At 65.5% G+C, this 42,424-nt stretch carries 37 protein-coding genes; 15 read left to right on the forward strand and 22 right to left on the reverse strand.

What is annotated here, in order from left to right; translation table 11 throughout:
- Positions 1-144: 144 nt before the first annotated feature.
- The 7 genes from ABG80_RS04325 to ABG80_RS04355 form a co-directional block, all read right to left on the reverse strand.
- On the reverse strand, positions 145-945 hold the full coding sequence (locus ABG80_RS04325) for a class I SAM-dependent methyltransferase (RefSeq protein ID WP_321166031.1): 801 nt from the start codon (positions 943-945) through the stop codon (positions 145-147).
- 11 nt (positions 946-956) lie between these two features.
- Positions 957-1,871, reverse strand: coding sequence for a ParB/RepB/Spo0J family partition protein (locus ABG80_RS04330; protein ID WP_058086546.1), 915 nt, complete (start codon positions 1,869-1,871; stop codon positions 957-959).
- A gap of 97 nt (positions 1,872-1,968) precedes the next feature.
- A complete protein-coding gene (locus ABG80_RS04335) occupies positions 1,969-3,894 on the reverse strand; it encodes a methyl-accepting chemotaxis protein (protein ID WP_058086547.1) in 1,926 nt (641 codons plus the stop codon).
- Between the two features lie 141 nt (positions 3,895-4,035).
- Positions 4,036-4,818, reverse strand: a complete 783-nt coding sequence (locus ABG80_RS04340; RefSeq protein WP_058086548.1) for a ParA family protein — start codon at positions 4,816-4,818, stop codon at positions 4,036-4,038.
- Positions 4,819-4,905: 87 nt separating this feature from the next.
- Positions 4,906-5,658, reverse strand: coding sequence for a hypothetical protein (locus ABG80_RS04345; protein ID WP_058086549.1), 753 nt, complete (start codon positions 5,656-5,658; stop codon positions 4,906-4,908).
- A complete protein-coding gene (gene rsmG / locus ABG80_RS04350; RefSeq protein WP_058086575.1) occupies positions 5,655-6,335 on the reverse strand; it encodes a 16S rRNA (guanine(527)-N(7))-methyltransferase RsmG in 681 nt (226 codons plus the stop codon). The genes ABG80_RS04345 and rsmG overlap by 4 nt, the downstream gene beginning before the upstream one ends.
- A 143-nt stretch (positions 6,336-6,478) precedes the next feature.
- On the reverse strand, positions 6,479-8,614 hold the full coding sequence (locus ABG80_RS04355) for a tRNA uridine-5-carboxymethylaminomethyl modification enzyme MnmG/GidA (protein ID WP_058086550.1): 2,136 nt from the start codon (positions 8,612-8,614) through the stop codon (positions 6,479-6,481).
- Between the two features lie 119 nt (positions 8,615-8,733).
- Between ABG80_RS04355 and ABG80_RS04360 the strand changes: the two genes are divergently transcribed.
- The gene (locus tag ABG80_RS04360) at positions 8,734-9,000 is read left to right on the forward strand and encodes a YkgJ family cysteine cluster protein (RefSeq protein ID WP_058086551.1); all 267 of its coding nucleotides are present in this window, start codon (positions 8,734-8,736) and stop codon (positions 8,998-9,000) included.
- 128 nt (positions 9,001-9,128) lie between these two features.
- Here the strand turns inward: ABG80_RS04360 and ABG80_RS04365 are convergent, their stop codons facing one another.
- From ABG80_RS04365 to ABG80_RS04375, 3 genes are all read right to left on the reverse strand, one after another.
- On the reverse strand, positions 9,129-10,166 hold the full coding sequence (locus tag ABG80_RS04365; RefSeq protein ID WP_058086552.1) for a sterol desaturase family protein: 1,038 nt from the start codon (positions 10,164-10,166) through the stop codon (positions 9,129-9,131).
- A 200-nt stretch (positions 10,167-10,366) separates the two neighbouring features.
- Entirely contained in the window at positions 10,367-10,768 is a 402-nt protein-coding gene (locus ABG80_RS04370) for a YchJ family protein (RefSeq protein WP_058086553.1), read from the reverse strand.
- Positions 10,761-11,735: a hypothetical protein gene (locus ABG80_RS04375; RefSeq protein WP_058086554.1), complete on the reverse strand. Its 975-nt coding sequence runs from the start codon at positions 11,733-11,735 to the stop codon at positions 10,761-10,763. The genes ABG80_RS04370 and ABG80_RS04375 overlap by 8 nt, the downstream gene beginning before the upstream one ends.
- A gap of 250 nt (positions 11,736-11,985) precedes the next feature.
- On the opposite strand from ABG80_RS04375, the gene ABG80_RS04380 reads away from it, so the two are divergent.
- Both ABG80_RS04380 and ABG80_RS04385 read left to right on the forward strand, forming a co-directional pair.
- Positions 11,986-12,408, forward strand: coding sequence for an RNA recognition motif domain-containing protein (locus ABG80_RS04380; protein WP_058086555.1), 423 nt, complete (start codon positions 11,986-11,988; stop codon positions 12,406-12,408).
- 156 nt (positions 12,409-12,564) lie between these two features.
- On the forward strand, positions 12,565-13,038 hold the full coding sequence (locus ABG80_RS04385; RefSeq protein WP_058086556.1) for a hypothetical protein: 474 nt from the start codon (positions 12,565-12,567) through the stop codon (positions 13,036-13,038).
- A gap of 60 nt (positions 13,039-13,098) precedes the next feature.
- Here ABG80_RS04385 and lptC read toward each other — a convergent pair whose 3' ends face one another.
- Genes lptC through ABG80_RS04400 form a run of 3 tightly spaced genes read right to left on the reverse strand, consistent with a single transcriptional unit; the run spans position 13,099 to position 15,371 of the window.
- On the reverse strand, positions 13,099-13,779 hold the full coding sequence (gene lptC, locus ABG80_RS04390) for an LPS export ABC transporter periplasmic protein LptC (RefSeq protein WP_160322432.1): 681 nt from the start codon (positions 13,777-13,779) through the stop codon (positions 13,099-13,101).
- Positions 13,776-14,363 (reverse strand): KdsC family phosphatase, encoded by a 588-nt coding sequence (locus tag ABG80_RS04395; RefSeq protein WP_058086558.1) that lies wholly within the window; start codon positions 14,361-14,363, stop codon positions 13,776-13,778. Before ABG80_RS04395 ends, lptC begins: the two co-directional genes overlap by 4 nt.
- A 3-nt stretch (positions 14,364-14,366) precedes the next feature.
- Positions 14,367-15,371, reverse strand: coding sequence for a KpsF/GutQ family sugar-phosphate isomerase (locus ABG80_RS04400; RefSeq protein ID WP_058086576.1), 1,005 nt, complete (start codon positions 15,369-15,371; stop codon positions 14,367-14,369).
- Positions 15,372-15,465: 94 nt separating this feature from the next.
- Between ABG80_RS04400 and ABG80_RS04405 the strand changes: the two genes are divergently transcribed.
- Positions 15,466-17,490, forward strand: a complete 2,025-nt coding sequence (locus ABG80_RS04405) for a cation:proton antiporter domain-containing protein (RefSeq protein ID WP_058086559.1) — start codon at positions 15,466-15,468, stop codon at positions 17,488-17,490.
- 116 nt (positions 17,491-17,606) lie between these two features.
- Complete coding sequence (locus tag ABG80_RS04410) at positions 17,607-21,659, forward strand: response regulator (RefSeq protein WP_083505806.1); 4,053 nt, start codon at positions 17,607-17,609, stop codon at positions 21,657-21,659.
- A 4-nt stretch (positions 21,660-21,663) separates the two neighbouring features.
- Here the strand turns inward: ABG80_RS04410 and ABG80_RS04415 are convergent, their stop codons facing one another.
- From ABG80_RS04415 to ABG80_RS04425, 3 genes are all read right to left on the reverse strand, one after another.
- Positions 21,664-22,722 carry an HD-GYP domain-containing protein gene (locus tag ABG80_RS04415; RefSeq protein WP_058086560.1) on the reverse strand — a complete coding sequence of 353 codons (1,059 nt, stop codon included), beginning with the start codon at positions 22,720-22,722 and terminating at the stop codon, positions 21,664-21,666.
- A gap of 56 nt (positions 22,723-22,778) precedes the next feature.
- Complete coding sequence (locus ABG80_RS04420) at positions 22,779-23,246, reverse strand: cyclic nucleotide-binding domain-containing protein (RefSeq protein WP_058086561.1); 468 nt, start codon at positions 23,244-23,246, stop codon at positions 22,779-22,781.
- Positions 23,247-23,390: 144 nt separating this feature from the next.
- Entirely contained in the window at positions 23,391-24,917 is a 1,527-nt protein-coding gene (locus tag ABG80_RS04425; protein ID WP_235513746.1) for a tRNA modification GTPase, read from the reverse strand.
- 182 nt (positions 24,918-25,099) lie between these two features.
- Between ABG80_RS04425 and ABG80_RS23700 the strand changes: the two genes are divergently transcribed.
- Positions 25,100-25,228 carry a hypothetical protein gene (locus tag ABG80_RS23700; protein ID WP_268760930.1) on the forward strand — a complete coding sequence of 43 codons (129 nt, stop codon included), beginning with the start codon at positions 25,100-25,102 and terminating at the stop codon, positions 25,226-25,228.
- Positions 25,229-25,331: 103 nt separating this feature from the next.
- On the opposite strand, the gene yidC is transcribed toward ABG80_RS23700, so the two are convergent.
- From yidC to rpmH, 4 genes are all read right to left on the reverse strand, one after another.
- Complete coding sequence (gene yidC / locus ABG80_RS04430) at positions 25,332-27,038, reverse strand: membrane protein insertase YidC (protein ID WP_058086562.1); 1,707 nt, start codon at positions 27,036-27,038, stop codon at positions 25,332-25,334.
- On the reverse strand, positions 27,035-27,289 hold the full coding sequence (gene yidD, locus ABG80_RS04435) for a membrane protein insertion efficiency factor YidD (RefSeq protein WP_235513747.1): 255 nt from the start codon (positions 27,287-27,289) through the stop codon (positions 27,035-27,037). Before yidD ends, yidC begins: the two co-directional genes overlap by 4 nt.
- Before the next feature lie 56 nt (positions 27,290-27,345).
- The gene (locus ABG80_RS04440) at positions 27,346-27,852 is read right to left on the reverse strand and encodes a ribonuclease P protein component (RefSeq protein ID WP_083505807.1); all 507 of its coding nucleotides are present in this window, start codon (positions 27,850-27,852) and stop codon (positions 27,346-27,348) included.
- A gap of 144 nt (positions 27,853-27,996) precedes the next feature.
- Positions 27,997-28,131, reverse strand: coding sequence for a 50S ribosomal protein L34 (gene rpmH, locus ABG80_RS04445; protein ID WP_058086564.1), 135 nt, complete (start codon positions 28,129-28,131; stop codon positions 27,997-27,999).
- A 303-nt stretch (positions 28,132-28,434) separates the two neighbouring features.
- Between rpmH and dnaA the strand changes: the two genes are divergently transcribed.
- From dnaA to ABG80_RS22425, 7 genes are all read left to right on the forward strand, one after another.
- Positions 28,435-29,961, forward strand: coding sequence for a chromosomal replication initiator protein DnaA (gene dnaA, locus ABG80_RS04450; protein WP_083505808.1), 1,527 nt, complete (start codon positions 28,435-28,437; stop codon positions 29,959-29,961).
- 330 nt (positions 29,962-30,291) lie between these two features.
- On the forward strand, positions 30,292-31,434 hold the full coding sequence (gene dnaN / locus ABG80_RS04455; protein ID WP_058086565.1) for a DNA polymerase III subunit beta: 1,143 nt from the start codon (positions 30,292-30,294) through the stop codon (positions 31,432-31,434).
- A 37-nt stretch (positions 31,435-31,471) separates the two neighbouring features.
- A complete protein-coding gene (locus ABG80_RS04460; RefSeq protein WP_152987455.1) occupies positions 31,472-32,593 on the forward strand; it encodes a hypothetical protein in 1,122 nt (373 codons plus the stop codon).
- Positions 32,594-32,618: 25 nt separating this feature from the next.
- Entirely contained in the window at positions 32,619-33,572 is a 954-nt protein-coding gene (locus tag ABG80_RS04465) for a PEP-CTERM sorting domain-containing protein (RefSeq protein ID WP_058086567.1), read from the forward strand.
- A gap of 146 nt (positions 33,573-33,718) precedes the next feature.
- Positions 33,719-36,244, forward strand: a complete 2,526-nt coding sequence (gene gyrB, locus ABG80_RS04470) for a DNA topoisomerase (ATP-hydrolyzing) subunit B (RefSeq protein WP_058086568.1) — start codon at positions 33,719-33,721, stop codon at positions 36,242-36,244.
- A gap of 163 nt (positions 36,245-36,407) precedes the next feature.
- A complete protein-coding gene (locus ABG80_RS04475) occupies positions 36,408-37,478 on the forward strand; it encodes a type I restriction endonuclease subunit R, EcoR124 family (RefSeq protein ID WP_058086569.1) in 1,071 nt (356 codons plus the stop codon).
- 378 nt (positions 37,479-37,856) lie between these two features.
- Positions 37,857-38,081, forward strand: coding sequence for a hypothetical protein (locus ABG80_RS22425; protein WP_160322434.1), 225 nt, complete (start codon positions 37,857-37,859; stop codon positions 38,079-38,081).
- 389 nt (positions 38,082-38,470) lie between these two features.
- Here the strand turns inward: ABG80_RS22425 and ABG80_RS04485 are convergent, their stop codons facing one another.
- The gene (locus tag ABG80_RS04485; RefSeq protein WP_083505809.1) at positions 38,471-39,787 is read right to left on the reverse strand and encodes a type II toxin-antitoxin system HipA family toxin; all 1,317 of its coding nucleotides are present in this window, start codon (positions 39,785-39,787) and stop codon (positions 38,471-38,473) included.
- A complete protein-coding gene (locus ABG80_RS04490; RefSeq protein ID WP_058086571.1) occupies positions 39,777-40,088 on the reverse strand; it encodes a helix-turn-helix domain-containing protein in 312 nt (103 codons plus the stop codon). The genes ABG80_RS04485 and ABG80_RS04490 overlap by 11 nt, the downstream gene beginning before the upstream one ends.
- An 888-nt stretch (positions 40,089-40,976) precedes the next feature.
- Between ABG80_RS04490 and ABG80_RS21870 the strand changes: the two genes are divergently transcribed.
- Both ABG80_RS21870 and ABG80_RS04500 read left to right on the forward strand, forming a co-directional pair.
- On the forward strand, positions 40,977-41,414 hold the full coding sequence (locus ABG80_RS21870) for a restriction endonuclease subunit S domain-containing protein (RefSeq protein WP_152987457.1): 438 nt from the start codon (positions 40,977-40,979) through the stop codon (positions 41,412-41,414).
- Positions 41,411-42,292, forward strand: coding sequence for a restriction endonuclease subunit S (locus tag ABG80_RS04500; RefSeq protein WP_160322435.1), 882 nt, complete (start codon positions 41,411-41,413; stop codon positions 42,290-42,292). Before ABG80_RS21870 ends, ABG80_RS04500 begins: the two co-directional genes overlap by 4 nt.
- Positions 42,293-42,424 lie beyond the last annotated feature (132 nt).

The raw sequence follows: 42,424 nt of genomic DNA on the forward strand, positions 1-42,424 counted from the left end.
CGCCGTAAGCGCACCCCCGTAGAGCGTGACTTGGCGCCAGGCTCTTGTTTTACGATCGCGTCCACCATCTTCATAGTGGACGCGATCTTCATGCCGCCATCTCAACTCGGCAAGAGGGTGGTCGTCGGACTATTACGGTGCGCCTCATCGCCGGGGGATGCAGTAGACCCACACCGGGCGCTCGCCCGCCAGGTCCCAGCGCGCCGCCGGCGTCCAGGCCCGCCCCTCGGCGTCGCGCGCCTCGAATTCCAGGCTGACCAGCCAGCTGCCCGGGCGCATCTCGCGTCGGGCCTTGTCCATGGCGCGCGGCATGGACTCCGGTCGCTGGAAGAGGTAGACGAGGTCGAAGGCCGACCAATCGTCGGCCCACATGTCACCTCGGCGCACGGTGGCCCAGGGGCAACGCCAGGCGCTGACGGCACGCCACAGGGCGCTCCACTCGACGCCTTCGAGGCGGGCCTCGGGCAAGGCGCGGCGCAGCTCGATGAGGCCGTCGCCCATGCCACAGCCGGCGTCGAGCACGCGCGCGCCTGCCGGCAACCGCACGTGCTTCGGTAGCTCGAGCAAAGCGCCGCGCGGGGTCGGGAAGACGGGCGCGTCACGCCAGGCGCGGCGCGGGTAGGCCAGCAGCAGCAGGGCCAGGGGCGCGAGCCACCACCAAGCCATGGCCGCCCCACCCTGCCCGCCTGGCGCGCCTGAGCCGCTGGTCAGGCCCAGCGCCAGCACGCTCATCGGAAAGCCCGCCGCCACGAACACGCGCCGCCAGGCGGTGGTGGCCACAAAGGGCAGCAAGGCCGCGCAGGCCCCCAGCGCGGTCGGCAGCACCAGGGCGGCCCACAGCGGGGCGCCAGCGGCCCGCAATGCCCAGGCCAGGGCCCAGGCTGCCAGCCAGGTCAGCACAGCCGGCACGGGCCAGTTCAGGGCCTTGGCGAGCAGGTGGGTCACCCGCCGTCGGCTCAGGCCGCCTCGCCGCCACCGGCCTGGCGCAGCTTGTCGAGCAGGCCGTTGAGCTCGTCAAGGCTGCCGAACTGGATCGTCAGCTCGCCTTGCTCGCCCCGCAGCGTCTTGCGACGAATGTGAATGCCCACTTGCGCGGTGAGCAAGTCAGAGAGCTCCTCTTCCAGCCGCAGCAGGTCCCGCGTCTTCTCGCTCTTGACGCGCAGCAGCGGGGACTGGCGGCCCTGACCCTGGGTCTTGGCGACGAGCTTTTCGGTCTCGCGCACGTTGAGTTTCTTGGCCACCACCTCGTTGGCGGTGGTGATCTGCACGGCCTTGTCCAGGGGCAGCAGCGCGCGGGCGTGGCCCATGTCCAGGTCACCGGCCATCAGCATGGACTGCACGGGCTCGGCCAGGTTGAGCAGGCGCAGCAGGTTGCTGGCGGCGCTGCGCGAGCGGCCCACCGCCTGGGCGGCCTGCTCGTGCGTGAGGCCGAACTCGGCGGTCAGGCGTTGCAGGCCCTGGGCCTCCTCCAGCGGGTTGAGGTCTTCGCGCTGGATGTTCTCGATCAGGGCCATGGCCGCGGCGGCCTCGTCGGGCACGTCCTTGACGAGCACGGGCACCTCGGTCAGGCCAGCCAGCTTGGCGGCGCGCGAGCGGCGCTCACCGGCGATGATCTCGTAGCGGCCACCGCCCACCGGGCGCACCAGGATGGGCTGCATGATGCCCTGGGCCTTGATGCTCTCGGCCAGCTCGTAGAGCGAGCCCTCGTCCATGCGCGTGCGCGGCTGGTACTTGCCGGGCTGCATGAGGTCGAGCCGCAAGGTCGAGGGTGTGCCGTCGCCCGATGCGCTGCTCGAAGGGGTGTCGCTGACTTTGGGGCCCAGCAGGGCCTCCAGGCCCATGCCCAGGCCTTTGGATTTCTTGGTCGCCATGCCCGTGATTGTCGCCGCAAGCGCTTACCTTGTGCGCGGCCCGCGCGTCGATCATCAGCGGTGATGGACTCCTCAGCTGGCCGGGCCGGGCCCCAATCTACAGCCGGAACGCTGCCACCGACTCGTTCAGCTCGCGCGCCTGCGCGGCCAGCGTCTGCGCCGCAGCGGCGCTTTGCTCCACCATGGCCGCATTTTGCTGGGTCATCTGGTCCATCTGCGTCACCGCATCACCCGCTTGCGCGACACCGGAGCTCTGTTCGCGCGCTGCGACACTGACCTCGGCGATCAGGGTCGACACGTTCTGGATGGCCGACACCATCTCCTGCATGCTCGCTGCAGCTTGAGCGCCTTGCTCGCTGCCCGCGTCGATGCGACCGACGCTGTCACCGATCAGCGTGCGGATCTCCTTGGACGCCTGCCCCGAACGCTGAGCCAGCGCGCGCACCTCGGTGGCCACCACAGCGAAGCCACGCCCCTGCTCGCCGGCTCGGGCGGCTTCGACAGCGGCGTTCAGCGCCAGGATGTTGGTCTGAAATGCGATGCTGTCAATGGTGCCAATGATGTCGGCAATGCGGCCTGCGCTCTGTTTGATCTCCTGCATGCTGGCCGCCAGCGCCTTCACAGAGTCACCGCCACGGGTGGCGATGCTGCTGGCGTTGGCTGCCAGCTCGCTGGCCTGTGTGGCGCTGTCGGCACCCTGGGCAATGGTGGTGCGCAGCTGCTCCATGGCTGCAGCGGTCTGCTCCAACGTGCTGGCCTGCGACTCGGTGCGGGCCGACAGGTCCTGGTTGCCCGATGCAATCTCGCGACTGGAGTTAGCCACGCGTTCGGCGTTCTCGCGCACCGAGCTCACCACGCGGGTGAGGGAGGCCTGCATGCGCTGCAGCGACGCCAGCACGCTGTGTTCAGCGACAGCCACCCCATCGCCGCGCGGCAGCCGCGCCGTGAAGTCGCCCTCAGCCACTTGAGAGACCAGGCGGCTCAAATCGTCAGGCTCGGCGCCCAACGAGCGCCGCACCCAGAGGCCAGTGGCCACGGCAAAGGCCAGGGCGGCGCCCAGGAACACCACGATCAAGGCCAGCATCAACGCCAGCGTGCTGCGCGTGGAATCCACACGCGCACGCAGGCTCTGGCTGAGAACATCCAGCGACGGGTCCAGGGCGGCGTACATGCCGTCGATGTTGCGCGTCATTTCATCGAAAAACTCGGTGCTGGGGTGCTGAAGCTGTTCGGGTTGCACCACATGCTGGCCCACATAGACCACCGTGCGCTGGCCCAGGGCGTCGAGATCCTCCGATGTTTTCTTCAACGCTGCCGCGTTGGCTTCGCTGGTTTCCGCAGCGCGCTGCAGGTTGTGCCGCACCCGCTGGAAGGCGTCGTGCATCCGGTCGGTCAGGCCGGCGTAACGGGCACGATCGGTAGGCGTCAGCTCAGCCCCCGTCGACAAGAGGTTGGCGCCCCGCGCCCGCAGTTGCCCGGTGAATTCGATCATCTGGGGCGCTTCCTGCAGGGCGCCGATGACCAAGAAGTACGTCTCTGGTGACGGGTCGAAGATCAGGCCCCAGTGATCAAGACCTGCGGTCAGGGTGGCGATCATCTGCCCGATGGCGGCGGTGTGCAGAGCAGACGACTTTGGCCCGTCAACCTGCTGGGCGTCGACACGGGCCCGCAGCGCCTTCCACGCCGCCACGGCTTCGCCCCAGCGCTGGACCACGGGTCCATCGCCGCCACTGGACGCCAGCAACTGGGCGTAGTGGGCAACAGCCGCATCCACCTCGTCCGCCTTGGCGCGACGGGCTTGCTCAGCCTCGGTTTTGCCGCCCAGCCACACGGCACTCAGGCCCTGGTGCTGCTGCGTGACCTTGATCAACCCCAGCAGCGCGCGGCTGGGCGCGATACCCTGATCTTCCTTGGCGGCGATTGCCATGTCTGCCCACGCTTTGTGCATGTACATGCCGGTAGGCACCAGCACGGCAGCCAAGCACAAGGACAGCAAAATCGCAAATCGCTGAAAAATGGACATGGGACGCCTCTGCTCAATGACGATGCTGTGTTTATCGGAACAGCACAGATCGACTTGAGGCGGCTGACGCCCTCACACTTGATGCGTGCGGACGTGACGGCCAAAGTGTGTCGCGCCCACGCTTTCGATGGGCAGGCATCGCTAAGCGAGCGATGCGTCTGCCTTCACGCGCTGCACCAACTCCTGGGCGAAGGCCACGAAAGCCTGCGCGCCCTTGGACGAGGGGTCGAACACCACGCCCGGCAGGCCGTAGCTGGGCGCTTCGGCCAGGCGCACGTTGCGCGGGATCACGGTGTCGAACACCTTGTCGCCGAAGTGCGTCTTGAGCTGATCGCTGACCTGCTGCTGCAACGTGATGCGCGGGTCGAACATGACGCGCAGCAGGCCGATGAGCTGCAGCTCGCGGTTGAGGTTGGCGTGCACCTGCTTGACTGTGTTGACCAGGTCGGTGAGGCCTTCGAGCGCGAAGTACTCGCACTGCATCGGCACGATGACGCCATGCGCGCAGGTCAGGCCGTTGAGGGTGAGCAGGCTCAAGGACGGCGGGCAATCGATGAGCACGAAGTCGTAGTCGGCGGAAGCGGCTTCGATGGCCGTCTTGAGGCGGCGGTCGCGGCGCTCGAGGTTGACGAGCTCGACCTCGGCACCGGCGAGCTCGCGGTTGGCGCCCAGCACGTCGTAGCCCACCTTCTCGCTGCGCACGCGCGCTTCGGCGATGGTGGCGTCGTCGAGCAGCACGTCGTAGACCGAATGCGCGAGGGTGCGCTTGTCCACGCCCGAACCCATGGTGGCGTTGCCTTGGGGGTCGAGGTCGACGATGAGCACGCGCTGGCCGACTTTGGCCAGGCCTGCTGCCAGGTTCACCGTGGTGGTCGTTTTGCCCACCCCGCCCTTTTGGTTCGCGATGCAGAAGATGTGCGGCATGCGCACATTATCACCGCTGGGTCGGCACGCCGATCGCACCCAGGCGCGGGGCTGGCAGTTGCCGCAGACCGCATGCGACCGCCCGGTTCACCCCTTTTTGACGCTCGAACGACCGACTCGCTCGCCGTCCGGCTTGCCCCGCGAGGAAGCACGCCGAGCCAGGGTGGGCTCGCGAGTGCCCTGACGGGCCTTGCCTCGGGCCTGTTGGGTTTTGGCCGCGCGCACGGTGGCGGTTCCTGCTGACCTGGTGGCAGAGGCCGCGTGCTTGTTGGCCGCCACTCGATCGGGTCGCTTCGCGGCCTGACGATCGGCATGAAGCTTCGACATCGCCCGAGGGGCCTGGGCGGTGGGCTTCTTGCCTGCCTGGGCAGACCGCGCCGCGCCAGCGGTCACTTGCGCCTTTGAACTCGCCTTTGAACTCGCCCTTGAAACTGCCTTCCCACCCACCTTCTTGCTTGCATTGACCGCCAGCTTGACCTCGGCCTTGCCTTGGGTTCGCCCCCTCTTTGCGGCCAAGGCGGTGGCAGCGCCTGCCTTGCCTTTGACCTGCGTCGGCGCAGGCGGCGCACTGTCGCGACCGCCAGCAGGCTTGCCTCGGCGAGCTGCCGCATGGCCGCCCTCTCCCTTTGGCTCCTGCAGCGCAGCCTCTCGGCTGCGGGGGCTGGCCTCTTCCTGAAACAGGGGCATGTCAGGTGTCCAACCCTTGGGTGGCGCCACCTCCACCGCACGGCTGACGGCGCCCGCTTCGGCAACCGTCCCTGCCGCCCACAACGGCGGCGCAAACAGGCCCACCATCAGGCAGACAGCCCACCATGCTTGGCGCCAGCGCGTGGCGCTCATCCGCGCAACCTCATCCAAACCAGGCAACGCTCGGCATCCAGGCCGGGCACCTGCAGTGGTTCCACGTGAAACACCTCCACGTCGTCGGGCAGCACAGCCTGCTCTTCGTCCGGTGACTTGCCCTTCATGGCCATCCACACACCGCCCGGAGCCAGGCGCTCGCGCGTGAGGGCAACGAAATCGGCCAAGGACGCGAAAGCACGGGACGTGACGATGTCGTGCCGGGAGTTGAGGTCTTCGACCCTGGCGTGTTCTGCACGCAGCTTGGGCAGGCGCAACTCGGCCGCCACCTGGCGGATGAAAGCGGCCTTTTTACCGACGGTGTCGACACAGCAAACCTGCACATCGGGGCGGGCAATGGCCAGCAGCACGCCGGGCAGGCCACCACCGCTGCCGACATCGAGCAGGCGCACCATGGGCGCAGCCCGAAGCGCCCCACCCTGCTGCCCGACGACGCCTGCAGCCGCATCACTTGGCGCCTTCGCCAAGTGCTTCGCGAGGTGCGGCAGCACCGTCAGGCAATCGCTGAGGTGGTGGGTGAACATGTCCTGCGCGTCGCGCAAGGCCGTCAAGTTGTAGGTCGCGTTCCAGTGCGAGAGCATGCCCATGTAAGCCGCACAGCGCTGCCGCTGGGCGTCGTCCAGGGTCACCTTCAGGGCATCCAGCACCGGCGCCATCGCCTCCAGCCACTGGGCCTCCGACCAACTCACCACGCGGGAGGCTCCGGGCTTGGGCCCCTGTCGGGGTTGTGGCCTGGGGCCTTTGGGAGCGCCATTGCCGGTGTAGTTGCTGTGCCCCAGGGGGCGCTTGAAACCTTTGATCACGCTGTCTCCCCCGTCGCTTGTGCCTGCCCCTGCGCCTGACCTTGCTGTGCCGATTGCTCACCCGGCTGGCCGGTGAAGCCCTTGAACCGCCCCTTCTTCAGGTGAATCAGCAACAAGGAAATGGCCGCCGGCGTGATGCCCGACAGGCGGGAGGCTTGCCCCAGCGTCTCAGGGCGGTGCTTGCTCAGCTTCTGCCGAGCCTCATGGCTGAGGGCGCTCACGGCCATGTAGTCCAACTCATCAGGCAGGCGCAGGTTCTCGTAGTACGCAGCCCGCTCCACCTCTTCGTTTTGCTTGTCGATGTAGCCCGCGTACTTGATGCTGATCTCGACCTGCTCGATCACGGCCTCCGCCAGCTTGGGGCCGAGTTCAGCCGCCAGGGCCGCGCGATCGGTGGTTTCACGTGAAACATCGGCGGACGCTGTGGGTGCTTTGCCGGCCTCGGCGCGCAGGCGCGCATGGTTGCCAGCGGCCAATCCCGCCACCTCGGACACCTGGTCGTAGCCGACGCCCGGTCGACGCAGCAGGTCGGCCAAGCTGTACTCGCGCTCCAAGGCCTTGCCCACCAAGCGCTCGGCGTCGGCCGCGGGCAAGGTGGCCGGGCGCACCCAGGTGTTGCGCAGTCGCTCTGTTTCACGTGAAACAGCGTCGCGCTTGCGGTTGAAGGCGTCCCAGCGGACGTCGTCCACCAAGCCGATTTGGCGACCCAGCTCGGTCAGGCGCATGTCGGCGTTGTCCTCGCGCAGCTGCAGGCGGAATTCGGCCCGGCTGGTGAACATGCGGTAGGGCTCGGTCACGCCTTTGGTGATCAGGTCGTCGACCAGCACGCCCAGGTAGGCCTGGTCCCGGCGCAGGGTGAAGGCGTCCTTGCCTTGGGCTTGCAGAGCCGCGTTGACCCCAGCGTGCAGGCCCTGGGCTGCGGCTTCTTCGTAGCCCGTGGTGCCGTTGATCTGGCCGGCGAAGAACAGACCGCCAATGGCCTTGGTCTCGAAGGTGGACTTCAGCTCGCGCGGATCGAAGTAGTCGTACTCGATCGCGTAGCCGGGGCGCAGGATGTAGGCGCTCTCCAGGCCGGGCATCGAGCGCAGGGCCGCGAGCTGGATGTCGAACGGCAGGGAGGTGCTGATGCCATTCGGGTAGAACTCGTTCGTCGTCAGGCCCTCGGGTTCCAGGAAGATCTGGTGCGAGTCCTTGTCGGCGAAGCGGTTGATCTTGTCCTCGATGGAGGGGCAGTAGCGCGGCCCCACCCCTTCGATCACGCCCGTGAACATCGGGCTGCGGTCGAAGCCAGAGCGGATGATGTCGTGCGTCTGCTGGTTGGTGTGCGTGATCCAGCAAGGCAGCTGGCGCGGGTGCATCTCCGGCGTGCCCAGGAAGCTGAACACGGGCACGTCCGCACCCGTGGGCGCGGAAAGCGGCGCGCCGGGCGAGCCCCAGCCCCCCACCAGCCCCACCCCATCGCCAGGCTGCTCGCTCAACTTCGAGAAGTCGATGCTGCGGCCGTCGATGCGCGGCGGCGTGCCGGTCTTCAGGCGCCCCTGCGGCAGCTTGAGCTCCTTCAGGCGAGCCGACAGCGAAATGGCCGGCGGGTCACCGGCACGGCCGGCGCTGTGGTTCTGCAGTCCGACGTGGATCTTGCCGTCCAGGAAGGTGCCGGCCGTCAGCACCACCGCGCGCGCGCGAAAGCGGATGCCCACCTGCGTGACGGCACCCACCACGCGGGCCCCGTCGCCATCGCCCTCGACCATGAGGTCGTCCACCGCCTGCTGGAAGACCCACAGGTTGGGCTGGTTTTCCAGGCGCTTGCGGATGGCGGCCTTGTACAGGATGCGGTCAGCCTGGGCGCGGGTGGCGCGCACCGCCGGGCCCTTGCTCGAATTGAGGATGCGGAACTGGATGCCGCCTTCGTCGGTGGCCAGGCCCATGGCACCGCCCAGCGCGTCCACCTCTTTGACCAGGTGGCCCTTGCCGATGCCGCCAATCGACGGGTTGCAGCTCATCTGGCCCAGCGTCTCGATGTTGTGGGTCAACAGCAGCGTGGCGCAGCCCATGCGGGCCGCAGCCAGGGCGGCTTCGGTGCCGGCGTGGCCACCGCCGACCACGATGACGTCAAATTCTTGGGGATACAGCATGGGCACTCTGCCTCATTTTTGAGCAACCTTCCATTTTACCCAGGGCTTCCCCTCGGTGGGGGATTCCGTGGCTTCATCGCGGGCATCGGCATCCATCACTCGGGCGCACAATCGCGTCCATGGATTGCCGCCCTGCCTGCGCCGCCTGTTGCATCGCCCCCTCCATCAGCAGCCCCCTGCCCGGCCTGCCCCACGGCAAGCCTGCAGGCGTGCCCTGCCCTCACCTCGACGAGGCGCTGCGCTGCCGCCTCTTTGGCCGACCGGAACGGCCGGCGGTGTGCGGCTCGCTGCAACCATCGGCCGAGATGTGCGGCGACAGCCGTGAGCAAGCCATGCGATGGCTCGGTCACCTGGAGGAGGCCACGCAGGTTCGCCCCAAGGCCTGAGGCGCCTCCACAACGCAGCCAAAGAGCGCGGGACAAGGAAAGTGAAAGGGCCCCGACGAGGGGCCCTTGATCGTTGCGGTGCGAACGCCGGGTGCTTGACGCGGCAGACATCGGCGCCGCGCCGTCTGTCAGGCCCGAGACAGGGCCTCGGCCCGCTTGGCCCCAGCTGGCTCGGAGGAGGCGCCCGCCCCCGCTGGCGGGACATCCTTGCCATCGAGCAACCACTCCGGCGGCGCCCCGGCGGCCTCGCCCGTCAGCTGCTTCATCTTCTCGCGCAGCCCCTCGGTGGTCAGCCCACGGCCGTGGGGCGCCCAGCCAGGCGGCCCGAACAGGTAGCCCAGGGCATGCAGCGGGTTGCGCACCTTGAGCAGGTCTCGCCCGATGGCCACCCACTCGGCCAACAGCACCCACAGCGCGATGTTCGATGTCTGCGACTTCACCAAACCGTAGCGGATCGGCACGCCGTCCTTCTCTTCCACGTAGGTGCCGAACAGCCGGTCGAACAGCATGATCGTGCCGCCGTAGTTGCAGTCCAGGTACTCGACGTTGGCGGCGTGGTGCACGCGGTGAGCCGACGGCGTGTTGAAGACGCCCTCCATCCAGCCCAGCTTGGGCACCATGTCGGTGTGGATCCAGAACTGGTAGACCAGGTTCAGGCCGTAGGAGATGAGCACCGCATCAGGCGAGAAACCCAGCAGGCACTGCGGCGCGAAGAACACAAAGCCGCCCGTCACCTTGCCGGTGATCGACTGGCGAAAAGCCGCCGCCAGGTTGTACTGGTTGCCCGAGTGGTGCACCTGGTGCGAAGCCCAGTACCAGCGGATGCGATGGCCAGCACGGTGCATCCAGTAGTAGAAGAACTCGGTGCACAAGAACATGGCCACCCAGCCCCACCAGGTGTCCATGGGCACCGTCCACAGGCGCTGCTCGTACATCCAGGCGCCAAACGGGAGCGAGGCGCCCAGCACCACGCCCATCGGGATCGACTCGACCACCACGCGCCACAGGTTGATGCGCACGGTCGTCCAGAAGGCACGCCAGTCATAGGGCTCGCGGCCCTGCGCTGCTCGGCGGCCGATCATCACGCCTTCCAGCGCGGTGATGGCCACGGCCGACAGGCCCAGGATGGCCATCATGGCCTGGATGACATTCAACTTCTCGATCATGTCGGGCTCGGTGTTCGGTTGCTCGTCGCTGACTCGTTCGTCAACGCCTGAACCATAGAGACATGCCCGCGCCTTGTCGCCCGGGGAAGCCCTTTCGACACGCGTTAAACCCCTCGAGTAAGGGGGCCGCGCACTTGCGCTGTGTCAGATCGCCGAAGCTCTGTCGCGCAATGGCGCCTGAGCCCCACTGCTGCCGCGCCTCAATCAGCGTCCAGCGCACAGGTGTAGAACCAACGCCCACCTTCGCGCACGAACTCACTGCGCTCGGCCAAGCGGTGGGCACGCCCCCCGAGCTTGCTGCGCGCCACGAAACCAACCTCGCCTCGGTCCGGGCCGTGCATCGCCGAGTGCTTGACCTGCAGGCCCAGCCAGCGCAGCCCAGGCTCCGGGGCTTCGATGCAGGTGGGGCGGTGATCGGGGTGCCAGGTCGCGAGCAGGTAGTCGCGCAGGTCCAGCACGAAGGCGCTGTAGCGCGAGCGCATGAGCGCCTGCGGATCGGGCGCCTGCAGGTGCAAAGGCCCTGCGTGGTAGCGGCCACAGCAGGCCAGGTAAGCCGCCCCGGATCCGCACGGACAAGGCGCAGCAGGGGCCAGGTCAGTCATCGGTGTCCCCATGTGCCTCGGCCTCGTCGGCCGCCTGCAGCGCCAGGTAGACCTCGCACACCCCGCGCAGGTAGACCAGGGTGGGCAACACCAGCGCCAGCGCGAAGATGACCCCGCCGCCCAGCGACGCCGCCGAGATGTAGGTCAGGTCGCGCGCGGCCACGGTGGACACGTCGGCGATCATCACGGTGCGGCCGAACAGCCCCGCCATCAGCGCCTGGGGCGGCACGTTGACGCCCAGCACGTACACCGAGGCCTCGGCCATCACGCGGCCGCCCACCAGCACCATCGCGCTGGTGGCCGCCCCCACGAGGCCCGTGGCCAGGCTCACGCCACCGGTCAGCACGGCCGCCTGAAGCAGGCGCTCACGGATCAGGCGCCACAAGGTGCGCACCGCCTGCCAGCTCGAGGCACCCGACCAGACCGTGGGCCCGGTCAGCGGCGCCACCACCGCCACCCCGGCGAGCATCGCCAGGCCGATCAGCAACACCGTCACCGGCACCGCCAGCGCGAACAACCAAACGCCCAGGCCACCCAGGCCGCTGAGCCAGTACAGCCCCAGCACCGCCGCAGACAGCACCGCCGCCGCCAAGAGCATCACCAGCAGAGCCAGCAGCACCCGGTGACCAATGCCCAGGGCGTCGAACACCGCGTCACGCGGGTCGCGAACCGGCTGGCCCAGCGCCCTGTCCATCAGCATCAGGCCCGCGGCGTTGCTGCCGTAGAAGGCGATGAACAGCGCCGCCGTGCCCAACCCGATGGCCAGGGGCAAGCCGCCCTGCCCGTAAGCCCTGATCGCCGACGCCATCGCCGTGCCCGCGCCGGCGTATGCGGCCAGCAGCACGTACATGGCACGCCCATCGCGCACCGCCTCGATGCTCGAGAGCACCCGCACCAAGGCCTGCCACCAGTCGAAACGGCGCTGCCGGCTGGCGGGCCGGATGGGGGCGTCAGGAGAAATGAGCATCGTGTTTTCGGACTCGGGTGAAGGAGAAATGCGCTCCGATCATAGGGCTGGCCCCTATGAAAACCTGAGGACCCCGTACCACAAAACCCGCGCAATGTGGTCGTCTGCCGAAAAATACGGGCGGAAAACCCTGGTGCAACCCAAAACCTTCACCCATAATGATCCGGTCTGTGTCTGGAAGCGGCACCGTCTTTGGAATGGGTCCTGATGGGTTGAAGCTCCACATGGTTACTTTGAAAGGGGCTCACTCGTGGGCAACAAACTTTACGTGGGCAATCTGGCCTACTCCGTGCGTGATCAGGATCTGAGTGACGCTTTCTCCCAATATGGTTCCGTCAGCTCCGCCAAGGTCATGATGGACCGTGAAACCGGTCGCTCCAAGGGCTTCGGTTTCGTGGAAATGGGCTCTGACGCCGAGGCACAAGCCGCGATCAACGGCCTGAACGGTCAGCCCGTGGCCGGCCGCGCAGTGGTCGTCAACGAAGCTCGCCCCCGTGAAGAACGTCCCGCTGGTTTCCGCAGCCCCTACGGCGGCGGTAACGGCGGTGGTGGCGGCGGTCGTCGCGAAGGCGGCGGCGGTGGCTACGGTGGTGGCCGTCGCGAAGGCGGCGGTGGTGGCTACGGCGGTGGCCGTGGCGACGGCGGCGGTGGCTACGGCCGCGGCGGCTACTGATCGCCGGGTGAACCACACCCAGGCAGGGCGGCTTTCACGCCCTGCACCCTGAACGGGGCCCTTTGGGGCCCTGTTTCATTTTGGCGGCTGAAAAGCGCGTCACGCCTCGAAACAGGCCCCTGTCATCGCCAGCCCCCGCGAGCGCGTTGAACCACCATGAAGACCACAACCATCCGCCACCTGCTCGCCAGCGTCGCCTTCGCGGCTTCGGCTTCTTTCGCCCCTGCCCAGGCACAGGACGTCGGCGTGAGCATCGGCATCAACCAGCCCGGCTTTTACGGTCGCATCGACATCGGCAACACCCAGCCGGTGCTGGTGTACCCGCAACCGGTGATCATCGCGCCGCCTGCGTACGGCGTGCGCCAGCGCCCCATCTACATGCGCGTGCCACCGGGCCATGCCAAGGACTGGAGGCGATATTGCTCGCGCTACAGCGCCTGCAACCAACCGGTGTACTTCGTGCGTGACGACGACCGCCGCTACCCCAGCCAGGGTCGCCCGGACCACCGCCATGACGAACACCGCCATGACGACCGGTACCACGATCGTGACGACCGCCACGACCACCGCGACCACGACCGGGGTCACGGCAAGGGCCATGGCAAGGGTCGGGGTCACGGCCACGACTGACGTCAAAGGGCGGCCTGGCGACCGGGCCTGCCCGTTGCGCCAGAGGCCGGGCGATCGCCTTCAACGAGGCGAAGACACCAGGCTGCCGTGAACCCGCCCGCCCAGGTCCGTCAGACCGGTGGGCTCGTCATGGCGCAGGGTCTGAGCCCGCACTGCGCTGCCTTCGCGCAGCACCGTGACGGCTTGCTGCGAGGTGAGCACGCGAGCTCGCGTGTCAAGGTCGAGCCTTTCACCCAGGATCTGCGTGACGCCGGGGCCCAGGCGTTCCTGGCCCACACCAGCGTTGGCGCCTTCGCTCACGTCAGTCGCCTTTTGCGCTGACAGCGCCGCGTCAGCGTCCGCCAACCGCACATCGGCCTGGCCCACCAGGCTGGCCAGGCCCTTGCCTTCGCTCCACTCGCCTTCGCGCGCCTGCGCGAGCACCCGCCTGCCATCGGGGTGGCGAAGCGCCATTTGCATGGCGTCGATCTGCACGGTCTGCGTGACCGGGTAGTGGCGCATGCGCTCGCCATCGATCACGGCCTCGAGCCGCCCCCTCGCGTCGAAACGCGCCAGGCGGGCATGGGCCAGTTCGTAGTCAGGCGTGCCGCGATCGGGCTCGGGCGGCCGAGCGCCAGAGCCCACGTCAGGCGAAGAAACGACCAGCCACCAGGTGAAGCCCGCGAGCACCCCTGCCAGCACCAGCGGTGCGGCCGACTGCGCCCGCGCGAGCCAGTCCATCTGCGGCGAGGCCCCGCTCATGCCTTGGGCCCGTCGCTGTTGGTGTCCAGCGTCTGCAGGTGACCGCGCAACAGCGCTTCGTAGCGGCCGGTGGCCCACAGCAGCAAGTCGCAACATTCGCGGGCAGCACCATGGCCACCCACCAGCGGGCTGACATGGTCGGCCACGGCCTTGACCTCGGGGTGCGCGTTGGCCGGGGCCACCGCGAAGCCGCAACGCGTGAGCAGCGGCAGGTCGGGCCAGTCGTCGCCCATGGCGGCGGTCTGCTCCCAACTCACGCCGAGCTGGGCCAGCAGGGGCTCGGCTGCGGCCAGTTTGTCGTGCACGCCAAAGACGGCGTAGACCAGGCCCAAGTCCTTCAAGCGGCGACGCACCGAGGGCGAGTCGCGGCCGGTGATGACGATGGGCGTGATGCCGCCCTGGGCCAGCAGCTTCAGGCCATGGCCATCGAGCGCATGAAAAGCCTTGAGCGATTCGCCGGCCTCGCTGATGTAGATGGTGCCATCGGTGAGCACGCCATCGACGTCGAAGATGGCGGCGCGGATGCCTTGGGCCTGCTGGCGCAGGGCGGCGGGGAACTGCAGCGTGGGGGTCAGGGTTCGCATGGTTCAGATCACCTTGGCGCGCATCAGGTCGTTGGTGTTGACGGCGCCGACCAGCTGGCCGCTGGCATCGGTCACCAGCAGGGTGTTGATGCGGTGGTCTTCCATCAGGGAGACGGCCTCGGCGGCGAGCACGTCGTCGCGGATGGTGCGCGGCGAGGGGCTCATCAGCTCGCGGGCGGACAGCGTGCGCAGGTCGACGCCGGCTTCGATCTTGCGGCGCAAATCACCGTCGGTGAAGATGCCCAGCAGGTGGCCTTGCGCATCAACGATGGCGGTGGCGCCCAGGCCCTTGCGGCTCATCTCGGACATCACCTCGCCAAAGCCGACGTCAGGCGCCACGCGCGGCACGGCATCGCCGCTGCGCATCACGTCGCGCAGGTGGGTGAGCAGCTTGCGGCCCAGGGAACCACCGGGGTGCGAACGGGCAAAGTCTTCGGCCTTGAAGCCGCGCGCGTCCAGCAGCACCACGGCCAGCGCATCACCCAGCGCCATCTGCGCGGTGGTGGAGGCGGTGGGCGCGAGGTTGAGCGGGCAGGCCTCGACGGCCACGGCGCTGTCGAGCACGGTGTCGGCGTGGCGGGCCAGCGAAGACTGAGGCTTGCCCGTCATGGCGATCAGGGGCACGCCCTGGCGCTTGAGCACGGGCAACAGGGCCGTGAGCTCTTCGCTCTCGCCGGAGTTGGAGATCGCGAGCACGACGTCGCCGGGTTGGACCATGCCGAGGTCACCGTGGTGGGCCTCGGCGGGGTGCACGAACATGGCCGGCGTGCCGGTGGAGGCCAGGGTGGCCGCGATCTTGCGTCCCACGTGACCGCTCTTGCCCATGCCCATGATGACGACCCGGCCGCGGCAGGCCAGCACGGTCTGCACGGCGCGCACGAATGCGTGACCCGCGTCACCGCCCAGGCGGGTGCGCAACTCGGTCAGGGCACGGGCCTCGATGTCGAGGGCCTGTCGGGCCAGGTCGACCAGTTCGGCGGGGCTGAGGGCGGGAAGGTGGTGGCTCACGGGCAGGACATCACGGTGGCACCAGGGCGACAACGCGGCGCCCCGGCGGGCACCGCCACCATGGCAGTTACGATCGGGAGATTCTAGGGACAACATGGCATCCACGCTCGAGCTCACGCTGCTTTACCTCTTCGCCGCCGTGATCGGTGTGGTGCTGTGCCGCCTCGCCAAGCTGCCGCCCATGCTGGGCTACCTGGCGGTGGGCATCGTGATCGGGCCGAACGCCCTGGCCCTGGCCAAGGACTCGGCGGGCATCGAGTACCTGGCCGAGTTCGGTGTGGTCTTCCTGATGTTCGTCATCGGGCTGGAGTTCAACCTGCCCAAGCTGCGCAGCATGCGCTCGCTGGTGTTCGGGCTGGGCCTGAGCCAGGTCACCCTGACGATGGCGGCCACCTTGATCGGTCACCTGGCGCTGGGCGCGGGCCTGGCGTGGTTGGGCATGCAAGGCATGGAGGGCGGCCTGCTCGGCTGGGGCATCAACTGGCAAAGCGCCGTGGCCCTGGGTGGCGCACTGGCCATGAGCTCGACCGCCATCGTCGTCAAGATGATGGCCGATCGCATCGAGCTCGACACCGAACACGGCCGCCGCGTGATGGGCGTGCTGCTGTTCCAGGACCTGGCCGTGGTGCCGCTGCTGGTGCTGATCCCGGCCCTGGGCGACAGCGCCGCCGAGATGACCGAGGTGCTGGCCTGGGCCTTTGCCAAAGCGGCGGTGCTGCTGGCCCTGCTGCTGGCCGGCGGGCAAAAGCTCATGCACCTGTGGCTCAAGCTGGTGGCGCGCCGCAAGAGCGAAGAGCTGTTCATGATGAACGTGCTGCTGGTCACGCTGGGGCTGGCCTGGTTGACCGAGCACTTCGGCTTGTCGCTGGCGCTGGGTGCTTTCATCGCCGGCATGCTGATCGCCGAGACCGACTACAAGCACCAGGTCGAGACCGACATCCGTCCGTTCCACGACCTGCTGCTGGGCCTGTTCTTCATCACCATCGGCATGAAGCTGGACTGGCACAGCCTGGTCGACAGCTGGGCCCTGGTGCTGGTGCTGGCCACGCTGCCGGTGGCCTTCAAGCTGGGCCTGGTCACGGCGCTGGCCAAGGCCTTCGGCGCGCCCACCGGCGTGGCGCTGCGAACGGGCCTGTACCTGGCCCAGGCCGGTGAGTTCGGCTTCGTGCTGGTCACGCTGGCCGCCGACCGCCACCTGATCCCGGCAAGGGTGGAAAGCCCGCTGCTGGCGGCCATGGTGCTGTCGATGCTGGCCACGCCGCTGATCATCCAGTACAGCAACCGCATCGTCATGCGCGTGTCGTCCACCGACTGGCTGATGCAGTCGCTGGCGATGACCAAGATCGCCTCGCGCTCGATCAACGCCGACCGCCACGTCATCATCTGCGGCTACGGGCGCAGCGGCCAGAACCTGGCGCGCCTGCTGGAGCAGGAAGGCATCCCCTACATGGCGCTGGACCTCGACCCCGACCGCGTGCAGCAGGCGCAGGCGGCCGGTCAGCACGTGTCCTTCGGTGACGCGACCCGGCTGCAGAGCCTGCAGGCAGCCGGGCTGTCGCGCGCCAGTGCGCTGGTGGTGACCTACCCGCACACCGCTTCGGCACGCAAGATCTTGCGGCTGGTGCGCGAGCACGCGCCGCAGGTGCCCGTGGCCGTGCGCACCATCGACGACGCACCGCTCGACGAGCTGCAGCAAGCCGGCGCCACCGCCGTGGTGCCCGAGGCGCTGGAGGGCTCGCTGATGCTGGCCTCGCAGACCCTGGCGCTGGTGGGCGTGCCGATTCGACGCGTGATCCGGCTGGTGCAGGACCAGCGCATCGCGCGCTATGGCCTGCTGCGCGGCTACTTCCACGGCGCCGACGACGACAGCGTCGACGAGCTGGAGCTGCAGCGCTTGCGTTCCGTGACCTTGACACCCGATGCCACGGCCATCGGCCAAACCCTGGAAGACGCCTTGCACGAGGTCTTGCTCGACGTGACCGTGGTGTCGGTGCGGCGCGCCCATGGCCGCGTCGAGACGCCATCGATGGGCCTGAAGCTGGACGGCGGAGACACCCTGGTGATCTCCGGCCGCCCACAGGCCCTGGCGCGGGCCGAGACCTTGTTGCTCAAAGGTTGAATGGCACACGGGGCCCGTGGATCTCCCTAGCCACGCAGGCGGCCACACGGGCAAACTCGCACCAACAACAATGCGCCAGGGTCACTGCGGCCTGCTGTCGGCGCCAGGAGAGCCCGATGAGCCTCGCGCCCCCGCCTGCGCCCGACGCGCCCCCCAGCCCACAGCCCGATGGCGCTGCCACCGCATTGCCCCCACTGACCGCCCTGAAGTTGACGCTGCGTCGCATATGGGTGGTCGCGGCGGTGTGGACGGTCTCGGTGGGTGGCCTGACGGCATGGGGCATCGCCGATCAGCTCGAAGACCAGCGGCGTGAACAGCTGGGCCTGGCCCAGCAGCGGCTCGACAGCCTGCACGAGACCCTCGACCTGTCCTTTCGGCAGCTCACCTCCCTGCCCCAGGCCCTGGCCCGCCACCCCCTGGTCACCGACCACCTGAGGCTGCATCGCCCGGACATCCCCCGCCCCTTGAGCGAGGCCGATCGCCGCGACCTGGTCGCCCGCCTGGCCAAGCTGCCGGCCCAGCAAGTGCTGGGCGAACACCTGCAAACCGCCACGCGCGATTTCCACATCAGCCGCATCTTCCTGAACGACCCGGGCGGCAACAACATCGCCGACAGCGACCAGGACCGACCCAGCAGCGCCATCGGCATGAACTTCCAGGGGCGCCACTACCACCATCGGGCCCTGAGCGACCCCAGCGGCCGGGCTTCGCAGTTCGCGGTCAGCCGCACGCGCAAAGTGCCTGGCTTTTATTTCTCGGCACGCGTGGGCGAGCTCAGCCAGCCGCTGGGCGTGATCGTGGTGATGCAGGATGCCCAGGCCCTGGGCCGCCTGCTCGACGACGGCGAGCGTCGCCTCTTCGTCTCCGATGACCAGGGCGTGGTGCTGATGAGCAACCGCCCCGGCGACGTGCTGCAGCGACTGCCAGGGGTGCCGCACGTGGGCATCGACAAGGAGTCGGACCGGCAGCTCTACCAGCGCTCCCCCGAGCCCCTGCCCTGGCTGCCCGAGACCTTGCGCATCAACGGCCAGCTCGTGCAGGCCATGAACATCGACGGCCTGCGCCACCTGGCCGTCTCGCAAACACTGGACCACGGGCGCCTGACGGCCTGGACCCTCGTGCCCTTGCGAGGCGAAGGCCCGTTGATCGCAGGTGGCCTGGCCGCAGGCCTGGGCGTGATGCTGCTCGGCCATGGCGCCATGGCCCTGTGGGCCCAACGCGCCCGCCGGCTCGAAGCCGCACAGAAGGCCCGCCAGAGCCTCACCGACATGGCCCACGCCCTGCCGCTAACCATCTTCAGGTGGCGACGCAGCGCCGATGGCGAAGGCCGCTTCACCTTCATCGGCGATGGCGTCAGGCGCACGCTCGGCATCGATGCCCAGACGCTGATGGCCCAGCCGCAGCGGGCCTGGCAGCTCATCGGCCCCGGTCAGCTGGCACCGCCCGAGCAGAAGGTGGAGTTCTCCATCGTGCTCGACGGCCGCCACGTCTGGCTGATGTGCGAAAGCCAATGCACCACCCAGCCAGATGGCAGCCAGGTCTGCAACGGCTACTGGGCCGACATCACCGATCGCAAACTGGTTGAAACACGCACGCAGGCCGTTTTCCAGCACGCGCCGGTGGCCTTCATCTTCTACAACCCGGAGCAGGGCATCACCCGCGTGAACCCGCGCGCGGTGCAGCTCTTCGGCGCGCACACCGACCGCGACTTGATCGGGCTGATGCCCTCGCTGCCGCCGCTGTCACCCGCGCAGGCGATGACGGACGAGATGAAAGCCACCATCGCGCGCGTCCGCCAGAGTCGCCAGGCCGAGACCGTCGAGTGGCGCCACACCCGCCTCGACGGCGAGCCCTTCGACGCCGAGGTGGTGCTCATCCCCTTCGAGCAGGACGGGCGCATGCAGTTCTGCGGCATCGTGCAGGACATCACCGTGCGCAAGCGCACCGAGGCCGCCTTGCGCGCCGCCCAGCAGGCGGCCGAGGCCTCCACGCTGGCCAAGACGCACTTCCTGGCCAACATGAGCCACGAGATCCGCACGCCCATGAACGCCATCATGGGCATGAGCCACCTGGCCCTGCTCGACGAGTTGCCCCCGCGGGCGCGCAACTACATCCAGAAGGTGCATGGCTCGGCGGGCAACCTGCTGCAGATCCTCAACGACGTGCTCGACATCTCCAAGATCGAGTCGGGCAAGCTCGAGCTCGAAGAGGCCGACTTCCAGCTCGAGAACGTCATCAGCCACATGGCAGACGTGCTCGGTGTGCGCGCCGAAGAAAAGAGCATGGAGCTGCTCTTCACGGCCCCTTCCGAGATCCCCACCGCCTTGATCGGCGACCCCATCCGCCTGGGCCAGGTCCTCATCAACCTGGGCACCAACGCCATCAAGTTCACCGATCACGGCGAAGTGCTCATCGGCTGCGAGGTGCAATCGCGCGAGAACAGCCACGTCAGCCTGCACTTCTGGGTGCAGGACAAGGGCATCGGCATGAACGAGGAGCAGATGCAGCGCCTGTTCACGCCCTTCGCGCAAGGCGACAGCTCGACCACGCGCCAGTACGGCGGCACGGGCCTGGGCCTGGCGATTTCGCGCCAACTGGTCGAGATGATGGGCGGGCGCATCTGGGCAGAAAGCAAGCCGGGCCAGGGCTCGACCTTCCACTTCACCGCGCGCTTTGGCGTGCAGGCACAGCCCAGCAGCCGCCGCGCACTGCTGGCCAGCGAGATGCAAGGCAAGCGCGTGCTGCTGGTCGACGACAACCCCGCAGCGCGCGAGGTGCTCGGTGACATGACCCGCCGCATGGGCCTGGACGTCGAAGTCAGCGACAGCGGCGAACACGCCCTGCAATGCATGCGCGCCGCCCTCGCCGAAGGCCGCCCTCACCAGATCCTGCTGGCCGACTGGAAGATGCCCGGCATGGATGGCATCGCGTTTGCGCGCCACGCCTTGTCGGTGCCTCCCGAGCACCGCCCCTTCGTGCTGCTGGTCACCGCCTTCGCGCGTGAAGAGGCCCTCAAGGCCGCAGAGGGCATCGGTCTGGCAGGCGTCATCAACAAGCCCGTCACCCCCTCGACCCTGCTCGACACCCTGGGCAGGGTGCTCTCGGAAACCGCGCCCGCCAGCGCCGACGAGCCCAAGGGCCAGGCCCTGCTCAAGCAAGCCCAGCGCCGCCTGGCCGGCGCGCGCGTGCTGCTCGTTGAAGACCAGCCGCTCAACCAGGAACTCGCCTGCGACCTGCTCGAACGCGCCGGCCTGCGCGTGGTCACGGCCACCAACGGCCAGGAGTGCCTGGACAAGCTCGAACAAGAAGGTCCTTTCGACGGCGTGCTGATGGACTGCCAGATGCCCGTGATGGACGGCTACACCGCCACCGAACGCATCCGCGCCCGGGACAGCTGGAAAGAGCTGCCCGTCATCGCCATGACCGCCAGCGCCATGGCCGCCGACCGCGAACGCGTCCTGCGCTGCGGCATGAACGACCACATCACCAAGCCGCTCGACCTCTCCAGCATGTTCACCATCATGGCGCGCTGGATCATCCCTGCCCAGCCCGCGCTGGCCGAAGGCCACAGCCTGCAGCCACCCGTGCAAGGCCTGACCCTGAGCACCCTCGACACCGCCGACGGGCTGGCGCGCTGCATGGGCAACCTCGACCTCTACCGCCGCCTGCTCAAGGGCTTCGCGCGCACCCAGCGCGACTTCGGCGAGCAGTTCGAAGCCTTGCGCCAGCAGACCCATGAACTGCACGGCCTGGTGCACACCTTCAAGGGCCTGGCTGGCAACATCGGCGCGCGTGGCTTGCTTTCTCGCACATCGGCGCTGGAGGCTTGCCTGATCTCGGACGGCGTTGAAGCGCCATCCGTGCACCAGGCCCTGAGCGAGACACTCGAAACCCTGAGCGCCGTCATCGCCGAAATCGACCGACTGGGTCGGCAGCAGGCCCAAGGCAACGAGGAAAACGGCATCCATGGCGTGCCGCGCGAGATCGACTGGGCAGAACTCACCCGCCTGGTCTCAGACCAGGACGCCCACGCACGAGACAGCCTCGACGAGCTGATGGCGCGCTGGCCCACGCTGCGTCAGCACCCCCGCACCGCCGAACTGCGACGCGCCCTGGAGCGCTACGACTTCGACCAGGCTGCAACCGTGCTGGCCGAGCTGCAAGCCTGAGCTCTCAGAGCTCGCTGGCCGTGCCCCGCTCGTCGGCGTACAGGTCCATCACCCGCAGGATCTCGAACTGCGCCTGGAAGAAGGCGTCGAGCAAAGCCGGGTCAAACGCCTTGCCGCGCTCTTCGGCCATCGTCGCCAGCGACTGTGTCGCACTGCAAGCCGGTTTGTAGGGCCGCTTGTTCATCAGCGCGTCGAACACATCGGCGATGGCCACGATGCGCCCGAAAACCGGGATCTGCTCGCCCTGCAGGCCTTGCGGGTAGCCCATGCCGTCCCAGCGCTCGTGGTGGGTCAACGCGATGGTGCGCGCCGCCGCCAGCACCTCGTTGTCGTGCTTGCCGATGATGTCCGCGCCGATCTGCGGGTGGCGTCGCACCAGCGCGCGCTCGTCGTCATCGAGCGGGCCGGCTTTGAGCAGGATGTGATCGGGCACACCGATCTTGCCCACGTCGTGCAGCGCCGCCGTCTGGAACAGCAGCTGCACCGCCTCGGGGCCCATGCCCACCTGCTGCGCGATCAGCCGCGAGATGTGGCTGATGCGGATGATGTGGTTGCCGGTCTCGTTGTCCTTGAACTCGGCAGCGCGGCCCAGGCGGCGGATGATCTGCTGGCGCGTGGCCACCAGCTCGGCGGTGCGCTGCGCCACCATGCGCTCGAGCTCGCGCGACTGGTCGTACAGCGCCAGGTGCGTGCGCACGCGGGCCTGCACCAGCGGCGGGCTGATCGGCTTGGTGATGTAGTCGACCGCACCCAGGCTCAGGCCCAGGGCCTCGTCTTCGATGGTGCTCATCGCCGTCACGAAGATGATGGGGATGCGGCGGCGATCGGGGTTGGCCTTGATGCGGCGGCAGACCTCGTGGCCGCTGAGGTCCGGCATCATGATGTCCAGCAGGATCAGGTCAGGGGGCTCGTCGGAGTAGACGATCTTGAGTGCCTTGTCGCCCGATGTGGCGACCTTGACGCGGAAGTCCTGCCCCAGCACCCGAGACAGCAGCTCGATGTTCTGCGGTGAATCGTCGGCGACCAGCACGGTCGGCCGGCGCAGCCCCAAGTTGGAAGACATCCTGACCTGACCCTCGTCTGTTTGTATGGGGTGATTTTGTACCGTTTGCCCTGCCCTCAAGCCGAGGGCAATTGCTGGGTCAGGTTGGCGCGCATGCGCCACGCCATCACGGTGCCCGCCCCCCTGAGCACCTCCAGCGCCACGGTGGGCACCCGCTGGGCCAGCTCCTCGAAGCGCTGCAGCCGCAAGGCAAACACCACCACGCTGCCCATGGCCTCGACATGGGCCATGCGGGGCACGTCGCCAAACAGACCGGGCTCGCCCACGATCGAGCCTGGGCGCAACAAGCCGATGCGCGAGGCCCCGGGGGGCGCCCCGGTGACGAACACCTGCAAAGTGCCCTGCCCCAGGAAATACAGCGTGCGATCGTGATCGCCCTGGCGCACCAGCAGGTCGCCGGAGCGCAACTCATGCCGGGTCAGGTACTGCGCAAAGGTGCGCCACTGCTGTGCGTCCAGACGCGGGCGGAACGCGTCTTCCGTGTTGAGCGTCTGAATGGCCTGGATCAGTGCGGTGGCGTCCATCTCGTGCGGGCCGGCGGGGGGCGACGGCAACTGTGACCGGAAGTGAACAATTTAATGCAAGCGTGGCCGGGCTGTCAGGGATTTGTGAGCCCAGCCCGGCGTGACCCATGCACGCAAACCACAGCTTCGTGCCTCAAAGGCGCTTCATTTGCCAATGCAAAAACGCGTGAAGATCTCGCCGAGCAAATCGTCAGCAGAGAACGCGCCGGTGATGCGGCCCAAGGCGTTGTGCGCCAGGCGCAATTCTTCGGCCAGCAAATCCAGGGCCCCGTCGCGCTGCGCCGCGTGCTCGGCGGCCAAAGCCAGGTGATCACGCGCATCGTGCAGGGCCTGCACATGGCGCTGGCGGGCGATGAACACCCCTTCGGGCGCTGCCTGCCACCCGGCTTGCTCCAGCAACAGTTTGCGCAGGGCCTGCAGGCCATCGCCGGTGCGCGCCGACAGCTGCAAGGCCGCGCCCGGTGGGTGCAGCTGCGGCAAGCCCGCGTGCGCGGCTTGTCCGGCCAGCGTGGCGTCGTCCAGGGCAGCGGCCCCCACGGCGTCCGCCTTGTTGAACACATGCAGCACCGTCACGCCCTGCGGCAGGCGCTGCGCGATGTCGGCGTCGGCCTGGGCGTAGACCGGATCGGCCCAGCGAGTGAGGTCATGCAGGAACAGCACCGCATCAGCCTGGCCGATGGCCTCCCAACTGCGCGCCATGCCGATGCGCTCGACCTCGTCGGACGCCTCGTGGTCGGCGCGCAGGCCGGCCGTGTCGATCACGTGCAGCGGCACGCCTTCGATCTGGATGGTCTCGCTGACCTTGTCGCGCGTGGTGCCGGCGATCGGCGTGACGATGGCCAGCTCGGCGCCGGCCAGCGCGTTGAGCAGCGAGCTCTTGCCCGCGTTGGGCTGGCCGGCCAGCACCACCTGCAGGCCTTCGCGCAGCAGCGCGCCCTGGCGCGCCTGGCGGAGCACGGCGTCCAGCGCGGCGGCCAGGCGGCTCAGGCGACCGCGCGCATCGGCTTTTTCCAGGAAGTCGATCTCTTCTTCCGGGAAGTCCAGCGTCGCCTCGACCAGCATGCGCAGGTTGATCATCTGATCGCGCAGGGCCTCGATTTCGCGGCTGAAGGCGCCGCCCAGCGAGCGGCTGGCCGAACGCGCCGCCGCTTCGGTGCTCGCATCGATCAGGTCGGCGATCGCTTCGGCCTGGGCCAGGTCGATCTTGTCGTTGAGGAAAGCACGCTGGGTGAACTCGCCCGGCTCGGCCAGCCGCAGGCCGGGCAGGCGCGCACGTGGATGCGAGCGAGGCGTCGCATCCGCCACGCCGGCGGCGTCCAAGCTGTCAGGCTCCAGCGCAACGTCAAGCTCGGCGGCCGCCTCCAGGCATCGCGCCAGCAGCAGCTGCATCACCACCGGCCCGCCGTGGCCCTGCAGCTCCAGCACGTCTTCACCGGTGTAGCTGTGGGGCCCCGGAAAGAACAGCGCCAGGCCATGGTCGATGGCCTCGCCTCGTGCATCCAGGAAAGGTCCGTAATGCGCCACACGGGGTTGCAGGGTGCGGGCGCACAAAGCCCGAGCCAAGGGCATCAAGCCACGGCCCGACACCCGCACGATGCCCACGGCGCCACGCCCCGGTGCGGTGGCAACGGCCACGATGGGCGACTGACGGTCCAGCCACGATTGCGACACCCTGTCTCCGATTCCAAGCTTGTGTTGACGACAGCCGGGATTGTCACCGCAGCAAGCCGCTCGGCTGACAACTGGTTTCACCTTCGCGTCACCGAGCCGGGCCAACAATGGCATCATTGCTGCGGCGCACAAATTGACTCCGTGCGTCAAATAGACATAAATCACGACAACGCGAGGCCGCCATGCTGGACACCTTGAAAAGCCTGCTGATGATCGGCTCACCCACGCAAACCGACGGGACGCTGTGGCCCTTCCTGCTGGCCGGTGCCCTGGCGGCGGCGGCCCTGCTCAACCGCATCGGCCGGGACTGAGACCAGGCCAACACGGCACCTGGTTCAAGCTTCCCAAGAAAAAACCGCCTGCCCCGAAAGGGAGCAGGCGGTTTTGCTTTCAGGCCGGGTCAGCGGCTGGCGTTCAGTTCAGCACACCCAGGCGCTTGTTGATGAACCACTGCTGAGCGATCGAGAGGATGTTGTTCGTCAGCCAGTACAGCACCAGGCCAGCCGGGAAGAAGAAGAACATCACCGAGAACAGCAGCGGCATGATCCACATCATCTTGGCCTGGACCGGGTCCGGAGGCGTCGGGTTCAGCCAGGTCTGCAGCAGCGTCGACAGCGTCATCAGCGCGGGCAACACGTAGTACGGGTCCATCACAGACAGGTCGGTGATCCAGCCGATCCACGGCGCGTTGCGGATCTCGACCGAAGACGACAGCACGGAATACAAGGCGATGAACACCGGGATCTGGATCAGGATGGGCAGGCAGCCACCAATGGGGTTGACCTTCTCTTCGCGGTAGATCTTGAGCATCTCCTGCTGCATCTCCTGCGGCTTGTCCTTGAGGCGCTCACGCAGCTCCTGGATGCGCGGGTTCAGCGCCTTCATCTTGGCCATCGACGCGTAGGCCTTGGCGTTGAGCCAGTAGAAAGCGGCCTTGAGCAACACCACCAGGGCCACGATCGCCCAGCCCCAGTTGCCGATCAGGTCGTGCAGGAAATTCAGCAGCAGGTACAGGGGCGCGGCCAGCAAGTGGGTCCAGCCATAGTCCTTGACCAGGTCCAGGCCGGGAGCCAGCTCGTTGAGCTTGTCTTCTTCCTGGGGGCCAACGAACAGCACCGTGTCCAGCGCCTTGCTCTGGCCGGCTGCGATCTCGCCCATGGGCAGCAGCATGCCGCTGGCGTACAGGTTGGTCGAGACCTTCTGCACGTAGAACTCGCGCGGCAGCTTCGGGTTGTACAGCCAGGCCGATGCAAAGTGGTGCTGCACCATCGCGACCCAGCCGTTGTCATCGGCCTTCACGAACTCGGTGCTGCCCTCGTCGATCTTGGTGAACTCCAGCTTCTGATACTTGCCCTTGTCGTTGAAGACCGCCATGCCGGTGTAGGCCACCGGGCCTTGCAGGAAGGCCGGGCCGGACGGCCCCTTGGGCGGCGTGCCGTCACGCTGGAGCTGCACATACAGCTGCGGGCTCACAGCGGCGGGCGAGCCGTTGACCACCTCCTGCTTGACGTCGATGGCGTAACCACCACGCGGGAAGGTGTAGGTCTTGACCAGCTTGACGCCGTTGACGGCTTCGGACTCCAGCTTGACGACCAGTGCCTTGGCGCCCTCGGCCAGTTCGCGCTCGGTGCTCACCAGCTTGAACGGGGTCTTGTGCGTGGGCAGCTGGAGCGAAGCGGTGCCAACCAGACCCGACTGAGCCAGGTAGGTGTGCACCTTGGAGTTGTCCAGCACCACCACGTTGCGGCTGCGGTCGTCCTGGTCCTGGTGCTTGAGCAGCTCCACACGAACCAGGCTGGCACCCAGGGTGTCGACCGTGACCTTGACCACGTCGGTGGTGAACACGAGTTGCTCGCTGGGCGCGGCGGCTGGCGCGCTGGCACCAGCAGCTTGGGCCGCTGCGGCAGCGGACGCGCCACCCAGGCCCTGGGCCGACTGGGGCACATCGGCCGCCGAAGCGCCCGAAGCACCGAGCGCCCCTTCAGGGCCAGAGGCCACGCTAGCCGCCGGTGCCGGCGCGAACAGGGAGGGCTGACCGGTGTGACGCAGCCAGCCATCCCACAACATCAGCAGCGAGACGGCGAACACCGACCACAGCAGGGTGCGACGCAGATCATTCATGGGTGAGAGGAATCCGACGAAGGGTTGGAAAAACGAGAAAACAGCTTGGGTGCCCGCTCGGGCACGGGGTCATGCCCGCCCGGGCAGCCCGGGTGGCAACGCAGCAATCGGCGTGCGGCCAGGTAGCTGCCAGCAGCCGGGCCATGGCGTTGCAAAGATTCGAGCGCGTACTGAGAGCAAGTTGGCGTGAAGCGGCAGGCCGATCCCAGCCAGGGACTCAGGAAAAACCGATAGGCACGGACCACGCCCATGAGCAAGGCATTGACCGCCCCGGACAACCCGCCCAGCAGTTTGCGCAAACCCTGCATCATGCCCGAGGACCCCCCAGGCGCGCCCAAAGCTCGTCCAATTCCTGGCGCACGGCGGCGCTCAAGGCTTCGGAAGCGGCGGACGGAAACAGCTTGCGGTCAAAGGGCGCGCGCAGGCGCACCACCCAGCCATCGACCTCAGGGCCATGGCGACCAGCCGCCAGCACCTGGGGCGCGTGGCGGCGAAAGGCCTCGCGGGCCTGGTGGCGCATCAGGGAGCGGGTGACCGAACGGCGTGCCTGTTTTTTGGGCAGCACCAGACCGAGCCGCCAGCGCGGGCTCTCGGCCATGACCGAGTCATCCACAAGCAGGCTCACCCCTTCGGCTGAGCCTGTTGACAACTCGCCTGCGAGCACTGACGCCGGCACAGGCTCGGGCACAAGGGCTTGCGCCTGAGCTGGCTCTGGCCGCAGCAGCACGTGCAAAGAAAAATGCGCGGTGCGGGCCACGGGACGCGTGCCCAGAGACCGTTGGAAATCGGCAGATTTCAGGCTGGGTGCACGCACGGCGCGGATGCTCGCAAGAGGGGTTCAGTCGCGACAAGGCCGGGCTGAACCCGGCCTCGTTGTCGCCAGCGGGGGCTGCTCACCCAAGGTGCGCAACCCACACCAGCCCATGCCGACGGTGCGTCGGCTGGGCCACTCAGTGGATCACAGACCCAGGCGCTTGCGGCCCTTGGCGCGACGAGCATTGATGACCTTGCGGCCACCCTTGGTCTTCATGCGCACCAGGAAGCCGTGGGTGCGGGCGCGACGGGTCTTGGAGGGTTGGTAAGTACGCTTCATGATGGTCTTTCAAGGCCATGCACGACATGGCTGGCCAGGGAGGATGTCTCAAAGTCTGCGCCCTCACAGCCTGAGCGGGCAGCCTGACAGACGGCAGAACCAGCGATTACAGCAGGTTTTCCCCAAATGGTCAATGCCCACCGCTCACCAGCGTGGATGAACGCCCCGGAACAGGGGCTCGATGCAGGGGGCCCTACCACGAACCATGGAGCTTGGCGAACGGGAAATTTCTGTGGATAACTGGCTTGCGAACGCGCCCGCCATGCTTAGAATTCGCCTCCCAAGGAAGGACTTGTCCACAACATGAGCGCTGCCGAACTGCCGCGGCCCCCCGCATCCGCCGACCACCGGCTCGACGACCCGGACACGCTCTGGCAACGCTGCTGTGCCCGCCTCGCCATGGAGATGCCGGAGCAGCAGTTCAACACCTGGATCCGGCCGCTGCCCCCCGCCGAGGTGCGCCGCGATGGCCCCGCCACCCAGGTCAGCGTGCGCGTGCCCAACCGCTTCATGCTCGACTGGGTGCGCACCCAATACAGCGCCCGCATCGAAGCCCTGCTGGGCGAAGAGCAAAGCGGCGAGGTCAAGCTGGAATTCGGCCTGGCACCACGTGCCGCCGCCCCGGTGCCGACCGCCCGACCTGGGCTGGTGATGCCGGGTCGCGCCCTGCCGCCCAACGCCGCGCTGAACCAAGCCAGCTCGCAGCAGGCCATGCCGCAGCAGCAGTTGCCCAGCGAACCCGAACACCTCAGCGCCCCCGAGCGACAGGCCAACCGCAACGGCCCGGCCATGGGCCACGGCTCGCCTCGCGTCATGGGCCTGAACCCCGCGCTGACGTTTGACAACCTGGTGCCTGGCCGCGCCAACCAGATGGCCCGCACGGCCGCCCTGCACGTGGCGGGCAGCCCTGGCCACATGTACAACCCGCTGTTCATCTATGGCGGCGTCGGCCTGGGTAAAACGCACTTGATGAACGCCGTGGGCAACGCCCTGCTGGCCGACAAGCCCGACGCGCGCATCCTCTACCTGCACGCCGAGCAGTTCATCTCCGACGTGGTCAAGAACTACCAGCGCAAAACCTTCGACGAGCTCAAGGCCAAGTACCACAACCTCGACCTGCTGCTGATCGACGACGTGCAGTTCTTCGCCGGCAAGGACCGCACGCAGGAAGAGTTCTTCAACGCATTCGAGGCCCTGCTGGCCAAGAAGGCGCACATCATCATGACCAGCGACACCTACCCAAAAGGTCTCGCCAACATCGATGAACGCCTGACCTCGCGCTTCGACTCCGGTCTCACGGTGGCCATCGAGCCGCCCGAGCTGGAAATGCGCGTGGCCATCCTGATCAAGAAAGCCGCCCAGGAAGCCATCGAGCTGCCCGAAGACGTCGCCTTCTTCGTGGCCAAGAACGTGCGGGCCAACGTGCGCGAGCTCGAAGGCGCCCTGCGCAAGGTGCTGGCTTTTGCCAAGTTCAGCCACAAAGAGATCACCATCAACCTGGCGCGCGAGGCCCTCAAGGACCTGCTGTCGATCCAGAACCGCCAGATCTCGGTGGAAAACATCCAGAAGACCGTGGCCGACTTCTACAAGATCAAGGTCGCGGACATGTACTCCAAGAAGCGCCCCGCCTCGATCGCCAAGCCGCGCCAGATCGCCATGTACCTGGCCAAGGAGCTGACGCAAAAGAGCCTGCCTGAGATCGGCGAGCTCTTCGGGGGCCGCGACCACACCACCGTGCTGCACGCCGTGCGCAAGATCGGCGGTGACCGGGCCAAGGACACCGAGCTGAACCAGCAGCTGCACGTTCTGGAACAAACGCTCAAAGGTTGACGTCAAACAATCCCTGTCGACGGCATTCAGGCGGTCCCTCGGGGCCCCCGCCACCCCACCAAGAGGCCCACGGGCCTCTTTTTTCATGCCCTGGCGCCCCAGGGTTGGCCCAGCTGTCAAGGCACAAAGCTGTGGACAAGAAAAGAACAAGCACCCCCTTGTCCACAGCCCGCCGCGATTTTCCAAAGTTGTTGTCTGTTGTCCCCATCGCGAAGCCGGGTACGATCCACAGAGTTGTCCGGGGCGTAAATCCTTGATGGATCAGGACAAAATAGCGTTGTTCACAGAAAAAGTCGCCCTCTACTACGACGACTAATTTGAAAGATCAAGATGATTGTGTTGAAAGCAGCTCAGGAAAAAATCCTCGCCGCCCTGCAGTCCGTCGGCGGCATCGTTGAACGCCGACACACCCTGCCCATCCTGGCCAACGTCCTGATCCGCAAGAACGGCCCTGAACTCGAGCTCATCACCAGCGACCTGGAAATCCAGATCCGCACCAGCGCGCAGCTCGACGGCGACGCCGGCAGCTACGCCACCACCGTGGGCGCCAAGAAGCTGGGCGACATCCTCAAAAGCCTGCCCAGCGACCAGACCGTGTCCCTCACGGCCAACCAGAACAAGCTGACCCTGCAAGGCGGCAAGAGCCGCTTCGTGCTCCAGACCCTGCCGGCCGAAGACTTCCCGCTGGTGCAAGAGGCCGCCGATTTCGGCCCCGCCTTCAGCATCCCGCAGAAGACGCTCAAGCTGCTGATCAGCCAGGTGCACTTCGCCATGGCGGTGCACGACATCCGTTACTACCTCAACGGCATCCTGTTCGTGGCCGAAGGCAAGACCCTGACCCTGGTGGCCACCGACGGACACCGCCTGGCGCTGTCTCAGGCCACGCTGGACGTCGAAATGCCCAAGCAGGAGGTCATCCTGCCCCGCAAGACCGTTCTGGAGCTCCAGCGGCTTTTGAAGGACGATGGCAAGGGCAAGGAAGGCGGCGATGGCAACGACAGCGAACAGCTCATCGAGATGCGCTTTGCCGGTAACCAGGCCAAGTTCAGCTTCGGCGGCCTGGAGTTCGTCACCAAACTGGTCGAGGGCAAGTTCCCCGACTACAACCGCGTCATCCCCAAGAACCACAAGCACCACATCACGCTGGGCCGCACCACCTTGCTGGCCAGCCTGCAGCGCGCCGCCATCCTCACGTCCGAAAAGTTCAAAGGCGTGCGCATGAACTTCGCGCCGGGCCTGCTGGGCATCGCGTCCAGCAACGCCGAGCAGGAAGAGGCCAAGGAAGAGCTCGAGATCGACTACGGTGGCGACACCTTCGAGATCGGCTTCAACGTCGGCTACCTGATGGACGTGCTGGCCAACATGAGCCAGGACATGGTGACGGTGTCCCTGCAGGACGCCAACAGCTCGGCGCTGATCACCAACCCCGAGTACGAAGGCTTCAAGTACGTGGTGATGCCGATGCGCATCTGAGGCGTCGCGCAAGCATCCCGCATCGGTCGGATGGCCGATGACGGATGGCCTGAATGGCCGAAACGGCCCCCGTTCACCCTTGAACGTGGGGCCGTTTTGTTTCGTCTGGCAACAGTTCAACCGTTCACCCGGTGGAACTTTTCTGCCGCATCGGCATAGTCATGCACCAGATCAGACCATTCAGGGAGCAAGAGAGATGAAACACGCTGTCGCGGTAGCTGTCGCGCTGACATTCGTTGGTGCCTGTCCGTCTTTGGCGCAGGCCGAAAACGCCGTGTTGTCCTGGTCGAGCGCGGCCGTGGACAACCTGGCCATTTCTGTGACCGACCTTCGACCGCAAGACGGCCTGCCGGCAGGCCTGACTTCGATCCGAGGGAGCACCGACCTGGTGGCCATCGAGGTGTATGCGGATCGTGGCCGCCCAGATTACGCGGGGCGTAGCAATTACCAAACCTCGCTGTTCAGTCCCTTTGTCCTGGACGCCAAGACCCCAGGCCAGGAAGCCGTGAGCCGCACCGACGCCACCGGCTTGAAGAGCGAGGTGAAATTGACGTCGAACGCCTTCGATGACCCTGTCAAGTCGATCGCGTTCTTCGACCCCACCTACCCTGGGACCATCGGTCCCGGTCGCTCTGCATGGGTCCGCAGCGAAGAGCGCTTCTCGCTGGCTGCCGGCAGCGAAGTAACCTTGTCGGGTTCCATCCACTTGGCCTCGGCCTTGAACCTCGACTCGCTGGCTGGCATGCCCTGGTTGTCGGAATTGGGCTCCAACAAATCGGTGCTAGCGACAGCTCAAGCGCGCAGCGAGATTGAGCTGAAGTGGTTCTCAGCAGCTGACCAGATCGAGGTCATCACAGAAGGACTTTCGTCAAGCTCGACTTATTGCTGCAACCGAATCCTCTCTGCGTCGAACACCACTGAACAGTACCTTGGTGCCTGGGGCGTCGGAGACGTCCGCTCCTTGCCTGGTCAGACTGATCCATCGTTCCAGTACGTTTTGCGAAACAACGGCAACGCCGCCATCGAGTTTTCGCTCTCGGTGACGACCCGTTCCACTTTTGGTGCGACCGTGACGGCCGTGCCTGAAGCCTCCGCTTGGGCCATGTCCTTGGTGGGGCTGCTGGCCTTGATGCCCATTTGGGCGCGTCGCCGCGCATGAACACTCATCAAAGGGAAGAACAAACATGAGCATCCGAATCAATTTGATTGCCTTGGCGGTCTGCACGGCAGGATCGGCCATCGCGCAAGAAGCCCCGGTCATCCAGGCATCTGCAGGCATCACCAACTTGCGCTTCGAATACAGCGACCTCCGCCCTGATGACGGCATGGCTGCTTCCTTGACGATCACGTCGCCTCGGGGCACGAGTGCGATGGTCACAGGAGGTGTCCAGTCAACTGCGATTGGCTTGGGTACGAGCGAAACGTCTTCGATGGGAACCAGGGGCCACATCCTGGATGGCAAGTCCTATGAAATCGCGCTTGTGAACAACGAAGCGACGTTCACCAAAGGCGCAGACAGCGCTGTTGCAAACCTCGCTGTTCAGCCATCCACCATTGGCAAGTCCACTTACGTGACCACGATGGAGGAATGGGGAGAGCAAACGGTGGGCGGCGGCTACTTCGCGTCGAGCATGGACGATGTGTATGGCCTCGCATTGACATTGGGTGCCGGAACAGAATTGAAGATATCAGGCTCCATTTTCAGCACACTCAGCTTGAAGACCGATTCGGTGATTGGTTTGACCCAGGGTCAGGAAATCTTGGTGTCGGCGAGCAACAGTGTCACCGTCGCCTTGCAACCGAAAGATTACTTTTATGAAGACCTGAGCGATGTCTTGGGCGAGGGACGTTACCCGTTTGAGCAAATCCGCCAATCGGTGGAACAAACGGTCTCACCGCTGGGCTCCGGGCCTGACAACGCAACCAGCGCCTCGGATTCCCGGACCTTTGAATTCGTGGCGAGGAACAGCCGCGACACCGCAGTCACCGTTCTCCTGTATGGCCGCATCTACTCCACAGGCTACTGGGAATCGTCAAGCGCCAACTTGCAGGTGCCCGAGCCATCCACCTGGGCCCTGATGCTCAGTGGCCTCTGCCTGGCAGTGTGGCGTGTGCGTCGCCGTCCCGCTGCAAGCTGAACCTGTTTGCCCGCCTTCGCCAAGCCGCTTGACAGTCCCAGAAGCCTCCCGGCCGAAGGGCCACAAGCAGCTAGAATCATGGGCCCCCAGTGTCACTGGCGGGCCCATGTCCTTTTCTGGCATCCACACCGAGCACCCCAGCGCCCATGACCGACGCCACCTCCCCTGACCAGACCCCCGATCAGCAGCCCGCAGCACCGGCCGACACCGGCTACGGCGAAGGCAGCATCCAGATCCTGGAAGGCCTGGAGGCGGTGCGCAAGCGGCCTGGCATGTACATCGGTGACACGTCGGACGGCACGGGCCTGCACCACCTGGTCTTCGAGGTGGTCGACAACTCCATCGACGAGGCCCTGGCCGGCCACTGCGACGACATCGTCGTGACCATCCACACCGACAACTCGATCTCGGTGACGGACAACGGCCGCGGCATCCCGACCGGCGTGAAGATGGACGACAAGCACGAGCCCAAGCGCTCGGCCGCCGAGATCGCCCTGACCGAGCTGCACGCCGGGGGCAAGTTCAACCAGAACAGCTACAAGGTCTCGGGCGGCCTGCACGGCGTGGGCGTGTCCTGCGTGAACGGCCTGTCCAAGTGGCTGCGCCTGACGGTGCGCCGCGACGGCCAGGTGCACTTCATCGAGTTCAAGCAGGGCGTGCCGCAAGACCGCGTGATCGAAATGCGCGACGGCGTCGAAGTCAGCCCCATGAAGGTCATCGGCGAGACCGACAAGCGCGGCACCGAGGTGCACTTCCTGCCCGACGTCGAGATCTTCAAAGAGAACAACGAGTACCACTACGAGATCCTGGCCAAGCGCCTGCGTGAACTCAGCTTCCTGAACAACGGCGTCAAGATCCGCCTGATCGACGAGCGCAACAACAAGGAAGACAACTTCGCCTACGCCGGTGGCGTCAAGGGCTTTGTCGAGTTCATCAACAAGGGCAAGAACATCCTCAACCCGAGCATCTTCCATGCTCAGGGCGACAAGGTCTCCGAGAACGGCACCAACGTCGGCGTGGAAGTGGCCATGCAGTGGAACGAGAGCTACAACGAGAACGTGCTCTGTTTCACCAACAACATCCCCCAGCGCGACGGTGGCACCCACCTCACCGGCCTGCGCGCCGCGATGACCCGCGTCATCAACAAGTACATCGAAGACAACGAGCTGGCCAAGAAGGCCAAGGTCGATGTGGGCGGTGACGACATGCGTGAAGGCCTGGCCTGCGTGGTGTCGGTCAAGGTGCCCGAGCCCAAGTTCTCCAGCCAGACGAAAGACAAGCTGGTGTCGAGCGAAGTGCGCGCGCCGGTGGAAGACATCGTCAGCCGCCTGCTGACCGACTGGCTGCTCGAGAACCCCATCGACGCCAAGATCATCTGCAACAAGATCGTCGAAGCCGCACGTGCCCGCGAAGCCGCCCGCAAGGCGCGCGAGATGACGCGCCGCAAGGGCGTGCTCGACGGCCTGGGCCTGCCCGGCAAGCTGGCCGACTGCCAGGAAAAAGACCCGGCGCTGTGCGAAATCTACATCGTGGAGGGTGACTCCGCAGGCGGCTCGGCCAAGCAGGGCCGCGACCGGAAGTTCCAGGCCATCCTGCCCCTGCGCGGCAAGATCCTGAACGTCGAAAAAGCGCGCTACGAGAAGCTGCTGACCAGCAACGAAATCCTCACGCTGATCACGGCCCTGGGCACGGGCATCGGGCGCGGTGCGGGCACCGACGACTTCAACCCCGACAAGCTGCGCTACCACCGCATCATCATCATGACCGACGCGGACGTGGACGGCGCCCACATCCGCACCCTGCTGCTGACCTTCTTCTTCCGCCAGATGCCCGAGCTGGTCGAGCGCGGCCACATCTACATTGCGCAGCCGCCGCTCTACAAGGTCAAACACGGCAAGCAGGAACAGTACCTCAAGGACGCTCATGCGCTGGACGACTACCTCATGAAGGTGGCGCTCGATGGTGCCGTGGTCGAGCCCGGTCAGGGCAAGCCGGCCATCTCGGGTGAAGCGCTGCAGGGCTTGGCCACCGCCTACGTCAAGGCCAACAACGTGGTCGAACGCCTGGGCAATTGGATGGACGTCGAGGCCCTGCGCGCGATCGCCAACGGCCTGACCTTGAACCTCGACAGCCTGGATGAGGCCGAGAAGAGCGCTGTGGCCCTGAAGGGTGCGCTGCACAACGCGGAGGTCACCGCCGAGTTCGACGCGCGCAGCGACAAGCACATCCTGCGCATCAGCCGCATCTTCCACGGCAACACCAAGTACTCGATCATCACGGCCGACTTCGTGCATGGCGCCGACTACGAAGCCCTGACGCAAGCGGGTCTGCAGTTCAACGGCCTGCTCACGCCCGAAGCCTTTGTGCGACGTGGCGAAGGCGAAAAGGCCAAGGAAGCCAAGGTGGTGGACTTCCGCGCTGCCATGGCCTGGTTGATCGGCCAGGCTGAGAACAGCGTGGGCCGTCAGCGCTACAAGGGCCTGGGCGAAATGAACCCCGAGCAGCTGTGGGAGACCACGATGGACCCGAACGTGCGCCGCCTGCTGCGCGTGCAGATCGAGGACGCCATCGAGGCCGACAAGGTGTTCATGATGCTGATGGGCGACGAGGTGGAACCGCGTCGGGACTTCATCGAGACGAATGCGCTGCGGGCGACGAACATCGATGCTTGATTTTGTAGGTTCTCATTGATCTTGCAAATATTCTCAGTACTTGCAAATCGCTGATACGGGAACGCCTGGCAATGCCAGGCGTTTTTGTTGGCGGTACCTATCGCGCTTACGATTCCGCTTGACGCTCTTCCGCGTGATCAAAAGAAATTAGAGTCTATTCACCGTGAACAAGCAACAACTCGCATCCAAGATCTGGGAGTCCGCCAACCAGATGCGCTCGAAGATCGAGGCCAACGAATACAAGGACTACATCCTCGGCTTCATCTTCTACAAGTACCTCTCCGACAAGCTGGTGGCCTTCGCCATGGCCGAGGGCTTCACGGACGAGGACTTCAGTGCGGTGACCGAGGACGATGCGGAGACCGTCGATCACTTCAAGTCCAACCTGGGCTATTTCATTGCCCACCAGCACCTGTTCTCGACCTGGCTGGATGACTTGGCGGCGCGGGCGGCCTTTGCCAAGCAGTTCAACCGGTTCAGCGCTATCTTGGAGGCCGCGAAGATCCAGGGCTTCAACTGGGACCAGTCGGTCTACGAGTTCGATACCGAGCCCAAGCAGTCGATTGCGGTGGCCCTCACGAAGCTGCAGTACCTGACGCTGCTGCAGCGCTACAAGGAGCTGGGTGTCGGTGGCGGCGGTGCCGGCGAGAGCATCCCCTTCGACATTGACAGCCACATCACTGAGATCGACACCGGCAAGATCGACGCGGACTACATGAACTCGCGCTTTGCCAAGTACCTCAAGGAGCTGGAGAGCAGTGACGGGGCGTCCAGTGAAGCAACCTTGGCCGAACTGCATCGGTCATTCACGTCGCTCTCGCAGGAGGACCAGAAATTCGCTGAGATATTCTTGCACGACATCCAGCGCGGCGATGTGCAGATCGACCCCAGTCGGACCTTCCGTGACTACCTGGCGGACTACAAGGCCAGGGCGAAGAACAAGGACTTTGCGGCTGTCGTTGCGACCCTGGGTGTTGATGCCACCAAGCTGGCAGCATTGCTGGACGCTCATCCGACTGAAGCCAACCTTAACGAATACGCGCGTTTCGACGACCTGCGGGCTACCGTGAACTTGGCGTCGGCCAAGGCCTACTTTGAGCGCATCGAAGGAGCGGCGTTGCCGCCCTTCAAAGTCAAGATCAGGGCTGACAAGGTGCTCAAGGATTTCCTGATTCGCGGGGTGTTGTCGGTGGAGGCTGAACCAGATACGTCTGAATTACCTCGGCTTCCCTAGACTGTTGGCTCAAACGTTCGTGAGGTCGGTTCGTAGGTTGATGCTGCAACGCGTAGTTGCGACACTAACTGGGACAGGGCGTTGATCTGGCGAAGCCGTTCCGGTGCAATCACTTCATGAGCGAAGCTACTGTTCACATGGCAGGCGAGCGGGCTGTGTGGGGGGGAGGTCACTCCAGCTCAAACTGTTGATGGCCTCGATGAGGGCCAGCGCTACTCAGGCCCAAAGAAATTGAGGTTGAGGATCCAGGTGGCGTCTGAATGTTGCAGATTCGAATCGAGATAGCTGCCGGGCGCCGCCGCCAAGTGCAACGACCGCTGATGTTCTGAGCAGACCGTCCTGCAGAAGACCCGGCCGGTAGGCGCTCGCAAGGACTTGGTGCTGGCCTACGCCTACTTCAACATCGCGGCATCCGGGGGCAATGAGCCCGCTGTCGAGATGCGCCGCCGCGTAGCTGCGCAGCTCACGCCGGAGCAGCTGCGCGAAGGCCAGGTGCTCTCGCGCTGGAATGTGGGCGAGAAGCTGCCCTCGCGCAGCACCACCGGGGCATCATCGCCCGCCCCGGCCCCGTCCAGCAGGAGCGTGCCCAAGGGCATGCTCTGAAGTCGAGCGCCGAGGGGGGGGGGGCCCGGCTCTGCCCGAAGGTGCCAAAAAAACGCCCCCCGGGGAACCGGTGGGCGCTGAAAGTGCTGCTTGAGGCTGCACAGGGAGTCTGGCGGTGGTGTCCATCCAATCGCCATGGTGGGTAGACCTAGTCTGGATGGAATCATCAAGGCGGGGCCGATTTCTGCTGGCGTTCGCACTCGGGCCGTGAGGTGATGGCATGGTGCGGATGCTTGGGTGGGTGCGCGGGCGAAGTCTTCGCCGCCGGTGCTGTGCGGCGGCAGCGTGGACACTGGTGGCGCCATCGCGGCGGGCTATGTCAGCCCCCATTTTTGATGGCGGTGAGCTCGTTTGATCGCAGGCGGGCCGGGCGCCGATGACCTGATGCCTCAAAAGTGTCTGCGCCGGCGCGGGGCCCTGGCTGCCTGCGCCGCGGCATCGATGGACGCATCAAGCGTCGCGGGGTGCTGAACGATGAATTCCGACATCGCGAACGCGCCGCGCGCAGAGGCGACGATTCGCTCGACATCTGCGGGCGGGCTGACCGGGGGGAGGGCCTGGCGCAGCCGCTGCTCCCACGAGTTGGCCACGTGAGCGCTGGTTCGGCGCAGGTACTCGCCCGCGGCCTGAGCATCGATGCCGAAGGTGAGGGCTGCCGAGAGCAGGTTCTCTGGGCTGGCCACGGTTGAGCCATTGAGAGCAACCGCCATCGACAGCACTGGCCACGGATCCTGGCCTGGCGGGGGCACGAGCTGAATCGGGGTGATGTCAAAGGCCGGGGACAGGCGCCAGCTGCCGTCGACCATCAGCAGCCCGTGGTTGCGAGGGTGATCGTCGACGTTGCCCACCAGGGCGTTGAAGGCCATGCGCTTGAACAACTCGAATCGGTCACCAGTGGGCCCGTGCGTGATGTTGCTCCAGCGGTGGGCTTCGTGCGCGAAGTCCAGGTAGGAGCGCCTGGGGTCGCCACGCACGCTGGCCGGCGCCAGGCGCAAAACGGTGTGTGCGCTGGCGAAGAGGCGGCGGCAGGGCCGGGCTGGATCGTCCTCGCGGTCGAAGCGATCGACCATGAACACCTGATGGCTTCCGATGGTGTGCAGGTCGACGGCCGGAGTGGTGATGCCGCATTCGCTCGCGAGCGACATGGCCACGAACTCAAGTGCCGGCATGCCCGGGCGGTCGCCGCGATCTTGCATTTTGGCCAGCCAGAGCCGGCCTTCGTGGTTGACGGTGATCTTGGGGCGCTCACCGCCTGCGCTGGTCTCCAGATCCGCGTTGACGGAGCGAATGGCGCGCGACGCCGGCGCGTGCTCGTCTAGGCGCGCGACCGCGGCGACCAGGTCATGGAGGTTGGGGGTGGTGCCGTTTTGCTTGCGGCCGATGTCCTCGCACACCGCGATGGCGCCAACACCGTCGCCAGCCCCGGCTTCAAGCAGCTCCATGTCGCTGAGATCGCGCCCGTGCTTGGCGTTGATGCGATCCTGACCGTAGCCCGATGGCTTGGCATCGGCGATGACGCCTGGCAGGTGCGGCGCGGAAATCGGCCGCGGGCCCAATCGCATGGCCACCGGGTCGATGCTGATCCCGCTTTCGATGAAGTCGCGCTCGTAGGCCAGCGAGTAGCCGGAAGGTGTGTGGGTGAGCGTACCGGCCATGGTGGGCGCAGCCTGGCCGGGCATCCAGACCCACAGGGGCTTACGAAGCATGGCGCCCCCCGGAGCCGAGCGTGCGCACGGCGAACTCGGTGATCATCGGGTCTCGCGAAGGATCGAGGATCTCGTCAAACTGCTCGAGCTGGTCCAGCGCGTGCAAGATCTTCATGAAGTTGCCGATGGAGACGCCATCGTTGCCTCCCTCGACCGCGTAGATGGTGCTGACGCCAACGTCGGCCAGGGATGCGAGCTGCGCCTGGGTCAGCGAGCGAGCCTTGCGCGCGATCTTGCAGCGCTCGCCCAGGCTGGCCAGCGTGCGGAGAACCCATGGAGGTGTCGTGCGAACCTTGCTCATGGACGGATTATCTATTGAGATCGGTCCGATAGCAATGAAAATTGCCTGCACTGCGGTCAGGCTGACGTAATCCCGGTCACCCCCAGAGGGGGGGCATCACTTGCAGAGATAGGAAGTGACCTGTTCCCTTCAGCCATACAAATCAGTTGGAGAGAGACCCAGACCATCTCTCAACGATGGCTCTTGGGTGCTGACCTTCTCTGATGACTTGCTGTTTTACGGCGAAATGCGAAGGACAGTTGTGATCTTCACTTGTGCGCTCTTTCACTCCTCATCCAAGATGCTCTGCTGTATGGAAGGGGCTGTCGCAGAGTTTTTCTGAGTGCCGAGTGCGAGATTATCGTGTAGACGATATCGAATATACAGTTAATGTATCAATCGCGACTTGTGAAGGTCATCAGAGCAGTTTTCTAAATGGTAGACTGATATGGTTTGAAGGGTGTAGGCACCCGCACAACTATGGGTATCCAGAGGGCAACTCGGCATGATGGTGCCGCCAGCCGGATTTGGCCATGAACGTGCGTATTTGAAGATGCTGGACCGGCTAACAGAGGTGGCCCCAGAGCAATGCATGGTAGGCGCTTGCGCATGAACTTCATGGCGCCTTATCGCCCGTTACTCTGTCCTGTTACCAAGCTATCGTTCCAGCAGCCATGCCGCTCTTCAACCGCGTAGAAATCCGAACCGTGCCTCGACAGGGCACGAGAAGGCCAGTCTGCTGCGCCCATCTGCTTGGATCGGCGGCAGAACTGCTGCTCGTCTTTCAGGCGTCGGATTGCAAACCGGGCGGTAACAAGGATCTGCGTTAAAGGCAGAGTTAGACGCGCAGTTGCTGGAAGACGCAACGCTTAATACTGAAATTGCTCATAATCTTGCCAAGGTGTTGCCGTGAGTGATCAACTCAATGGTGCTGGGAATTCTCTTGCTTGGGATGAGACTGAGTTCGGCAATTTGCCCTTGGGTTGGCGGGTAAAAACCGTGGGAGGATTGGTCGAATGCGGAATTTTGGCCAAGCCGCTTGATGGAAACCATGGCGAAATCCATCCAAAAGGCAGTGATTTTGTTGCCGACGGTATCCCGTTTGTTATGGCGACCGACATCAACGATGGAAAAATTGATCTTGTTGGCTGTAAATTCATATCTAAGCAGCAAGCTGACAGCCTGAGTAAGGGATTTGCAATTGCTGGCGACGTATTGTTGACTCATAAGGCAACTCTTGGGAGAGTGGCTATTGTCGGGCCTATATCGACGCCATACATCATGCTCACACCTCAAGTCACTTATTATCGAGTGCTCGACGCGAAAAAGTTAAGCAATCGTACTTGAGGTATTTCTTTGAAACCCCGGTTTTTCAAGAAATTTTACGCAATCACGGCGACAGCGGATCAACGCGTGCCTATATAGGCATCACGGCGCAGCGCGATCTACCTGTGGTTTTGCCGGCAACTTTGCATGAACAGAATGCTATTGCCGATTTATTGGCGAGTCTTGATAACAAGATTAATTTTCTTCTTCGCCAGAATCAAACGCTTGAAGAAATTTCCTATACGCTGTTTCGCCAATGGTTTTTAGAGAGTCAGAACGAGGGCTGGAATGAGCGGCCATTGAGCAAAATTGCAACCTTCTTGAACGGATTGGCTTGTCAAAAACACCCGCCGACAAATGATGTTGAGAAACTGCCGGTCCTGAAGATTCGAGAACTTAGCGGCGGTATTAATGAAACGTCGGATTGGGCCAGCAGCCTGGTGAAGCCCGAGTACATCGTCGAAGCTGGTGATGTGATCTTCGCTTGGTCTGCTTCCTTGATGGTCAAGCTATGGGACGGGGAGAGGTGCGTGCTGAATCAGCACCTGTTCAAGGTCACTTCAGACGAGTTTCCCAAGTGGTTCTATCTAAGTTGGTGCAAGCATCACTTGGCGGAGTTCATAGCCATCTCGGCTAGCCATGCCACCACCATGGGGCACATCAAGCGTGGTGATCTGGATGCCGCCATGGTGCTCGTGCCGCCGCCCGTTGTGCTGGAAGGCATGTCCCAGCAGATGCAACCATTGCTGGACAAGCAATCAGGGCAGCGACGGCCAACCCTCTTGGGCTCTCTTAAATTCGTCTGTTGGATGAGTGCCTATGAGTCAACAACGCCTGCCAACAAAAGAAAAACCATTTCAAAACAGCAACTTACGCCTCTCTTTGTCGTTGAGGTGTAAGCGTCCGACCAAGGCCCAACTTGGCAGCGCACGACTGGTCAGCTAGAGCTTGATTTCATACAAGCGATCCTGGGCGTCCTGCACGTTGAAGGCATTGGGATCGAAGGGGTGCCCGATCCATGCGGTCATGTC

It is taken from the genome of Aquabacterium parvum (assembly GCF_001447195.1).
GTDB classification, from domain to species: domain Bacteria; phylum Pseudomonadota; class Gammaproteobacteria; order Burkholderiales; family Burkholderiaceae_C; genus Aquabacterium; species Aquabacterium parvum.

Coding starts and splice junctions, on each gene's coding strand:
- ABG80_RS04330 (WP_058086546.1), bottom strand. CDS start 1,871: ATGGCGACCAAGAAATCCAAAGGCCTGGGCATGGGCCTGGAGGCCCTG.
- ABG80_RS04335 (WP_058086547.1), bottom strand. CDS start 3,894: ATGTCCATTTTTCAGCGATTTGCGATTTTGCTGTCCTTGTGCTTGGCT.
- ABG80_RS04340 (WP_058086548.1), bottom strand. CDS start 4,818: ATGCCGCACATCTTCTGCATCGCGAACCAAAAGGGCGGGGTGGGCAAA.
- ABG80_RS04345 (WP_058086549.1), bottom strand. CDS start 5,658: ATGAGCGCCACGCGCTGGCGCCAAGCATGGTGGGCTGTCTGCCTGATG.
- rsmG (WP_058086575.1), bottom strand. CDS start 6,335: ATGGCGCCGGTGCTGGATGCCCTGAAGGTGACCCTGGACGACGCCCAG.
- ABG80_RS04355 (WP_058086550.1), bottom strand. CDS start 8,614: ATGCTGTATCCCCAAGAATTTGACGTCATCGTGGTCGGCGGTGGCCAC.
- ABG80_RS04360 (WP_058086551.1), top strand. CDS start 8,734: ATGGATTGCCGCCCTGCCTGCGCCGCCTGTTGCATCGCCCCCTCCATC.
- ABG80_RS04365 (WP_058086552.1), bottom strand. CDS start 10,166: ATGATCGAGAAGTTGAATGTCATCCAGGCCATGATGGCCATCCTGGGC.
- ABG80_RS04370 (WP_058086553.1), bottom strand. CDS start 10,768: ATGACTGACCTGGCCCCTGCTGCGCCTTGTCCGTGCGGATCCGGGGCG.
- ABG80_RS04375 (WP_058086554.1), bottom strand. CDS start 11,735: ATGCTCATTTCTCCTGACGCCCCCATCCGGCCCGCCAGCCGGCAGCGC.
- ABG80_RS04385 (WP_058086556.1), top strand. CDS start 12,565: ATGAAGACCACAACCATCCGCCACCTGCTCGCCAGCGTCGCCTTCGCG.
- lptC (WP_160322432.1), bottom strand. CDS start 13,779: ATGAGCGGGGCCTCGCCGCAGATGGACTGGCTCGCGCGGGCGCAGTCG.
- ABG80_RS04395 (WP_058086558.1), bottom strand. CDS start 14,363: ATGCGAACCCTGACCCCCACGCTGCAGTTCCCCGCCGCCCTGCGCCAG.
- ABG80_RS04405 (WP_058086559.1), top strand. CDS start 15,466: ATGGCATCCACGCTCGAGCTCACGCTGCTTTACCTCTTCGCCGCCGTG.
- ABG80_RS04410 (WP_083505806.1), top strand. CDS start 17,607: ATGAGCCTCGCGCCCCCGCCTGCGCCCGACGCGCCCCCCAGCCCACAG.
- ABG80_RS04415 (WP_058086560.1), bottom strand. CDS start 22,722: ATGTCTTCCAACTTGGGGCTGCGCCGGCCGACCGTGCTGGTCGCCGAC.
- ABG80_RS04420 (WP_058086561.1), bottom strand. CDS start 23,246: ATGGACGCCACCGCACTGATCCAGGCCATTCAGACGCTCAACACGGAA.
- ABG80_RS23700 (WP_268760930.1), top strand. CDS start 25,100: ATGCTGGACACCTTGAAAAGCCTGCTGATGATCGGCTCACCCACGCAA.
- yidC (WP_058086562.1), bottom strand. CDS start 27,038: ATGAATGATCTGCGTCGCACCCTGCTGTGGTCGGTGTTCGCCGTCTCG.
- yidD (WP_235513747.1), bottom strand. CDS start 27,289: ATGGGCGTGGTCCGTGCCTATCGGTTTTTCCTGAGTCCCTGGCTGGGA.
- rpmH (WP_058086564.1), bottom strand. CDS start 28,131: ATGAAGCGTACTTACCAACCCTCCAAGACCCGTCGCGCCCGCACCCAC.
- dnaA (WP_083505808.1), top strand. CDS start 28,435: ATGAGCGCTGCCGAACTGCCGCGGCCCCCCGCATCCGCCGACCACCGG.
- dnaN (WP_058086565.1), top strand. CDS start 30,292: ATGATTGTGTTGAAAGCAGCTCAGGAAAAAATCCTCGCCGCCCTGCAG.
- ABG80_RS04460 (WP_152987455.1), top strand. CDS start 31,472: ATGACGGATGGCCTGAATGGCCGAAACGGCCCCCGTTCACCCTTGAAC.
- ABG80_RS04465 (WP_058086567.1), top strand. CDS start 32,619: ATGAGCATCCGAATCAATTTGATTGCCTTGGCGGTCTGCACGGCAGGA.
- gyrB (WP_058086568.1), top strand. CDS start 33,719: ATGACCGACGCCACCTCCCCTGACCAGACCCCCGATCAGCAGCCCGCA.
- ABG80_RS04485 (WP_083505809.1), bottom strand. CDS start 39,787: ATGCTTCGTAAGCCCCTGTGGGTCTGGATGCCCGGCCAGGCTGCGCCC.
- ABG80_RS04490 (WP_058086571.1), bottom strand. CDS start 40,088: ATGAGCAAGGTTCGCACGACACCTCCATGGGTTCTCCGCACGCTGGCC.